The 57671-nt window shown below is 61.1% G+C and carries 52 protein-coding genes, 1 tRNA gene and 2 pseudogenes (1 of these 55 running past the window's edge); 32 read left to right on the top strand and 23 right to left on the bottom strand.

Annotated elements, in window-relative coordinates; genetic code table 11:
• Positions 1–890: 890 nt before the first annotated feature.
• Positions 891–1316, top strand: a complete 426-nt coding sequence (locus QMK50_RS07945; RefSeq protein WP_320334501.1) for an HIT domain-containing protein — start codon at positions 891–893, stop codon at positions 1314–1316.
• 3 nt (positions 1317–1319) lie between these two features.
• Positions 1320–1526 carry a SlyX family protein gene (locus QMK50_RS07940; RefSeq protein WP_095165691.1) on the top strand — a complete coding sequence of 69 codons (207 nt, stop codon included), beginning with the start codon at positions 1320–1322 and terminating at the stop codon, positions 1524–1526.
• 95 nt (positions 1527–1621) lie between these two features.
• Here the strand turns inward: QMK50_RS07940 and QMK50_RS07935 are convergent, their stop codons facing one another.
• Entirely contained in the window at positions 1622–2227 is a 606-nt protein-coding gene (locus QMK50_RS07935) for a cold-shock protein (RefSeq protein WP_320332898.1), read from the bottom strand.
• Between the two features lie 380 nt (positions 2228–2607).
• On the opposite strand from QMK50_RS07935, the gene QMK50_RS07930 reads away from it, so the two are divergent.
• The 19 genes from QMK50_RS07930 to nadA all read left to right on the top strand — a co-directional run bounded on the left by QMK50_RS07930 (position 2608) and on the right by nadA (position 17867).
• Positions 2608–3081: a Dps family protein gene (locus tag QMK50_RS07930; protein WP_095165688.1), complete on the top strand. Its 474-nt coding sequence runs from the start codon at positions 2608–2610 to the stop codon at positions 3079–3081.
• A 294-nt stretch (positions 3082–3375) separates the two neighbouring features.
• Entirely contained in the window at positions 3376–3711 is a 336-nt protein-coding gene (locus QMK50_RS07925; protein WP_095165686.1) for a ribbon-helix-helix domain-containing protein, read from the top strand.
• A 177-nt stretch (positions 3712–3888) separates the two neighbouring features.
• Positions 3889–4110 (top strand): FmdB family zinc ribbon protein, encoded by a 222-nt coding sequence (locus tag QMK50_RS07920; RefSeq protein WP_010457489.1) that lies wholly within the window; start codon positions 3889–3891, stop codon positions 4108–4110.
• A gap of 107 nt (positions 4111–4217) precedes the next feature.
• The gene (gene aspS / locus QMK50_RS07915; protein ID WP_095165685.1) at positions 4218–5993 is read left to right on the top strand and encodes an aspartate--tRNA ligase; all 1776 of its coding nucleotides are present in this window, start codon (positions 4218–4220) and stop codon (positions 5991–5993) included.
• Between the two features lie 113 nt (positions 5994–6106).
• Positions 6107–6853, top strand: a complete 747-nt coding sequence (locus QMK50_RS07910) for a YebC/PmpR family DNA-binding transcriptional regulator (RefSeq protein ID WP_095165683.1) — start codon at positions 6107–6109, stop codon at positions 6851–6853.
• Between the two features lie 190 nt (positions 6854–7043).
• Positions 7044–7568, top strand: a complete 525-nt coding sequence (gene ruvC / locus QMK50_RS07905; protein ID WP_008147379.1) for a crossover junction endodeoxyribonuclease RuvC — start codon at positions 7044–7046, stop codon at positions 7566–7568.
• A 119-nt stretch (positions 7569–7687) separates the two neighbouring features.
• Positions 7688–8299 (top strand): Holliday junction branch migration protein RuvA, encoded by a 612-nt coding sequence (ruvA, locus tag QMK50_RS07900; RefSeq protein ID WP_320332897.1) that lies wholly within the window; start codon positions 7688–7690, stop codon positions 8297–8299.
• Complete coding sequence (gene ruvB, locus QMK50_RS07895; protein ID WP_095165677.1) at positions 8300–9361, top strand: Holliday junction branch migration DNA helicase RuvB; 1062 nt, start codon at positions 8300–8302, stop codon at positions 9359–9361.
• Positions 9362–9497: 136 nt separating this feature from the next.
• The gene (gene ybgC, locus QMK50_RS07890) at positions 9498–9965 is read left to right on the top strand and encodes a tol-pal system-associated acyl-CoA thioesterase (RefSeq protein WP_095165676.1); all 468 of its coding nucleotides are present in this window, start codon (positions 9498–9500) and stop codon (positions 9963–9965) included.
• Entirely contained in the window at positions 9955–10650 is a 696-nt protein-coding gene (gene tolQ, locus QMK50_RS07885; RefSeq protein WP_034149144.1) for a protein TolQ, read from the top strand. Before ybgC ends, tolQ begins: the two co-directional genes overlap by 11 nt.
• Positions 10651–10673: 23 nt before the next feature.
• Positions 10674–11126, top strand: coding sequence for a protein TolR (tolR, locus tag QMK50_RS07880; RefSeq protein WP_162530237.1), 453 nt, complete (start codon positions 10674–10676; stop codon positions 11124–11126).
• Positions 11126–12205, top strand: a complete 1080-nt coding sequence (gene tolA / locus QMK50_RS07875; RefSeq protein WP_095165674.1) for a cell envelope integrity protein TolA — start codon at positions 11126–11128, stop codon at positions 12203–12205. The genes tolR and tolA overlap by 1 nt, the downstream gene beginning before the upstream one ends.
• Before the next feature lie 17 nt (positions 12206–12222).
• Positions 12223–13503 carry a Tol-Pal system beta propeller repeat protein TolB gene (gene tolB, locus QMK50_RS07870; protein WP_174244593.1) on the top strand — a complete coding sequence of 427 codons (1281 nt, stop codon included), beginning with the start codon at positions 12223–12225 and terminating at the stop codon, positions 13501–13503.
• Between the two features lie 52 nt (positions 13504–13555).
• Positions 13556–14053, top strand: coding sequence for a peptidoglycan-associated lipoprotein Pal (pal, locus tag QMK50_RS07865; RefSeq protein ID WP_003178634.1), 498 nt, complete (start codon positions 13556–13558; stop codon positions 14051–14053).
• A gap of 6 nt (positions 14054–14059) precedes the next feature.
• Positions 14060–14887, top strand: coding sequence for a tol-pal system protein YbgF (gene ybgF, locus QMK50_RS07860; protein WP_320332896.1), 828 nt, complete (start codon positions 14060–14062; stop codon positions 14885–14887).
• Between the two features lie 167 nt (positions 14888–15054).
• Complete coding sequence (gene queE / locus QMK50_RS07855) at positions 15055–15702, top strand: 7-carboxy-7-deazaguanine synthase QueE (RefSeq protein ID WP_095165669.1); 648 nt, start codon at positions 15055–15057, stop codon at positions 15700–15702.
• 1 nt (position 15703) lies between these two features.
• Positions 15704–16396, top strand: a complete 693-nt coding sequence (gene queC, locus QMK50_RS07850; RefSeq protein WP_159997625.1) for a 7-cyano-7-deazaguanine synthase QueC — start codon at positions 15704–15706, stop codon at positions 16394–16396.
• Positions 16397–16459: 63 nt separating this feature from the next.
• Positions 16460–16535 (top strand) — tRNA-Lys (locus tag QMK50_RS07845).
• Positions 16536–16808: 273 nt separating this feature from the next.
• On the top strand, positions 16809–17867 hold the full coding sequence (nadA, locus tag QMK50_RS07840) for a quinolinate synthase NadA (RefSeq protein ID WP_095165666.1): 1059 nt from the start codon (positions 16809–16811) through the stop codon (positions 17865–17867).
• Positions 17868–17941: 74 nt separating this feature from the next.
• On the opposite strand, the gene QMK50_RS07835 is transcribed toward nadA, so the two are convergent.
• The 12 genes from QMK50_RS07835 to arcD (QMK50_RS07780) form a co-directional block, all read right to left on the bottom strand.
• A complete protein-coding gene (locus QMK50_RS07835; RefSeq protein ID WP_095165665.1) occupies positions 17942–18430 on the bottom strand; it encodes an RDD family protein in 489 nt (162 codons plus the stop codon).
• A gap of 97 nt (positions 18431–18527) precedes the next feature.
• On the bottom strand, positions 18528–18740 hold the full coding sequence (locus QMK50_RS07830; protein ID WP_003175786.1) for a cold-shock protein: 213 nt from the start codon (positions 18738–18740) through the stop codon (positions 18528–18530).
• A 401-nt stretch (positions 18741–19141) separates the two neighbouring features.
• Positions 19142–20266, bottom strand: a complete 1125-nt coding sequence (gene gcvT, locus QMK50_RS07825; protein ID WP_320332895.1) for a glycine cleavage system aminomethyltransferase GcvT — start codon at positions 20264–20266, stop codon at positions 19142–19144.
• Positions 20267–20308: 42 nt separating this feature from the next.
• The gene (locus QMK50_RS07820) at positions 20309–21685 is read right to left on the bottom strand and encodes an L-serine ammonia-lyase (RefSeq protein ID WP_095165661.1); all 1377 of its coding nucleotides are present in this window, start codon (positions 21683–21685) and stop codon (positions 20309–20311) included.
• 204 nt (positions 21686–21889) lie between these two features.
• Entirely contained in the window at positions 21890–24742 is a 2853-nt protein-coding gene (gene gcvP / locus QMK50_RS07815) for an aminomethyl-transferring glycine dehydrogenase (RefSeq protein ID WP_320332894.1), read from the bottom strand.
• An 11-nt stretch (positions 24743–24753) separates the two neighbouring features.
• Positions 24754–25137 carry a glycine cleavage system protein GcvH gene (gene gcvH / locus QMK50_RS07810; RefSeq protein ID WP_320332893.1) on the bottom strand — a complete coding sequence of 128 codons (384 nt, stop codon included), beginning with the start codon at positions 25135–25137 and terminating at the stop codon, positions 24754–24756.
• 1264 nt (positions 25138–26401) lie between these two features.
• A complete protein-coding gene (locus QMK50_RS07805) occupies positions 26402–27910 on the bottom strand; it encodes a sigma-54-dependent transcriptional regulator (RefSeq protein WP_095169845.1) in 1509 nt (502 codons plus the stop codon).
• A gap of 123 nt (positions 27911–28033) precedes the next feature.
• Positions 28034–28396 carry a DUF5064 family protein gene (locus tag QMK50_RS07800; RefSeq protein ID WP_095169844.1) on the bottom strand — a complete coding sequence of 121 codons (363 nt, stop codon included), beginning with the start codon at positions 28394–28396 and terminating at the stop codon, positions 28034–28036.
• A gap of 12 nt (positions 28397–28408) precedes the next feature.
• Positions 28409–29338 carry a carbamate kinase gene (gene arcC / locus QMK50_RS07795; protein WP_095169843.1) on the bottom strand — a complete coding sequence of 310 codons (930 nt, stop codon included), beginning with the start codon at positions 29336–29338 and terminating at the stop codon, positions 28409–28411.
• A 168-nt stretch (positions 29339–29506) separates the two neighbouring features.
• Entirely contained in the window at positions 29507–30517 is a 1011-nt protein-coding gene (locus QMK50_RS07790; RefSeq protein WP_095169842.1) for an ornithine carbamoyltransferase, read from the bottom strand.
• A gap of 68 nt (positions 30518–30585) precedes the next feature.
• Positions 30586–31842 (bottom strand): arginine deiminase, encoded by a 1257-nt coding sequence (arcA, locus tag QMK50_RS07785; RefSeq protein ID WP_095169841.1) that lies wholly within the window; start codon positions 31840–31842, stop codon positions 30586–30588.
• A gap of 37 nt (positions 31843–31879) precedes the next feature.
• Positions 31880–33307 (bottom strand): arginine-ornithine antiporter, encoded by a 1428-nt coding sequence (gene arcD, locus QMK50_RS07780; protein ID WP_095169840.1) that lies wholly within the window; start codon positions 33305–33307, stop codon positions 31880–31882.
• Between the two features lie 434 nt (positions 33308–33741).
• Here arcD (QMK50_RS07780) and arcD (QMK50_RS07775) point away from each other — a divergent pair, with 434 nt between their 5' ends.
• Both arcD (QMK50_RS07775) and QMK50_RS07770 read left to right on the top strand, forming a co-directional pair.
• Complete coding sequence (gene arcD / locus QMK50_RS07775; protein WP_159997617.1) at positions 33742–35169, top strand: arginine-ornithine antiporter; 1428 nt, start codon at positions 33742–33744, stop codon at positions 35167–35169.
• Positions 35166–36044 carry a DNA-3-methyladenine glycosylase gene (locus QMK50_RS07770; protein ID WP_320332892.1) on the top strand — a complete coding sequence of 293 codons (879 nt, stop codon included), beginning with the start codon at positions 35166–35168 and terminating at the stop codon, positions 36042–36044. Before arcD (QMK50_RS07775) ends, QMK50_RS07770 begins: the two co-directional genes overlap by 4 nt.
• A 176-nt stretch (positions 36045–36220) precedes the next feature.
• Here the strand turns inward: QMK50_RS07770 and QMK50_RS07765 are convergent, their stop codons facing one another.
• The 10 genes and pseudogenes from QMK50_RS07765 to gap form a co-directional block, all read right to left on the bottom strand.
• Complete coding sequence (locus tag QMK50_RS07765) at positions 36221–37567, bottom strand: CoA transferase (RefSeq protein WP_320332891.1); 1347 nt, start codon at positions 37565–37567, stop codon at positions 36221–36223.
• Between the two features lie 56 nt (positions 37568–37623).
• Positions 37624–38154 (bottom strand): annotated as a pseudogene (locus tag QMK50_RS27355) (methyl-accepting chemotaxis protein); the annotation flags it as partial.
• A 375-nt stretch (positions 38155–38529) separates the two neighbouring features.
• Positions 38530–39621: pseudogene (locus QMK50_RS27350) on the bottom strand (chemotaxis protein); the annotation flags it as partial.
• Positions 39622–39915: 294 nt separating this feature from the next.
• The gene (locus QMK50_RS07755; RefSeq protein ID WP_095169835.1) at positions 39916–40311 is read right to left on the bottom strand and encodes a YbaN family protein; all 396 of its coding nucleotides are present in this window, start codon (positions 40309–40311) and stop codon (positions 39916–39918) included.
• A gap of 170 nt (positions 40312–40481) precedes the next feature.
• A complete protein-coding gene (locus QMK50_RS07750; RefSeq protein WP_320332889.1) occupies positions 40482–41090 on the bottom strand; it encodes a biliverdin-producing heme oxygenase in 609 nt (202 codons plus the stop codon).
• A 122-nt stretch (positions 41091–41212) separates the two neighbouring features.
• Positions 41213–43801, bottom strand: a complete 2589-nt coding sequence (locus QMK50_RS07745; RefSeq protein WP_320332888.1) for a TonB-dependent receptor — start codon at positions 43799–43801, stop codon at positions 41213–41215.
• Positions 43802–43921: 120 nt separating this feature from the next.
• Entirely contained in the window at positions 43922–44893 is a 972-nt protein-coding gene (locus QMK50_RS07740; protein ID WP_320332887.1) for a FecR family protein, read from the bottom strand.
• 119 nt (positions 44894–45012) lie between these two features.
• Entirely contained in the window at positions 45013–45531 is a 519-nt protein-coding gene (locus QMK50_RS07735) for an RNA polymerase sigma factor (protein ID WP_320332886.1), read from the bottom strand.
• 78 nt (positions 45532–45609) lie between these two features.
• Complete coding sequence (locus QMK50_RS07730; RefSeq protein WP_159997603.1) at positions 45610–46074, bottom strand: methylglyoxal synthase; 465 nt, start codon at positions 46072–46074, stop codon at positions 45610–45612.
• Positions 46075–46128: 54 nt separating this feature from the next.
• Complete coding sequence (gap, locus tag QMK50_RS07725; protein ID WP_159997601.1) at positions 46129–47130, bottom strand: type I glyceraldehyde-3-phosphate dehydrogenase; 1002 nt, start codon at positions 47128–47130, stop codon at positions 46129–46131.
• A 224-nt stretch (positions 47131–47354) separates the two neighbouring features.
• Here gap and edd point away from each other — a divergent pair, with 224 nt between their 5' ends.
• From edd to QMK50_RS07680, 9 genes are all read left to right on the top strand, one after another.
• Entirely contained in the window at positions 47355–49181 is a 1827-nt protein-coding gene (gene edd, locus QMK50_RS07720; protein WP_095169828.1) for a phosphogluconate dehydratase, read from the top strand.
• Positions 49178–50128: a glucokinase gene (locus tag QMK50_RS07715; RefSeq protein WP_095169827.1), complete on the top strand. Its 951-nt coding sequence runs from the start codon at positions 49178–49180 to the stop codon at positions 50126–50128. Before edd ends, QMK50_RS07715 begins: the two co-directional genes overlap by 4 nt.
• Before the next feature lie 33 nt (positions 50129–50161).
• Positions 50162–50893, top strand: coding sequence for a response regulator (locus tag QMK50_RS07710; protein WP_095169826.1), 732 nt, complete (start codon positions 50162–50164; stop codon positions 50891–50893).
• A complete protein-coding gene (locus QMK50_RS07705; RefSeq protein ID WP_095169825.1) occupies positions 50883–52352 on the top strand; it encodes an ATP-binding protein in 1470 nt (489 codons plus the stop codon). Before QMK50_RS07710 ends, QMK50_RS07705 begins: the two co-directional genes overlap by 11 nt.
• Positions 52353–52555: 203 nt before the next feature.
• Entirely contained in the window at positions 52556–53782 is a 1227-nt protein-coding gene (locus tag QMK50_RS07700; RefSeq protein ID WP_320332885.1) for an AGE family epimerase/isomerase, read from the top strand.
• 116 nt (positions 53783–53898) lie between these two features.
• Positions 53899–55191 (top strand): ABC transporter substrate-binding protein, encoded by a 1293-nt coding sequence (locus tag QMK50_RS07695; protein WP_159997597.1) that lies wholly within the window; start codon positions 53899–53901, stop codon positions 55189–55191.
• A gap of 159 nt (positions 55192–55350) precedes the next feature.
• Positions 55351–56259, top strand: a complete 909-nt coding sequence (locus QMK50_RS07690) for a carbohydrate ABC transporter permease (protein ID WP_095169822.1) — start codon at positions 55351–55353, stop codon at positions 56257–56259.
• On the top strand, positions 56252–57097 hold the full coding sequence (locus tag QMK50_RS07685; protein WP_095169821.1) for a carbohydrate ABC transporter permease: 846 nt from the start codon (positions 56252–56254) through the stop codon (positions 57095–57097). Before QMK50_RS07690 ends, QMK50_RS07685 begins: the two co-directional genes overlap by 8 nt.
• A gap of 3 nt (positions 57098–57100) precedes the next feature.
• A protein-coding gene (locus tag QMK50_RS07680) for an ABC transporter ATP-binding protein (protein ID WP_159997595.1) crosses the window boundary here: on the top strand, positions 57101–57671 show its start. 590 nt of this gene lie beyond the right edge of the window; 571 of the gene's 1161 nt are visible here — the first part of the coding sequence; it begins with the start codon at positions 57101–57103; its stop codon lies beyond the right edge, outside the window.

Below are 57671 nucleotides of genomic sequence, written 5' to 3'. Positions count from 1 at the left end.
TTTTTGAAGAGTTCTGCCGTCCCACCTGTTTTTTTATCTGGGCGGCTCTTTCTTTTTGTGTCGGCGCAAACTTATATCACGCCGACAATGTTGGCGATACTTGCGCTTTCAACCTTTCAGCTTCTTTACGGCCCTGTCGCAATATGCGCGTTGGAGGTCGTATTTTTGCAAAATCTGTGCATTCGGACTGACAACTTCAGCGTTGTTTTACAAGGCTTGTACGTCAGAAAAAGTGTCCTTGTCTTGCACTTGAATCTCCGTGGGCTTCCGTGCCGCTATTGTTATGGGTCTAAAGGGTTCCACTTCCAGCGGACGCCTTATAGACGATGTGGGAATGAATGCAACAAGCGTGCACAAATCGGCTTTTTGCCTGCGTTTTTTTCTGAAACGCCCGTTTTAACTCACAAAACCGAATAAACACGGGGTCTTCGAGACCGTTTTGTTTGCGCTTGACTCCGTAGCTCATCTGGTGTTGCACCATGACTGTGCATGGGTGAGAACCCAAAATGTTACCGGTTCACCCTTTGGGGTGTGTAAACGGCGGATGCTCGGAGAAATCAGCTTAGACGTGGATGGAATTTTTGCCGGTTTTTTTTCGGCATTTGCATGGGCTTCACACTTTTGCCGAGGTTGGCCCGGGTCCAGGAGGGGGGGGCGCTGTTGGGGCTGCACGGCGGTAGTTCCTTCATGGTGCGTGCAGATGGCAAATGTCCTGTGCTGGGGCGTTTACCGGGTAGGGAGCCCCACGGCGTCTGGTTTTACGCGTGTGGCGCTGATTTTTCGCCGTGAACCGTATCGGGTTCGCGGGTATGCTGCGCATGTATGGCCGGCGCAGCAGCCTCGAGGGCTGGCGCCAGGCCCCAATCATCGACTATGCAGGAGTGCCCGCGGTGTTTGCTTTGGATTCACGACTTGAACAAGACACCCTGACCATTGGGGATTTCCCGCTCAGCCGCTTGCTGTTGTCCAATGACTCGAATTATCCCTGGTTCATCCTGGTTCCGCGCCGTGCGGATATCAGTGAGTTGTTTCAGTTAGAGGCGGCCGATCAACAGCAGTTGTGGCGGGAAACAACACTGTTGGCCGAAACACTCAAGGATTCGTTCGACGCCGACAAGTTGAATGTGGCGACCTTGGGTAATGTGGTCAGTCAGTTGCACATGCATGTCATCGTGCGTAAACGTGAGGACGCTGCCTGGCCGGCTCCGGTCTGGGGCAAGCACCCGGCACGCCCCTATACCGCCGAGCAAGTGGCGGCGATTCGTGAGCGGCTGCGTCTGGTGTTGAGCGATGGTTTCATGTTTCTGGAGGGTTGAGTCATGAGCCTGGAAGAGCGCGTTATGGACCTGGAAAGTCGCCTGGCGTTTCAGGATGACGCCATCGAGGCGATGAATGATGTGTTGGTGACCCAGCAGCGGGTTGTCGAGCGACTGCAGTTGCAGATGAGCGCGCTGCTCAAGCGTCAGGAAGAAATGGCCGGCCAGTTCGAGACGTTCGAAGAGGACGCGCCGCCGCCGCACTATTGAGTGTCAGTGGCCAATACCGATTGGCAGGCAATAAAAAACCGCGAGCAGCTGGGCTGTATCGCGGTTTTTTTTTCGAGCGGGTAACGAGGTCGGGATCAGCGACGCGGCAGGGCCGCGATCACGTCTTCCGCTTGCAGGCCTTTATCCCGGTTCATCACCGAGAACTCCACGCGCTGGCCTTCGACCAAGACGCGGTGACCCTCGCCACGAATGGCGCGAAAGTGCACAAAAATATCATCCCCGGAGTCGCGGGAAATGAAACCGAAACCCTTGGAGGTGTTGAACCACTTCACGGTGCCGGTATCCCGGTTGGTCATGTCGTAGTTCTGATGAGTCGCGGCAGCGGGTGAAGACTTGTAGAAGCTGGTGCCCAGATGCAGCAGGACTGCGACCAATGCAACGATCAGGCTGAACAGCACCGCGGGGTGACCGCCGATTTCCGGCATCGGTGCCAGCAGGGTCAGGGTTTGCAGGACAACGGCAAGCACCAGTAAGGCGCTGACCAGGTTTTGCAGTTGATGGCGAGGACCTTTGTTCCAGTACGGGATCACCGGAGCGAGGGTCAGGTTGAGCAGACCGAAGAACGCCAGGTACAGCGCGTCAGGTTGTTGCAGGTAAGGTACGGCTTCGGTTCGCAAGCTAGGAATGAAGGACAACAGCAAAGCTGCTGCGCCCGTTAGCAGGTGGACGATTTTCAACATTTTAATTGACTCACGTTAAGACGGATCGCAAGGAAGAGCTGATTGAGTACGGTTCGCTTCTGAACAATGGGAGGCGGTGGACACGCACCCGGTATCAGCCTATGCACAGCACGCGGGGAAATAGCGGCAGTGACACGGCGTCTATTTAACAGCAAAGACCGTACCTTCTCAAATCAGCGCGGAGGGCGCGTGCTCCGGGGTGGCCGGCGATTTGCACGAGGGCGTCGGGCGGTGGTGGCCGAAGGCTTGTTTTAGACGCTTCAAGCCGTATTTACGGACGTCGATCGGTCATCACCGGCGCGACCGGCACAGAGCCGGGACTCTTGCTACAGTGAGGGCGCACCTGTGCAACGGACTTCATCACCGACAAGGGGAACAGCATGGCAATTGATATTGGTATCAGCGAGACGGATCGCAAGTCCATCGTCGATGGGCTTTCGCGCTTGCTGTCGGACACGTATGTGCTCTATCTGAAAACCCATAACTTCCACTGGAATGTCACAGGGCCGATGTTTCGTACCCTGCATTTGATGTTCGAAGAACAATACAACGAGTTGGCCCTGGCCGTGGACCTGATTGCCGAGCGTATTCGTGCATTGGGTTTTCCGGCCCCTGGCGCCTATTCAATCTACGCGCGACTTTCTTCCATTAAAGAAGAGGAGGGGGTGCCCAGCGCCGAAGAGATGATCCAGCAACTTGTCCAGGGGCAGGAAGCGGTCACCCGTACAGCACGCGGGATATTCCCGCTGCTGGAAAAAGTCAGCGACGAACCCACCGCAGATCTGCTCACGCAACGCATGCAAGTTCATGAGAAAACTGCCTGGATGCTGCGCTCGCTGTTGGACGGCCAGTAGTCCCTGCCTGGCTGATGGTGTCGGCTTGTCGGCACCATCAGCGTGGGGTGTCGTGCCCGGACCTATGAAAGCTCCCGGGTGTTGATGGCGCGTTTCCCAGGCTCTTGCGGGACTCTTCCTGCGCCATCTTTCCGTTTCGTTGTTGCACGTAGGGGAGTGTTAATAGTCTTGTTGCTGCTGTCGGCTTGTCCTACATCAGTGGTTATAAAGGCATATGGAAATATGTTTTTGCTTACGTTTTTATAGCGACACGGAGCGTTGTTATAAATGGAATGGCAAAGGAGTGTCAGTTATATGATTGGAATCTTAGCGTCAGAAGCCGATGAAGTTGCTAGGCCTCAGGATATAAAGATTGATCCCTTCGTTCGTGAGTTTGACATGGGCCTGGCACAGCCGCAGGCCAGGTCGGTGCGCTTGAATGGGTTCGCCACCTGCCTGCGGCTGGAGCAGGTCTACTGGAATATCCTGGGCAGTATTGCGAGGAATAATTGCTGTTCGGTCAACGCCTTGCTGTCCCGGGTTGATCGCGAAGTACATCTGCGTCATGGCGGGGTGAAGAACTTCAGTGGCCTGGTCCGGGTGATGTGTGTAGTGCACAGCTTGAACCAGGGTGCTGTGGGCGTTGAATGACGCAGGGGTGTCGGGGCAGGACGGCCGGCACGCCCAAGTGCCGGCCGTCCATCTGCCCCGGATGCGGTCCCTGTGCAGCGTTACGGCTGCACAGGCTCGATTTAATCGATATAATCCCGCTCTTTGCCGCCAAACCCATTGTTTGCGCGGGATGAACCTGATCGCCGAGACAACCCCATGCCGATGTACGACTATCAATGTGCTTCCTGTGGTCATCAGTTGGAAGCCATTCAGAAGATCAGCGCAGCACCGTTGGTCGACTGCCCTGCCTGCCAGGCACCCGAACTGAAAAAAATGTTGTCGATGCCGGGCTTCCGCCTGAGCGGTACCGGTTGGTACGAAACCGACTTCAAGACCGGGTCGAAGAAGAATCTGGCCGGTGGCGACAAAGCTGACTAAGTTGAACGACACACCGAGCTCTTGCATTATCTGGCACTTCATTCAAGTGCGGCGGTGCAGCAAGACCTCCCATCGAATTTCGAATTACGAGAAGTGAAACCACTACCATGATGCGCAGCCATTATTGCGGCCAACTGAACGAAAGCCTGGAAGGTCAGGAAATTACCCTTTGCGGATGGGTCCATCGTCGTCGTGACCACGGCGGGGTGATTTTCCTCGATATCCGTGATCGTGATGGTCTGGCCCAAGTGGTATTCGATCCGGATCGCGCCGAGAGCTTCGCCGCCGCCGATCGCGTGCGCAGCGAATACGTGGTCAAGATCACCGGCAAGGTACGCCTGCGTCCGGCCGGTGCCACCAACGCCAACATGGCCTCGGGCATGATCGAAGTCCTGGGTTACGAGCTTGAAGTGCTGAACGAAGCGGAAACCCCGCCGTTCCCACTCAACGAGTTCTCCGACGTCGGCGAAGAAACCCGCCTGCGTTATCGCTTCCTCGACCTGCGTCGCCCGGAAATGCTCGAGAAGCTGCGTCTGCGTTCGCGCATGACCACCAGCATTCGTCGTTTCCTCGACGAGAACGGCTTCCTCGACGTCGAGACGCCGATCCTGACCCGCGCGACGCCAGAGGGCGCTCGTGACTATCTGGTCCCGAGCCGTACCCACGCCGGTTCGTTCTTTGCGTTGCCGCAATCGCCACAGCTGTTCAAGCAACTGCTGATGGTCGCTGGCTTCGACCGCTACTACCAGATCGCCAAGTGCTTCCGTGACGAAGACCTGCGCGCTGACCGCCAGCCGGAATTCACCCAGATCGACATCGAAACCAGTTTCCTCGATGAAAACGAGATCATGGGCATCACCGAAAAAATGATCCGCAACCTGTTCAAGGAAGTGCTGGATCTGGAATTCGGTGAATTCCCGCACATGACCTTCGAAGAAGCCATGCGCCGTTACGGTTCCGACAAGCCGGACCTGCGTAACCCGCTGGAACTGGTAGACGTTGCCGACCAGCTTAAAGAAGTCGATTTCAAAGTCTTCAGCGGCCCGGCCAACGATCCGAAATGCCGGATTGCCGCACTGCGCGTTCCTGGTGCAGCGAGCATGCCGCGCAAACAGATCGACGACTACACCAAGTTCGTCGGCATCTACGGTGCCAAGGGCCTGGCGTACATCAAGGTCAACGAGCGCGCCAAGGGCGTCGAAGGCCTGCAGTCGCCTATCGTCAAGAACATTCCTGAAGCTAACCTCAATGTGATCCTCGATCGCGTTGGCGCAGTTGACGGCGACATCGTGTTCTTCGGTGCCGACAAGGCCAAGATCGTCAGCGAAGCCCTGGGTGCGCTGCGGATCAAGGTTGGTAACGACCTGGACCTGCTGACCTGCAAGTGGGCACCGATGTGGGTTGTCGACTTCCCGATGTTCGAAGAGAACGACGACGGCAGCTTCACCGCCTTGCACCACCCGTTCACCGCACCGAAGTGCACGCCGCAAGAGCTGGAAGCCAACCCGGCGACCGCGCTGTCGCGTGCCTACGACATGGTGCTCAACGGCACCGAGCTGGGTGGCGGTTCGATCCGTATCCACCGCAAGGAAATGCAGCAATCGGTATTCCGCCTGCTGGGTATCAGCGAAGAGGAACAGGAAGAGAAATTCGGCTTCCTGCTGGACGCCCTGAAGTACGGCGCACCGCCCCACGGCGGCCTGGCCTTTGGCCTGGACCGTTTGGTGATGCTGATGACCGGCGCCCAGTCTATCCGTGAAGTGATCGCGTTCCCGAAAACCCAGAGCGCGGCATGCGTGATGACCCAGGCCCCGGGCCTGGTGGATGCCAAGGCTCTGCGCGAGCTGCACATCCGTTTGCGCGAGCAGCCAAAGGCTGAGTAAGGCTGGCCACCCTGGCGTATCCGTGGATACGCCAGGGGTCAGATCCAGCGTGTATTGCCCGCTCGCCTTCCAGGGTGTGCGGGCATTGTTTTAAAGAGAATTCGGAGCGAGTTATGGCGGGTCATTCCAAGTGGGCGAACATCAAGCACCGCAAAGAACGTCAGGATGCCAAGAAAGGCAAGATTTTCACCAAGTGGATTCGTGAGCTGACAGTCGCGGCCCGTCAGGGCGGCGGCGATCCTGGCTCCAACCCACGGCTGCGACTGGCCCTGGACAAGGCCCTGGGCGCGAACATGAGCCGTGACATCATCGATCGCGCCGTGGCCCGTGGGGCTGGCGCTGCCGACACCGATGACATGGTCGAACTGAGCTACGAAGGTTATGGCCCCGGTGGCGTGGCGGTGATGGTCGAGTGCATGACCGATAACCGCAACCGCACGGCGGCGGCGGTTCGACACGCCTTCAGCAAGTGTGGCGGCAACCTGGGCACGGATGGCTCGGTGGCTTACCTGTTCGAACGCAAGGGGCAGATCTCCTTTGCCCCGGGTATCGACGAAGACGCCTTGATGGAAGCCGCGATGGAGGCTGATGCCGACGACGTGGTGACCAACGAAGACGGTTCAATCGACGTATTCACCTCGTTCGCCGGTTTTTATGCCGTGCGCAACGCCCTGGAAGCGGCGGGCTTCAAGGCCGATGATGCGGAAATCGTGATGCTGCCAACCACCAGTGCCGAACTGGACCTGGAAGGCGCCGAGAAGGTGCTCAAGCTGATCGACATGCTCGAAGACCTGGATGACGTGCAGAACGTCTATTCCAATGCGGACATCCCCGAGTCGGTGGCCCAACAGCTCGGCTGAAGGGCGACGCAGATCTAGTGTGGGAGTCGGGCTTGCCCGCGATGACGTCGGCAGGCTCGACATTGATGTTGAATGTTCTACCGCTATCGCGGGCAAGCCCGGCTCCCACAGGGTTCTCGGTAGGGCTACAAAATGTGCATCCGGCACAACCTGCTCTATGCTGGCCTCACTCTCTTAACCCGCAGGCGTTATGACATTAATTCTTGGTATCGACCCCGGTTCACGCATTACCGGTTATGGCGTGGTGCGCGATACCGGTCGGGGCTGCGTGTATGTGGCGTCGGGTTGTATTCGCACCGGCAGCGGTGAGTTACATGAACGGTTGCAAATTGTTTATCGCGGCGTGCGTGAGGTGATCCAGACCTACGGTCCTGTGACCATGGGCATCGAGAAGGTCTTCATGGCCCGCAACGCCGACTCCGCGCTGAAGCTCGGCCAGGCCCGTGGCGCGGCGATTGTCGCGGGGGCCGAAGAGAGCCTGGAGATCGCCGAATACACCGCTACCCAGGTCAAACAGGCGGTCACCGGTACCGGTGCAGCCAACAAGGAGCAGGTGCAGATGATGGTCATGCATATGCTCAAGCTCACCAGCAAACCGCAAATCGATGCCTCGGACGCCCTGGCCATTGCCATTTGCCATGCCCATACCCGCTCCAGCCTGTTGCCCCATGGGCTGGGGACGGCGCGCAGTCGTGGCGGTCGCCTGCGCCTGTGATCTGATAGCATCCACCCACGAGATTTTATTGGTTGAGCGATTTGCGCCTGGACTGTCGGCGACCTCGCTCACTTTGCTCTTCGAGCGCCTGATCTGGCTAACGCTTAAGGATTTGAAACGTGATTGGACGTTTGCGCGGCACCTTGGCTGAGAAACAGCCGCCGCACCTGATACTGGATGTCAACGGCCTGGGCTATGAGCTGGAAGTGCCGATGACCACCCTCTATCGACTGCCGTCGATCGGAGAGCCGATAACCCTGCACACCCATTTGGTGGTGCGCGAAGATGCCCAGTTGCTTTATGGTTTCATCGGCAAGCGTGATCGGGACTTTTTCCGCGAGTTGATCCGCCTCAATGGGGTCGGTCCGAAACTGGCGCTGGCGTTGATGTCGAGCCTTGAAGTCGATGAGCTGGTGCGTTGCGTGCAGGCCCAGGACACTTCGGCGCTGACCAAGGTGCCGGGTGTCGGCAAAAAGACCGCCGAGCGCTTGCTGGTGGAACTCAAGGACCGCTTCAAGGCCTGGGAAGCCGTGCCGAGCATGTTTGCCCTGGTGCCGAACCAGCCTGATAGCCCGGCGCAACCGGTGGCTTCGGCGGAGAATGACGCGGTCAGCGCGCTAATCTCCCTGGGCTACAAGCCGCAGGAAGCCAGCAAGGCGATTTCCGCGATCAAGGAGAAAGGCTTGAGCAGTGAAGACCTGATTCGTCGTGCCCTGAAGGGAATGATCTAAGTGATTGAAGCTGATCGTCTGATTACCGCCACCGGTGGCCCGCGTGACCGCGAAGAAGTCCAGGATCGGGCCATTCGTCCGGTCAGCCTGGCCGAATACATTGGCCAGCCGACCGTTCGCGAGCAGATGGAGCTGTTCATCCAGGCGGCGCGCGGGCGCAACGAATCCCTGGACCACACGCTGATCTTCGGTCCGCCGGGCCTCGGTAAAACCACGCTGGCCAACATCATCGCCCAGGAAATGGGCGTGTCGATCAAAAGCACCTCGGGCCCGGTCCTGGAGCGCCCCGGCGACCTGGCGGCACTGCTGACCAACCTCGAACCCCATGACGTGCTGTTCATCGATGAAATCCATCGCCTGTCGCCGATTGTCGAGGAAGTGCTGTACCCGGCCATGGAGGACTTCCAGCTCGATATCATGATCGGCGAAGGCCCGGCGGCACGCTCCATCAAGCTCGACCTGCCGCCGTTCACTCTGGTGGGGGCGACCACCCGCGCCGGCATGCTGACCAACCCGCTGCGCGACCGCTTCGGCATCGTCCAGCGCCTGGAGTTCTACAGCACCGCCGACCTGGCGACGATCGTCAGTCGTTCGGCCGGTATCCTCGGACTGCCGCTGGACCCTGAAGGGGCGTTCGAAATCGCCCGCCGGGCCCGCGGCACGCCACGTATCGCCAACCGACTGCTGCGGCGGGTGCGGGATTTCGCCGAAGTCCGGGCCAAGGGCCACATCACCAAGCCGATCGCCGACCTGGCGCTCAACCTGCTGGACGTCGATGAGCGTGGTTTCGATCACCAGGACCGGCGTTTGCTGCTGACCATGATCGAGAAGTTCGATGGCGGCCCGGTGGGGGTCGACAGTCTGGCTGCGGCCATCAGTGAAGAGCGGCACACCATTGAAGACGTACTGGAGCCGTACCTGATCCAGCAGGGCTACATCATGCGCACTCCCCGTGGGCGGGTAGTGACCCGGCATGCTTATTTGCACTTTGGCCTGAACATTCCGACGCGCATGGGTGAAATGCCCGCAGTAGACGCATTTCTGGATGCAGTGGACGATTAATGACGGTCTGCGCCGATTTATTCGGGTTTTGTGTGGTCCTAGGTGGCTGGCGAACCCTTGTTTGGCAGCAAAGGCGCAGAAGAATGAAAAACAGTTGCCTGGCTGGATTGGCAACCTGAGGAGTAAGCACTAGAGTATGCGCGCGCAAAACGGGCTAGAGTCGTTCGCACATCGTTGTCGCGTTTATTACGAGGACACCGATGCTGGCGGCATCGTGTATTACGTTAATTACCTCAAGTTTATGGAACGGGCTCGGACCGAGCGGCTACGTGAGTTGGGCTTTGCCCAGTCACAGCTGGCAGGCGAGGACCTGTTGTTTGTCGTGCATTCCAGCGAAGCGCGCTACCACGCGCCGGCGCGACTGGACGACGAGCTTGTGGTAAGTGCTGAAGTAATCGAATTGAACCGTGTCAGCCTGCGCTTCAAGCAGCAGGTCAGGCGAGCCGCGGATAATGCACTGCTCTGCGAAGGGCAGTTTTTGGTGGCCTGTGTGCGCACCCATAGTTTGAAACCCCGGGCCATTCCCGAAGCTCTACGTGCGGCCTTTGCCGACGTGAGCGGCGCGGGTACACACTCAAAGCAGGAGATAAAGCGTGGAAGCTAACGTCGTCGACCATTCCTCCATGTGGAGCCTGGTTAGCAATGCCAGTATCGTGGTGCAACTGGTAATGCTGACCCTGGTAGCCGCATCGGTGACCTCATGGATCATGATCTTTCAGCGCAGCAACCTGCTGCGTGCCGGTCGACGTGCCCTGGAGAGCTTCGAGGAGCGCTTCTGGTCGGGTATCGACCTGTCCAAGCTGTACCGTCAGGCGGGCAGCAACCCTGATCCGGATTCGGGCGTCGAGCAGATCTTCCGTGCCGGCTTCAAGGAGTTCTCCCGTCTGCGCCAGCAACCGGGTGTGGATCCGGAAGCAGTCATGGAGGGCGTTGCCCGTGCCATGCGCGTGGCTATTTCCCGCGAAGAAGAGAAGCTCGAGCAGAGCCTGCCATTCCTCGCCACCGTTGGTTCGGTCAGCCCGTACATCGGCCTGTTCGGTACCGTCTGGGGCATCATGAACTCCTTCCGCGGCCTGGCCACTGCCCAGCAAGCGACCTTGGCCACCGTGGCCCCGGGTATCGCCGAGGCACTGATCGCCACCGCCATCGGCCTGTTCGCCGCCATTCCGGCCGTCATTGCGTACAACCGCTTTGCCGCGCGCAGCGAAACCCTGATCAGCCGCTACTACACCTTCGCCGATGAATTCCAGGCGATCCTGCACCGTAAAGTGCACACCAGCGAAGAATAAGCAGGTATTTCCCAATGGCTTTAATCGCTCGAGCTCGCAAAAAGCGCAAGCCGGTCGCCGAGATGAACGTAGTACCTTACATCGACGTGATGCTGGTACTGCTGGTCATCTTCATGGTGACCGCGCCGATGCTCAATCAGGGCGTGAAAGTTGATTTGCCCAAGGTTTCCAGCGAAGCCTTGCCGCAAGACAACAACACCCAGGTCCTGACCATTTCGATCAAGGCTGACAAGACCTACTACTGGAACCTTGGCAGCGAAGTCGACACCGAGAAGCAGCAGGACCGGGCAATGACCCTGCCGCAGATGACTGATGCGGTGACCAAGATCATTCGCGCCGGCAACGAAGGTGGCAAGCACACCCAAGTGTTCATTCGTGGCGACAAGACCGTCGACTACGGCGCCGTCATGGGCGCGATGGGTGGGTTGCAGAAAGCCGGAGTCGGTAACGTTGGCTTGATTACCGAGGCGCCCTGATGCAGCAACAGCGAGAGCCAACAGCCTCGGAAAGCTACTTCTGGCCTAGTGTCTGGGCAATTGGCTTGCACGTGCTGGTGTTCGGCATGCTGTTCGTCAGCTTTGCCTTTACCCCGGAGCTGCCGCCGGCCAAACCGATTGTCCAGGCGACCCTGTACCAGTTGAAATCGAAAAGTCAGGCGACCACCCAGACCAATCAGAAGATTGCGGGTGAAGCGAAGAAATCCGCTGCGCGCCAGACCGAAGTCGAACAGATGGAGCAGAAGAAGGTCGAGCAGGAAGCGGTGAAGGCTGCGGAACAAAAGAAAGAAGAGGCGGCTCAAAAGGCCGAGGAAGCCAAGAAGGCCGACGAGTCGAAGAAAGCCGAAGAAGCGAAAAAGGCTGATGAAGCCAAGAAAGCCGATGAAGCAAAGAAGACCGCCGAAGCCAAGAAGGCAGAAGAGAAACAATTGGCTGATATAGCCAAGAAGAAAGCCGAAGAAGAAGCCAAGAAGAAAGCTGAAGAAGAGGCCAAGAAAGCGGCCGCTGAAGAAGCGAAGAAGAAAGTAGTCGAAGACGCGAAGAAAAAAGCCGCGGACGACGCCAAGAAGAAAGCTGAAGCGGACGAGGCGAAGAAGAAAGTCGCCGATGATGCGAAGAAGAAAGCTGCTGCCGATGCTGCGAAGAAAAAATCGCAGGAAGCGGCACGTAAATCCGCCGAAGAGAAAAAGGCTCAGGCCCTGGCAGATTTGCTTTCCGACACGCCGCAGCGTCAGCAAGCCTTGGCCGATGAACGAGGCGATGAAGTCGCGGGTAGTTTCGACGACCTGATTCGTGCACGTGCAGCGGAAGGCTGGGCGCGTCCTCCTTCGGCACGCAAGAACATGACGGTCGTGCTGCAAATTGGCATGTTGCCCGATGGTACGGTGACTTCGGTCACGGTAGCCAAGTCCAGTGGCGATGGTCCGTTCGACAGCTCGGCTGTAGCAGCGGTCAAGAACATTGGACGTTTGACAGAAATGCAGGGAATGAAGCCGAGCGATTTCGCTCCCTATCGTTCATTCAAGATGACATTCACACCTGAGGATCTAGCCTTGTGAGAAACCTTCTTCGAGGAATGCTTGTCGTTATTTGCTGCATGGCAGGGATAGCGGCGGCGGATGAAAAGAACATTCTGGTCACCAGCGGCAGTGATCGGGCGACCCCGATCGCGGTAGTGCCGTTCGGCTGGCAGGGCGGCAGCGTGCTGCCGGACGACATGGCGGAAATCATTGGTAACGATTTGCGCAACTCGGGTTACTACTCGCCGATTCCCAAGCAGAACATGATCAGCCAGCCGACCCAGGCCAGCGAAGTCATCTACCGCGACTGGAAGGCCCTGGGCGCCCAGTACATCATGGTCGGCAGCATTGTTCCGGCCGGCGGTCGCCTGCAGGTGCAGTACGCCCTGTTCAACGTCAACACCGAGCAGCAAGTGCTGACCGGCAGCGTTTCCGGCGGCGTTGACCAGTTGCGCGACATGGCGCACTACATTTCGGACCAGTCCTTTGAGAAGCTGGTGGGCATCAAGGGCGCGTTCTCGACCCGTCTGCTGTACGTGACGGCCGAGCGTTTCTCCGAGAAGAACACTCGCTACACCCTGCAACGCTCGGACTATGACGGTGCGCGTGCAGTGACCCTGCTACAGTCCCGCGAGCCGATCCTGTCGCCGCGTTTTGCCCCCGATGGCAAGCGTATCGCCTATGTCTCCTTCGAGCAGAAGCGTCCGCGGATCTTCATGCAGAACATCGACACTGGTCGTCGTGAGCAGATCACCAACTTCGAAGGCCTCAACGGTGCTCCAGCCTGGTCGCCGGATGGTTCGCGCCTGGCGTTCGTACTGTCCAAGGACGGTAACCCGGACATCTACGTGATGAACCTGGGGTCGCGCCAGATCACCCGCGTGACTGCAGGGCCTGGCATCAACACCGAACCGTTCTGGGGCAAGGATGGCTCGACCATCTACTTCACCTCCGACCGTGGCGGCAAGCCGCAGATCTACAAGACCAGCGCCAGTGGCGGCGGTGCCGAGCGCGTAACCTTTATCGGCAACTACAACGCCAACCCGAAATTGTCGGCCGACGAAAAGACTCTGGTGATGATCCATCGCCAGCAAGGTTTCACCAATTTCAAGGTGGCGGCCCAGGATTTGCAGCGCGGTAGTGTAAAAATCCTAACTGATAGCACTCTGGACGAGTCGCCTACTGTTGCGCCCAACGGCACCATGGTAATCTACGCCACCCGCCAGCAGGGCCGGGGAGTCTTGATGCTCGTGTCCATCAATGGACGCGTAAGGCTCCCGCTTCCTACCGCACAAGGCGAAGTCAGAGAACCTTCCTGGTCCCCTTACCTGAACTGACGCGGCGCTATACGTTGTACTTAACACATTGGGGTTCATTAGGAGTTTCACGATGGAAATGCTGAAGTTTGGTAAGTTTGCTGCGCTGGCCCTGGCCATGGCTGTAGCTGTAGGTTGCTCGTCCAAAGGCGGCGACAACGCCGGTGAAGGCGCTGTTGATCCAAACGCTGGTTACGGCGCTAACACTGGTGCTGTTGACGGCTCCCTGAGCGAAGAAGCTGCTCTGCGCGCAATCACCACCTTCTACTTCGAATACGACAGCTCGGACCTGAAGCCAGAAGCCATGCGCGCTCTGGACGTTCACGCCAAAGACCTGAAAGCAAACGGCGCTCGCGTTGTTCTGGAAGGCAACACCGACGAACGTGGTACTCGTGAGTACAACATGGCACTGGGCGAGCGTCGTGCGAAAGCCGTTCAACGCTACCTGGTACTGCAAGGTGTTTCCCCAGCTCAGCTGGAACTGGTTTCCTACGGCGAAGAGCGTCCAGTTGCTACCGGCAACGACGAGCAGTCCTGGGCTCAAAACCGTCGCGTCGAACTGCGTAAGTAATTCGTCATGCGAACGTGCCGTCGTGCTGTAACTGTCCTGGCTCTCAGCCTCGCGCCATTGCTGGCGTGGGCTGCGGTTCCTGTGGTCGATAATGATTCCGGTTATAACAATAGCGGGAGCAGTTATCCGCCTGCGGGTTACGGTACGAACGGCGCCTATGCCGGGGGAGGGGTTTCGGCCCCTGTCTCGGCACAGGGCGAGCTGTTCAACCAACTGCAACAGATGCAGGAACAGATCGCGCGCCAACAAGGCGTGATTGAAGTTTTGCAAAATGATGTTTCGCGCATGAAGCAAGAATCCCTGGAGCGATACCAGGATCTTGACCGGCGCATAGGATCGGGCGGTGCACCCGCTGCGGCTCCTGAAAATTCTCCAGCCGGTGGCAATAGCGCCGTCGGTGCTGCTGCAGGTGCGGGCGCTGCGGCGCAAGCCCCTGCCGCCAGCAGCGAACCGGGTGATCCAGCGAAGGAAAAGCTCTACTACGATGCTGCCTTCGACCTGATCAAGGCCAAGGACTTCGACAAGGCCAGCCTGGCTTTTGCCGCGTTCCTGCGCAAATACCCGAACAGCCAGTACGCGGGCAATGCCCAATACTGGCTGGGTGAAGTGAACCTGGCCAAAGGTGATCTGCAAGGCGCCGGCCAGGCTTTCGCCAAGGTTTCGCAGCTGTATCCCAAGCACAACAAGGTGCCGGACTCGCTGTACAAGCTGGCCGATGTCGAGCGTCGCCTGGGGCACGCCGACAAGGTCAAGGGCATTTTGCAGCAGGTGGTCAGCCAGTATCCTGGCACCTCCGCCGCGCAGCTGGCCCAGCGTGATCTGCAGCGCATGTAAGGCAGTTTGACCCGTGTTTCAAGAAACCCGCGCTTGTCGCGGGTTTTTTCGTTAGAATTCACGCCCTTTTTAGCAACACCGCTTTTTGGGATCTGCGCGTTGGCGGGGTTCCATCAAGTGCCTGACGGAGGCGGACAGCCTGTTTAGCTGTTACGCCCGTGGCGACTATGCAAGATACATTGAGAATTACCGAAGTTTTTTACTCGTTGCAGGGTGAAACGCGCACTGCCGGGCTGCCCACTGTTTTTGTGCGCCTGACCGGTTGCCCGTTGCGTTGCCAGTACTGCGACAGTGCCTACGCCTTTACCGGCGGAACAGTGCGACCACTCGACGAGATCCTCGAGCAGGTGGCCGGTTTCCGCCCGCGTTATGTCTGTGTGACCGGCGGCGAGCCGCTGGCCCAACCTAACGCCATCCCTCTACTCAAGCAGTTGTGTGACGCCGGTTACGAAGTGTCGCTGGAAACCAGTGGTTCCATCGACATCTCGGCGGTAGATTCGCGGGTCAGCCGCGTGGTCGACCTGAAGACCCCGGGCTCGAAGGAAGCACACCGTAACCGCTACGAGAATATCGAGCTGCTGACGTCCAACGACCAGGTCAAGTTCGTGATCTGTTCCCGCGAGGACTACGACTGGGCTGTCTCCAAGCTGATCCAGTACGGTCTTGACCGGCGGGCCGGTGAAGTCCTGTTCTCACCGAGCCATCACGATCTCAATGCACGTGACCTGGCGGACTGGGTAGTTGCCGACAACCTGCCAGTGCGCTTGCAATTGCAACTGCACAAATATCTTTGGAACGACGAGCCGGGGCGCTGACATGACTGAACAACTGAATACTGTAGAAAAGCGTGCGGTCATCCTGCTGTCCGGAGGCCTGGACTCGGCGACCGTGGTGGCCATGGCCCGTGCCGAAGGCTACAGCTGCTACACCATGAGTTTTGACTACGGCCAGCGCTCCCAGGCCGAATTGCACGCCGCTGCGCGGGTGGCCCGGGACCTGGGGGTGGTCGAGCACAAAGTGATCGGCCTGAACCTGAACGGCATCGGCGGCTCGGCCCTGACCGACAGCAGCATCGATGTGCCAGAGACCCCGGGTGAAGGCATCCCCGTGACGTATGTGCCGGCTCGCAACACGGTGTTCCTGTCCCTGGCCCTGGGCTGGGCCGAAGTGCTGGGCGCGCGGGACATCTTCATTGGGGTCAACGCCGTGGACTATTCGGGTTACCCGGATTGCCGTCCGGAGTTCGTCGAGGCTTTCGAGCGCATGGCCAACCTGGCGACCAAGGCCGGGGTCGAGGGCAATGGCTTCCGCATCCAGGCTCCGCTGCAAAACCTCAGCAAGGCGCAAATCGTCGAGGCTGGCGTCAAGCTGGGGGTCGACTATGCGCTGACCGTTTCCTGCTATCAGGCGGACGATCAAGGCCGTGCCTGCGCCAAGTGCGACAGCTGCCGCCTGCGTGCTGAAGGCTTCGCAGCAGCCGGAATCAGCGACCCAACCAACTATTTTTGATTTATTTTCACTTAGGTGTTGAATAGTCCTTAAAAATCAGTATTATACGCACCACAACGAAGCGGGTCGTTAGCTCAGTTGGTAGAGCAGTTGGCTTTTAACCAATTGGTCGTAGGTTCGAATCCCACACGACCCACCATATTTGGCGGTTTAGAAAATCCGGAAGGCCCACGCAAGTGAGGATTTCCGGGTTTTTTTTTGCCTGCGATTCCTGTCTCGGGCAATCGCAATGCTTGCACCGCGCGCCTGGGTGCAGAATGATCTTTTGCATCTCGGGGATATTCTGTAGCCTTGCGCAGCTTCAACGCTGTCCGTGCCTGATGAATACTCACTCTCCCGGCGGTACCCTGATCGGTCCGGAGCCGGGTGTATACTCGACTTTCGCGCGAAAGCGCCCGCAGGTCTTGCGATCATGACGCAAATTTCCGAACGCCTTCTGGTTCAAGCCCACCTCGACGCCAAGCAGCCCAAGCCGCTGACCGCCGCAGAGGAGGCCCATTACCGCGCCGCCATCGCCGCCGAGCTCAAGGCTCAGGACGCGGTGCTGGTTGCTCACTTCTATTGCGACCCGATCATTCAGGCGTTGGCCGAAGAAACCGGCGGCTGTGTTTCCGATTCCCTGGAAATGGCCCGGTTCGGCAATGCGCACCCGGCCAAGACCGTGGTGGTAGCCGGCGTGAAGTTCATGGGGGAGACCGCGAAGATCCTCAACCCGGAAAAACGCGTGCTGATGCCGACCCTGGAAGCGACCTGCTCGCTGGACCTGGGTTGCCCGGTCGACGAGTTTTCGGCGTTCTGCGACCAGCACCCGGAACGCACCGTGGTGGTGTATGCCAACACCTCGGCGGCGGTCAAGGCGCGGGCGGACTGGGTGGTGACCTCCAGTTGTGCACTGGAGATTGTAGAAAGCCTGATGGACAACGGCGAGACGATCATCTGGGGCCCGGACAAGCACTTGGGTACCTACATCCAGCGCAAGACCGGCGCCGACATGCTGCTCTGGGACGGTGCCTGCATCGTCCATGAAGAGTTCAAGGCCAAGCAGCTCGAAGACATGAAGGCGCTGTACCCGGACGCTGCGATCCTGGTGCACCCGGAATCGCCGACGGCGGTGATCGAGTTGGCCGACGCGGTGGGTTCCACCAGCCAGTTGATCGCAGCAGCACAGAGCCTGCCGCACAAGACGCTGATCGTGGCCACCGATCGCGGGATTTTCTACAAGATGCAGCAGCTGTGCCCGGACAAGGTGTTTATCGAAGCCCCTACGGCCGGCAACGGCGCGGCCTGCCGCAGTTGCGCGCATTGCCCCTGGATGGCGATGAACACCCTGGAGCGCACGCTACAGTGCCTGCGTGAGGGTTCGGGGGAGATCTTCGTCGAGCCGGCGCTGATCCCACAGGCGATTCGCCCGTTGAAGCGCATGCTCGACTTCACGGCGGCTGCGCGGATGAAGCTCGCCGGCAACGCCTGAGGTCTGTCAGCTAGGCACACACAACCTGTGGGAGCGAGCAAGCTCGCTCCCACAGTGGTTTTCGTACGGCTGAATTACTTGGTTTTCTTCGGGACTCGAACCAACTGGCTATTGGAGTACATGTCGTGCCAGCTGCGCTGCTGTTTGTCGAACAGTGTCCAGAAGAAGCCCAGGCCGGCGCACAGCAGTGACGCAATCGATACCACGAAGCGCAGTAAGGCCTGCCACAGGCTGATGGCCGAACCGTCGGCGTTCTGCACGCGGATGCACCACACCTGCATGCCCAGGGTTTGGCCGGAGTAGGTCCAGAACTTGGCAAAAAAACCGAACAGCACAAACAGCAATACGGTGGAGAGCAAGGGGTCGCCATCCAGTGCGCCGGCATCGGTCAACGCACGCATCCGCTCCTCGCCGATGATTGCCATCTGCACCATCTTGTAGAGGCCGCCGGTGACGATCATCAGGGCAGTGCACAACAGGAAATCGTAGAACATCGCTGCCAGGCGACGCCCCAGGCCGGCGACGGGGAATTCACCCTGGGGGCTTAGCAGGCGTTTCGACATGGAGTGGCTCTCGATTGAAAAAAGAAGCCATTTTACGGGTTTGCGCGCACAAAAAAGCCCCTGATGTCAGCATCAGGGGCTTTTTCGTTACAGAAGATTAGGCTTCTGCTTGAACTTCGTCAGCCTGCATGCCTTTTTGGCCCTGCACCGCAACGAAGGTCACTTTCTGGCCTTCTTTCAGGCTCTTGAAACCGTTGCCCTGGATGGCACGGAAATGCACGAACAGATCCGGGCCGCTTTCTGGAGTGATAAAACCAAAACCTTTTTCGTCGTTAAACCACTTGACGGTGCCGCTCTGACGTTGGGACATTTCTTATTTCCTTTGACGCAAAAAATTGATGACAGCCTCTTTCTCATGAAAGAGTACTGGGGCTGGTTGCAGGAAAGAAGAAGACGTAGAACGGGTGTAGCAAACTTGTTGGCTACTGCCCAGGTCACGATTCCAAGCGACCCATGCAAACACAGTGGACAAACTCTACGCCAACTACGGCAGAAAAAACAAGCCCCCCTGCAAGCCTTGTATAGCTAGGCCTGTGGCGGTTTTTGGGCTTTCCTATGGTGCTTATTCGATAGACTCGTTCAATTGTTTTCGATTGTTATAAGGTAAGTTCAAAATCGAAGCTTAGAGTCAAAAAACTGCACTATTTTATGGCAGTTGCGTTACAGATTAGTGCACTGTTACGCAACTGCGTTACTTATCGAAACAGTCAATCAACCACGATAGTAGCGTTGTGGAACGAATGGCATTTTGCTTACAAGCAATGGCACCTGTTTGCCGCGTACGATCGCCCAGACCTGGGTATCGAGTGCCAGGTAGGCGCTGTCCAGGTAGCCCATCGCCAATGGACCGCCGAGGGAAGGGCCGAAACCACCGCTGCAGACGCCGCCGATGATTTCGCCGGCGGCGTTGACGATTTCTGCGCCCTCACGCACCGGAGTGCGTTCCTGGGGTAGCAGGCCGACACGTTTGCGGCTGACACCGTTTTGTTGCTGGGCGAAGATCGTTTCGGCTCCGGGGAATCCACCGGCACGCGCGCCATCGGCACGGCGTGGCTTGGAGATGGCCCACAGCAGGCTGGCTTCGATCGGGGTGGTGGCGCTGTTCATGTCATGGCCATACAGGCACAGGCCGGCTTCCAGGCGCAGCGAGTCACGCGCGCCGAGGCCGATGGCGGCCACTTCCGGCTCGGCCAGCAGGGCGCGGGCCAGGGTCTGGGCATTGGCGGCGGGCACGGAGATCTCGAAACCGTCTTCGCCGGTGTAGCCCGAGCGACTGACAAAGCACTCGACCCCCAGCAGGGACACGCGGGTGAACTGCATAAAGGTCATCTGCGCCACCTGCGGCGCCAGGCGGGCGAGCACGGTCACCGCTGCCGGGCCTTGCAGGGCGAGCAGGGCGCGTTCCTCGAACAGCGGCTCGATCTGGCACTGATCGCCCAGATGCTGGCGCAGGTGAGCCAGGTCCTGGTCCTTGCAGGCCGCATTGACCACCAGGAACAGTTCGTCGTTGCCCAGGTTGGCGACCATCAGGTCGTCGAGGATGCCGCCTTGCTCGTTGGTGAACATGGCGTAGCGCTGCATGCCCACCGGCAGGTCGATGATGTCCACCGGCACCAGGGTTTCCAGGGCCTTGGCCGCATTGGCGCCGGTCAGGCGGATCTGCCCCATGTGCGAGACATCGAACAGCCCGGCCTGCTCACGGCAGTGCAGGTGTTCTTTCATCACGCCCAATGGGTACTGCACCGGCATGTCGTAGCCGGCGAACGGCACCATGCGCGCGCCCAATTCGATGTGCAGTGCGTGCAGCGGGGTTTTCGACAGGGTTTCGGTGGACATATTCAGCTCCTGAAAAAGTCAGCGGATGCGGGGGAGCACGCATCAGCATTCGATAATGTTGACGGCCAAACCGCCACGGGCGGTTTCCTTGTATTTGCTTTTCATGTCGGCACCGGTCTGGCGCATGGTGCGGATCACCTTGTCGAGGGAGACGAAGTGCTGACCGTCGCCACGCAAGGCCATGCGCACCGCGTTGATGGCCTTGACCGAGCCCATGGCGTTACGCTCGATGCATGGCACCTGGACCAGGCCACCAATGGGGTCGCAGGTCAGGCCAAGGTTGTGTTCCATGCCGATCTCGGCGGCGTTTTCGACTTGCTGGACACTGCCGCCCAGTACTTCGCACAGAGCCCCGGCAGCCATCGAGCAGGCCACGCCGACTTCACCCTGGCAGCCGACTTCGGCCCCGGAGATCGAGGCGTTTTCCTTGTACAGGATGCCGATGGCCGCGGCGGTGAGCAGAAAGCGCACCACACCGTCTTCGCTGGCACCTGGAATGAAGCGCATGTAGTAATGCAGGACGGCCGGGACGATACCGGCCGCGCCGTTGGTGGGGGCCGTGACCACGCGCCCGCCGTTGGCGTTTTCTTCGTTGACCGCCAGGGCATACAGGTTGACCCAGTCCAGCACCGACAGCGGGTCGCGCAGTGACGACTCCGGGTTCTTGCACAGTTGCCGGTGCCAGGCCGCCGCACGGCGCTTGACCTTGAGCCCGCCCGGCAGGATGCCTTCGTTGCGACAACCGGCATCGACGCAGTCCTGCATCACTTGCCAGATCTTCAGCAGCCCGGCGCGGGTTTCAGCCTCGGGGCGCCAGGCGCTTTCGTTGGTGAGCATGACCTGGCTGATCGACAAACCGTAGGTGGTGCAATGCCCGAGCAAGTCCTTGGCGCTTTTGAACGGGAAGGTCAGTGGCGTGGCGTCCTCGACGATCCGGTCAGCGCCGGCGGCGTCTTCGTCGACCACAAAACCGCCACCGACCGAGTAGTACTCGCGGCTGCGGATTTGCAGGCCGGCGGTATCGAAGGCGCGAAAGATCATGCCGTTGGGGTGATAGGCCAGTGGCTTGCGAATCATCGCCAGGTGCAGCTTTTCATTGAAGTCGATCGGGTGCTCGCCGAGCAGGTTCAAGCGCCCGCTGCTGCGAATGTCGTGCAGGCGCGCAGCGATGTTCTCGGTGTTTACGGTGTCCGGGTGTTCGCCTTCCAGGCCGAGCAACACTGCCTTGTCACTACCGTGGCCCTTGCCGGTGGCGCCGAGTGAGCCATACAGCTCGACCTTGACGCAGGTGGTGACCGCCAGCAGGTTGTCCCGCCGCAGACCTTCGACAAACCGCGCAGCGGCACGCATCGGGCCGACGGTGTGGGAGCTGGAAGGGCCGATACCAATCTTGAACAGGTCGAACACACTTAACGACATGGTTGTTCTCCGGTTTCTTGTTATGAGGGGCGGCACAGATTCTGAGAACTGGCACTGATCCATGTGGGAGCGAGCTTGCTCGCGATAGCGGTCGTTCAGTCGACATCCGGCGAATGTCAGTCCGTCATCGCGAGCAAGCTCTCTCCCACAGGGTTTTGTGATGTCCTTTAGAAGTGGGGCGAGTAAACCCGCCCCCTCATTGGGTTAAGCGTAGCTTTCGATCGACGGGCAGGCGCAGATCAGGTTGCGGTCGCCAAACACGTTGTCGACCCGGCCAACCGGTGGCCAGTACTTGCCTTCGATCAACGACGCCACTGGGTACACCGCCTGTTCACGGCTGTAGGGGTGAGTCCACTCGCCGACGATTTCCGCTGCGGTGTGCGGGGCGTTTTTCAGCGGGTTGTCGTCCTTGTCCAGGGTGCCGTTTTCCACCGCGCGAATTTCTTCGCGGATGCGGATCATGGCGTCGCAGAAGCGGTCCAGTTCTTCCTTGGATTCACTTTCGGTCGGCTCGATCATCAGCGTGCCGGCCACCGGGAACGACATGGTTGGGGCGTGGAAACCGAAGTCGATCAGGCGCTTGGCGACGTCATCGACGCTGATGCCGCTGCTGTCTTTCAGCGGGCGCAGGTCGAGGATGCATTCGTGGGCCACCAGGCCGTTGCTGCCGGTGTACAGCACTGGGTAGTGCTCTTCCAGGCGGCGGGAGATGTAGTTGGCATTGAGGATCGCCAACTGCGAAGCACGCTTGAGGCCGGCGCCGCCCATCATGCGAATGTACATCCAGGTGATCGGCAGAATGCTGGCGCTGCCGAACGGTGCGGCGCAGACCGCGCCTTCCTTGCGTTCCATGGCGGCGTGGCCGGGCAGGAACGGGGTCAGGTGCGACTTGACGCCGATCGGGCCGACGCCCGGACCGCCACCGCCGTGGGGGATGCAGAAGGTCTTGTGCAGGTTCAGGTGGGACACGTCGCCACCGAACTTGCCCGGGGCGCAGAGGCCGACCATGGCGTTCATGTTGGCGCCGTCGATGTACACCTGGCCGCCGTTGTCATGAATGATCCCGCAGATTTCGCGGATGCCTTCCTCGAACACGCCGTGGGTGGACGGGTAGGTGATCATCAAGGCCGCCAAGTGCTCGCGGTGTTCGATGGCCTTGGCGCGCAGGTCTTCGATGTCGACGTTGCCGCGGGCATCGCAGGCGGTCACGACCACACGCATGCCGGCCATGTTGGCGGTGGCCGGGTTGGTGCCGTGGGCGGAGGAGGGGATCAGGCAGATGTCGCGGCGATCATCGCCACGGCTCTGGTGGTAGGCGCGGATCGCCAGCAGGCCGGCGTACTCGCCCTGGGAGCCGGCGTTCGGTTGCAGGGAGATCGCATCGTAACCGGTGGCGGCGCAGAGCATCGCCTCCAGCTCATCGGTCAGTTGCTGGTAGCCGGCACTTTGCTCGGCCGGGGCGAACGGGTGCAGTGCGCCGAACTCGGCCCAGGTCACCGGGATCATTTCGCTGGCGGCGTTGAGTTTCATGGTGCACGAACCCAGCGGGATCATGGTGCGGTCGAGTGCCAGGTCCTTGTCGGCCAGCTTGCGCAGGTAGCGCATCAGCTCGGTTTCCGAGTGGTAACGGTTGAACACCGGGTGGCTGAGGATTGGCGATTGACGAACCAGGGCGGCCGGGATGGTGCTTTGCACGGCGGCGGCGAGGGCAGCGAAGTCCGGTAGGGTCTTGCCGTCGGCCAGCAATGCCCAGAGGTTTTCCACGTCGGCTTGCGAGGTGGTTTCGTCGAGGGACAGGCCCAGGCGCTCGGCGTCGATCACCCGCAGGTTGATCCGCTGCGCCCGCGCCTTGTCGTGCAGTTGGGCGGTGTTGGCGCCGGTGTTGAGGGTCAGGGTGTCGAAGAAATGCGCTTGTTCGACAACCAGGCCCAGGGCGTTCAAGCCCTTGGCCAGGATCGCGCTCAGGTGATGAATACGCTGGGCGATCTGGGTCAGGCCCTGCGGGCCGTGGTACACGGCGTACATGCTGGCGATGTTGGCCAGCAGTACTTGGGCGGTGCAGATGTTGCTGGTGGCTTTCTCGCGGCGGATATGTTGCTCGCGGGTCTGCATCGCCAGGCGCAGGGCCGGCTTGCCGAAGCGGTCGACCGAGACACCGACCAGACGGCCCGGCATGTCGCGCTTGAACGCATCTTTAGTGGAGAAGTACGCCGCGTGCGGGCCACCGAAGCCCAGCGGTACACCAAAGCGCTGCGCGCTGCCGATGGCGACGTCGGCACCAAACTCGCCCGGCGGAGTCAGCAGAGTCAGAGCCAGCAGGTCGGCCGCTACGGCGACCAGGGCATTGGCGGCGTGGAAGCGCTCGGTCAGCTCGCGGTAGTCGAACAGGTCGCCGTTGCTGGCCGGGTATTGCAGCAGCGCGCCGAAGAAGGGCGTCACGTCGCTCAGTTCACGTTCGTCGCCCACCACTACGTCGATCCCCAGCGGCTCGGCACGGGTGCGCAGCACGTCGAGGGTTTGCGGGTGGCAATGCACGGAGGCGAAGAAGGCGTGGCTGCCTTTGTTCTTGCTCAGGCGCTTGCAGAAGGTCATGGCCTCGGCAGCGGCGGTTGCTTCGTCGAGCAGCGAGGCGTTGGCGATCGGCAGGCCGGAGAGGTCGCTGATCAGGGTCTGGAAGTTCAGCAGGGCTTCCAGGCGACCCTGGGAGATTTCTGGCTGGTACGGGGTGTAGGCGGTGTACCAGGCCGGGTTTTCCAGGAGGTTGCGCAGGATCGGCGATGGCGTGTGGCAGTTGTAGTAGCCCTGGCCGATGTAGGTCTTGAACAGTTGGTTCTTGCCGGCGATGGACTTGATCAAGGCCAGGGCATCGGCTTCACTCAGGCCGTCTTCCAGGCCAAGCACGCTGGTGCCCTTGATGCTGTCGGGAATGACGCTGGCGCTCAGGGCTTCCAGGGAGTCGAAGCCCAGGCTATTGAGCATGGCTTGCTCGTCGCCGGCGCGCGGGCCGATGTGGCGGGCGATGAATTCGTTGGCAGTGGTCAGGCTTGCTTGAGTCATGTCAGCGCTCCTCAGGCTTGCGCGTTGGCTTTGATCAGACGCTCGTAGGCGTCTTGATCCAGCAGTTTGGCGACAGCCGATGCATCGGTTGGCTGGAAGCGGAAGAACCAGCCTTCGCCCAGCGGATCTTCATTGACCAGTTCAGGGCTGCTGTCCAGCGCCGGGTTCACTTCCAGCACTTCACCGTCCAGCGGCATGTACACGCCGCTTGCGGCTTTTACCGATTCCACGGTGGCGGCTTCAGCGCCTTTGTCGTAGGACTGCAGCTCAGGCAGTTGTACGAAAACCACGTCGCCCAGAGCATTCTGGGCGAAGGCGGTGATGCCGACTGTAACGCTGCCGTCAGCTTCGGTACGCAGCCATTCGTGATCTTCAGTAAAACGCAACTCGCTCATGGAAACTCCTCAGGGGCCAGACAGGTCTGGTGGACGCGATGGAATGCTCGGGCATAGCCCTGCTTTATGGAGGGTTACCTAGCAAAATCGCGGCCAGTATTTTTTATTTGTTACTAATCAATAGGTTACGGATTATTGCGAGAAGGGGAACAAGCGCAGCTGTAGCGATATCGCTACAGTCTGACACGAGGAAAAAAGCCCATGAGGATCAAAGCCTTGCACAATGCTGGCGGAAAGCCTGTGTAGCGATATCGTTCCGCTGTAGCGCTTTCAGTACAGGTGGAGGTCGCTTTTGCGGTAGGTGATCTATGGGGGCAATGGTTGCCATCGATGACACGCCAAGCTTGATTCAACGCGGTGTCCTTGCGTCCATCGCGGGCAAGCCCGCTCCCACCCTGGTGGGTGTATGCAGGGGTTCAATCACTGTGGGGGTGGGCTTGCCCGCGATGAGCATAGGTATAAGACCGAGTACATATCCATTCTTGCGGTAACGGCCTCCTATGGTTCCGCCTGACGGCGGCTCACTTTTGAACAGCGCAAAAGTAAGCAAAACGCTCTTACCCCACCACTCGGCACCTCGCTTAGGCTCGGTGTTCCCTCACTCCGGCTTGAATCCGTGGGCCGCCGCCACGCGCCATCCCTGGCGCGGGGCGGCTAACCCGGCGTCCTGCCGGGTTACCCACGGCTTCAAGCCTGCGTTCGGCCAGCGTGGTTAACGGGGCGCCCAGGATCAAGAGCCAGAGCCAGAGCCAGAGCCAAAGCGAAAGCAAAAGCCAGATCAAAAGATGGCTGACTTCGTCAGCGTCTTAGGAAGTAGAAGCTACACCGCACATGCCCCAGCGATCAGGTCGGCTTTCAGGCCGCCTCGTTTTGTTTTTGATCCTGGGCGCCCCGTTAACCACGCTGGCCGGAGTCCGATATTGATTTGGGGGGTAAACCGGCAGGACGCCGGTTTAGCCGCACTGGGCCAGGGAGGGCCCATTGCGGCGGCCCCCAAATCAATGTCGGAGTACGGGCATGCCGAGCCTAAGCGAGGCACCGAGTGGTGGGGTATGTACGCGTTTTGCTTACTTTTGCGCTGTTCAAAAGTGAGCCGCCGTCAGGCGGAACCATAGGAGGCCGTTACCGCAAAAATGGATATGCACGCGGTCTAATCCAACATCCCTGACGGCCCACAGGTGCAACGTCGCACCACAGTTGTGTAGATACCTATGCCGCGATGAGGCAGTCCAACATTTGCGGCAGTTCACATAAGGAGTTGTATTCAGGCCTTGCCGGGAATCCCGTACTTGCGCAGCCGATGGGCGATGGCGGTGTGGGAGGTCTGCAGGCGGCTGGCCAGTTGGCGGGTCGAGGGATAGTTGACGTAGAGCTTTTCCAGCAGGCATTTCTCGAAGCTTTCCATGGCCTGCTCCAGGCTGTCGACCTCGCTGTCGCTCTGGCGCGCCACCGAGGTGCCGGCGATGTCCAGGTCGCCGATGTCCACCAGGCTGCTTTCGCAAATGGCCGCGGCGCGGAAGATCACGTTCTGCAACTGGCGCACATTCCCTGGCCAACGATTGCCGAGCAGGGCCGGGTAGGTGCCGGGCGCCAGGCGGCAGACCGGACGCTGGATCTGCGCACAGGCCTGCTGCATGAAGTAGCGAGCCAGCAGCAGAATGTCCTGGCCGCGCTCGCGCAATGGCGGGACTTCGACGTTGAGCACATTGAGGCGGTAGAACAGGTCTTCGCGAAAGGTCCCCTCGCTGACCATCTTCTCCAGGTCGCGGTGGGTCGCGCTGAGGATCCGCACGTTGACCTTGACCTCACGGTCCCCGCCCACCCGGCGAAAGCTGCCATCGTTGAGAAACCGCAGGAGCTTGGCCTGCAGATACGGCGACATCTCGCCAATCTCGTCGAGAAACACCGTGCCCTGGTTGGCCAGTTCCATCAGCCCCGGCTTACCACCGCGCTGGGCGCCGGTAAAGGCACCGGGGGCGTAGCCGAACAGTTCGCTTTCGGCGAGGTTTTCCGGCAAGGCCGCACAGTTCAACGCCAGGAACGGCGCACTGTGGCGGGCGCTGATGGCATGGCAGGCGCGGGCCACCAGTTCCTTGCCGGTGCCGGTTTCACCCTGGATCAACAGTGGCGCGTCGAGGGCGGCTACCCGCTGCGCACGGGCCTTGAGTGTGCGGATCGCCGGCGACTCGCCGAGCAAGGCATCAAAACCTTCGGCGTGATCGTGATGCAGTGCCGAGAGCTGTTCGCCGATCCGGTTGGGTGGATACAGGGTCAGCAGGGCGCCAGCGTCGGTGATCGGCGTGGCGCCCAGCAACAAGGTCTGGCCGTTGACCGTGATTTCCCGCAGCGGCAAGCGAAACCCGTGCTCCAGCAAGGTTTCCAGCAGGGCTGGGTCGGCAAACAGTTCGGCGACGTTTTCCCCGGCCGGTTCGCGGCCGTACAGGGCGATCAACGCCGGGTTGGCCAACAGAATGGTGCCGGCACTGTCGAGGGCCAGCACCGGGTCGGTCATGGCGGCCAGCAGGGCATCCAGTTGCAGGTGGCGGCGTTGTCCGGGAAGGATGTCGACCACGGTCACCGCTTGCACACCACGTACGCTGAACAAGGCATCGCGCAGTTCTTCGAGCACTTGCGGGCTCAAGGTCGGGGCGTCGATGTAGACGTTCGGCGGGACCATTTCCACCGCATCCAGGTTGAGGTTGCGCCCACCGAGCAAGGCCAGGACTTCCTGGGTGATGCCGACGCGGTCGATGAAACTGACGTGGATACGCATGGGGCGTTTGTTGGTTCTGAGGTGCGGAGGGGGGCAAGTATGCCTTGGGGCGGGCGAATGGTGAAAGCCTGCTCGCGATAGCGCTGTGTCAGTCGACAGCGCGCCATCGCGAGCGGGATGGGATTACTCGAAGTGTTCGATATTCACCGGGTCGCCGGATTTCATGTTCAGTTGCACCCGGATGTCTTCAAACATCAGGTCGTAATGCTTGTGCACCGAGCCGATCTGGCTGTGGGTCTTTGGAATGCCGTACTTCTCGGCGATCTTCGTCACGTTGTTGGCAAAGTTGTAGGCCTCCTCCTTGGGCAGGAAGAACGTCTCGCTCATGTCCTTGCCCTGAATGTTGCCATGCATGGTGAACTGGATGCCCTTGTCGCCCTTGGGGCTCTTGCTGACTTCGTAGTCGAGGTGCACGTTGTAGCTGACATCATCCGGGGTCAGTGCATGACGCTCGATGTGCAAATGACCTGGCTCAAACTTTGCCATAGACGTCTCTCCTTACAGGTAAGTAATGCCAGGTTTGGACGTGCTGATTCGGGTGCCGGCCTTGCCCTGGACGATCGCTTCGATGTCCGAGAGTGAACCGATCACCGCGACTTTTCCAGTGTTGCGCGCGAAGTCGCAGGCGGCCTGGACTTTCGGCCCCATGGAGCCAGCGGCGAAGCCGAGTTTTTCCATTTCGTCGGGGTGCGCCTGGGCGATGGCTTTCTGGGTTGGCTTGCCGAAGTCGATGAACGCCGCGCTGACGTCGGTGGCAATCACCAGCAAGTCACCTTCCAGCTGTTCGGCCAGCAGCGCCGAGCACAGGTCCTTGTCGATCACCGCTTCGATGCCCTTGAGCTTGTGGTTCTCGTCGTACATGGTCGGGATCCCGCCACCCCCGGCGCAGATCACGATGCTGCCCTTTTCCAGCAACCACTTGATCGGGCGGATTTCGAAAATACGCTTGGGTTTCGGGCTGGCCACCACGCGGCGGAACTTGTCGCCATCGGGGGCGATTGCCCAGCCTTTTTCCGCCGCCAGCGCTTGGGCTTCAGCCTTGCTGTAGACCGGGCCGATCGGCTTGGTCGGGTTCTTGAACGCCGGGTCGTTGGCGTCGACTTCAACCTGGGTCAACAGGGTTGCGAACGGCACCTCGAAGTCCAGCAGATTGCCCAGTTCCTGTTCGATGATGTAGCCGATCATGCCTTCGGTTTCAGCACCGAGCACGTCCAGCGGGTAGGGAGAAACGGAGGTGTAGGCGGCTGCCTGCAGCGACAGCAGGCCGACTTGCGGGCCATTGCCGTGAGCGATCACCAGTTGATTGCCGGGGTGGATCTTGGCGATCTGTTCGGTGGCGATCCGGATGTTGGCGCGTTGATTGTCTGCCGTCATGGGTTCACCACGACGTAGGAGGGCGTTACCGCCCAGAGCAACGACGATACGCATAATGCAGTCCTTCTTCGAAGAGATATAAGCCGGTACGCGGTCCCCTGCAGGAGCGAGCTTGCTCGCGATAGCATCACCAAGGTCTGTCAGAAGCACCGGGGTGCTGCCATCGCAGGCAAGCCAGCTCCCACATTGACTGTGTCCAGTCAGTGGGAGCCGAGTGAGCTGTTACAGATCAGCCAGGGTCGATACCAGGATCGCCTTGATCGTGTGCATGCGGTTTTCCGCTTGCTCGAAGGCGATGCAGGCTGGCGACTCGAACACGTCATCGGTCACTTCGATGCCATTGGCCAGGTGCGGATACTGCTCGGCAATCTGCTTGCCGATCTTGGTATCGCTGTTGTGGAAGGCTGGCAGGCAGTGCATGAACTTGGTGCGTGGGTTGCCGGTGGCTTTCATCAGCTCGGCGTTGACCTGGTACGGCAGCAGTTGCTGGATCCGTTCGGCCCAGGCTTCGACAGGCTCGCCCATCGATACCCAGACGTCGGTGTGGATGAAGTCCACGCCCTTGACCGCGGCTTTCGGGTCTTCGGTCAGGGTGATGCGGGCGCCACTTTCTTCCGCGTATTTTTTGCAGCGAGCCACCAGGTCGTCGAGAGGCCACAGGGCTTTGGGTGCGCAGATGCGTACGTCCATGCCGAGCTTGGCGCCGACCAGCAGCAGCGAGTTGCCCATGTTGTTGCGCGCGTCGCCCAGGTAGGCGTAGCTGATCTCGTGGATCGGCTTGTCGGCGTGTTCACGCATGGTCAGCACGTCGGCGATCATCTGGGTCGGGTGGTATTCATCGGTCAGGCCGTTGAACACCGGTACGCCGGCGAACTTCGCCAGTTCTTCGACGATTTCCTGCTTGAAGCCACGGTATTCGATGGCGTCGTACATGCGCCCCAGTACGCGGGCGGTGTCCTTCATGCTTTCTTTGTGGCCGATCTGCGAGGAGTTCGGGTCGATGTAGGTGACGTTGGCGCCCTGGTCATAAGCGGCCACTTCGAACGCGCAGCGGGTGCGGGTCGAGGTTTTTTCGAAGATCAGCGCGATGTTGTTGCCTTTGAGGTGCTGCTGCTCGGTACCGGTGTACTTGGCGCGTTTGAGGTCGCGGGACAGGTCGAGCAGATAACGCAATTCGCGAGGGGTGTGGTGTTCCAGGCTCAGCAGATTGCGGTTATGAATGTTAAAAGCCATTTTGGATCTCCTTGGGTTTCGGTTATCCCCCTGGCCGCACTCGATAAGTGTCGGCCAGGGTTTATAGGTTAGTAGTCGATAGGGTCGCGGATGATCGGGCAGGTCATGCAGTGGCCGCCGCCACGGCCGCGACCGAGCTCGCCGGCGCTGATGGTGATGACCTCGATCCCGGCCTTGCGCAGCAGGGTGTTGGTGTAGGTGTTGCGGTCGTAGCCGATGACCACGCCTGGCTCCACGGCGACCACGTTGTTGCCGTCGTCCCACTGCTCGCGTTCGGCGGCGAAGCTGTTGCCGCCGGTTTCCACCACGCGCAACGCCTTGAGGTTGAGGGCCTTGGCCACGGTGTCGAGGAAACTGGTTTCCTCGCGGCGGATGTCGATGCCGCCCTGTTTGCTTTCGTCAGGTCGCAGGGTGAAGGCAACGATCTGGTTCACCACTTCCGGGAAGACCGTGACCAGGTCGCGGTCGCAGAAGCTGAACACGGTGTCCAGGTGCATGGCTGCGCGGGACTTCGGCAGGCCGGCAACGATCACTTTCTCGACGGCTTTGTTCTTGAACAGGTTCAGTGCCAGTTGGCCGATGGCCTGGCGGGACGAGCGCTCGCCCATGCCGATCAGGACCACACCGTTGCCGATCGGCATGACGTCGCCGCCTTCAAGGGTGGAGCTGCCGTGATCCAGGTCCGGGTCGCCGTACCAGATCTCGAAGTCGGCGTTGGTGAACTGAGGGTGGAACTTGTAGATGGCGGTGGTCAGCAGGGTTTCCTGGCGACGGGCCGGCCAGTACATCGGGTTCAGCGTCACGCCACCGTAGATCCAGCAGGTGGTGTCGCGGGTGAACTGGGTGTTGGGCAGCGGTGGCAGGATGAAGCTGGTGTGGCCGAGGAAGTCGCGGAACATCTGGATGGTCTTGCCACCGAAGCTGTCCGGCAGATCATCGGCGGACACGCCACCGATCAGGTACTCGGCGATGTGCCGTGGCTCCAGGCTGCGCAGCCAGGATTTCACTTCGTTGATCAGGCCCAGGCCTACCGAGTCGGCGGTGACCTTGCGTTCCAGGATCCAGTCCAGCGCTTCGGGGATGGCAACGATGTCGGTCAGCAGGTTGTGCATCTCCAGCACGTCGATCCCGCGTTCGCGCATCTTGGTAACGAAGTCGAAATGGTCACGCTTGGCTTGGGCAACCCACAGCACATCATCGAAAAGCAGTTCGTCACAGTTGTTCGGGGTCAGCCGCTGGTGGGCCAGGCCGGGGGAGCAAACCATGACTTTGCGCAGTTTGCCGGCTTCGGAATGTACGCCGTACTTAACTTTTTCCGTGGTCATTACAGTGATCCTCCAGATGACAATACAAACTTGAGTGTTACAGGGTCAGGAAGCCGTCGTAGAGCCCATAGGCCGCTACCAGCGCACCTATGACTACCGCGGCGAAAATCAGCTTCTCGACGTTGGTGAAAATCGGTTTGCCCAACTCGCGCTTGGCCTTGGCGAACAGGATCACGCCAGGGGCATAGAGCAGGGCAGAGAGCAGCAGGTACTTCAGGCCGCCGGCGTAAATCAGCCAGACCGCATAGATCAGGGCTACGGCGCCGATGAACAGGTCTTTCTTGCGTTCGGCCAGGGCGTTCTCGTAAGTCTCGCCGCGCACTGCCAACAGCAGGGCGTAGGCCGCCGACCAGAGGTAAGGCACCAGGATCATCGAGGTGGCGAGGTAGATCAGCGACAGGTAGGTACTGGCCGAGAACAGGGTGATGATCAGGAAGATCTGCACCATGGCGTTGGTCAGCCACAGGGCGTTGACCGGTACGTGGTTCTCGTTTTCCTTGCGCAGGAACTCCGGCATGGTGTGGTCTTTGGCGGCGGCGAACATGATCTCCGCACACAGCAGGACCCACGACAGCAGGGCGCCCAGCAGGGAGATGATCAAGCCAACACTGATCAGCACCGCACCCCAGTGACCCACCACGTGCTCAAGCACGGCGGCCATCGACGGGTTCTGCAGCTTGGCCAGTTCCGGTTGAGTCATGATCCCCAGCGACAGGACGTTCACCAGCACCAGGAACAGCAGCACGGTAATGAAGCCGATCACCGTGGCTTTACCCACGTCCGAGCGTTTTTCCGCACGGGAGGAGAAGATGCTCGCGCCCTCGATACCGATGAACACCCAGACGGTGACCAGCATCATGTTGCGCACCTGGTCCATCACGCTGCCCAGGTCCGGGTTCTTGATCCCCCAGATATCGGCAGTGAAGATGTCCAGTTTGAAGGCGAAAATGGCGATCAGGACAAACAGCAGCAGCGGTACAACCTTGGCCACCGTGGTCACCAGGTTGATGAACGCTGCTTCCTTGATCCCGCGCAGGACCAGGAAGTGCACCGCCCACAACAGCACAGACGCACCGATGACGGCGGCGACGGTGTTGCCTTCGCCGAAAATCGGGAAGAAGTAACCCAGGGTGCTGAACAGCAAAACGAAGTAACCGACGTTCCCCAACCAGGCACTGATCCAGTAGCCCCAGGCCGAGGAGAAACCCATGTAGTCGCCGAAACCGGCCTTGGCATAGGCGTAGACCCCGCCATCCAGATTCGGCTTGCGATTGGCCAGGGTCTGGAAGACAAAGGCCAGGGTCAACATACCGACAGCGGTGATAGCCCAGCCGATCAAAACAGCGCCGACATCGGCACTGGCGGCCATGTTCTGGGGCAAGGAAAAGATCCCGCCGCCAATCATGGAGCCGACCACAAGCGCGACCAGGGCACCTAGTCGTAGTTTTCCGGGAGATTCTGACATTGCATGACTCCAATGCAGGAGAAGTGAGTTCGCAGAGTAAATCCGCTGACGTTTCAAACAGCTGACTTAGATCAGTTCATTGCCACATTCCATTGTTGATGAATGACTTTCGTCGGTTTGTTAACGCGCTGAAAGGCCTCTCCTAGAGGCTTCCAGGTGAAACTAAAGGGAATGTATCGTATTGCAGCAAGGTATGAAGCTAGTTGGTTTTTCAGAATGTGCAAATTTTTACCGGCGGTTCTCAGTACAGAATGGATTTATCGGAAATGCTTCACAAAACTGGCAAAATCCCCCGGCGGCATAGATGAGACAGTTCTAAGCGAAGTCTGATTTTTATCCTTTACTGATAAACGTGTGGCTGCGCTGGATATTTAATTGAGTGAACACTTGTTATGGTTCGCAAACATGACAAAACGTCGATTTGAGAGGTAACGATGTCGCAACCGGCGCAAAAGCTCCGACTCAGTGCCTTGATCGCCTTGGTGGTCGGCTCGATGATTGGCGGCGGGATCTTTTCCTTGCCGCAGAACATGGCCGCCCGCGCCGATGCCGGGGCCGTGTTGATCGGCTGGGCCATCACCGCCGTGGGCATGCTGACCCTGGCCTTTGTGTTCCAGACCCTGGCCAACCGCAAGCCTGAACTGGACTCGGGGGTGTACGCCTATGCCAAGGCCGGGTTTGGCGACTACATGGGGTTCTCCTCGGCCTGGGGCTACTGGATCAGTGCCTGGCTGGGCAACGTTGGCTATTTCGTGCTGCTGTTCAGCACCCTGGGTTACTTCTTTCCGGTGTTTGGCCAGGGCAATACGCCGATTGCCATCGGCTGCGCCTCGGTGCTGCTGTGGGCGGTGCATTTCCTGGTGATGCGCGGGATCAAGGAGGCGGCGTTCATCAACCAGGTGACCACGGTGGCCAAGATCGTGCCGCTGGTGATGTTCATCGTGATTGCCGCCGTGGCGTTCAAGGCTGACATCTTTACCCGGGATATCTGGGGTCGCAGCAACCCGAACTTCGGCAGCGTGATGGACCAGGTGCGCAACATGATGCTGGTCACGGTATTCGTGTTTATCGGCATCGAAGGTGCAAGTGTGTATTCGGCCCGCGCGGAAAAACGCTCCGACGTGGGCCGGGCCACCGTCATCGGCTTTATCGGGGTGCTGGCGCTGTTGGTGCTGGTGAACGTGCTGTCACTGGGGATCATGAGTCAGCCGGAGCTGGCCAACCTGCAGAACCCTTCACTGGCGGCGGTGCTGGAGCACATTGTCGGGCCGTGGGGCGCTTTGCTGATCAGCGTCGGCCTGGCCATTTCGTTGCTTGGGGCATTGCTGTCGTGGGCGCTGCTGTGCGCCGAAATCCTGTTTGCCACGGCCCGGGACAAGACCATGCCGGCGTTCCTGAAAAAGGAAAACGCCAACCATGTACCGGTCAACGCGCTGTGGCTGACCAACGCGATGATCCAGCTGTTTCTGCTGATCACCCTGTTTTCTGCTGGTACCTACACCAGCCTGATCTACCTCGCCTCGTCGATGATCCTGGTGCCTTACTTGTGGTCGGCGGCTTACGCGGTGCTGTTGAGCGGGCGCGGTGAAACCTATGAAAACGCCTCGGGCGAGCGCACCAAGGATTTGCTGATTGGCGCGATCGCCCTGGTTTATGCGGTCTGGCTGCTGTATGCCGGTGGGGTCAAGTACCTGCTGCTGTCGGCGCTGCTGTATGCACCGGGGGTGATTCTGTTCGCCAAGGCCAAGCATGAGCAGGGCCAGCCGTTGTTCACCCATATCGAAAAAGGCATTTTCGCCTGCGTGGTTGTCGGTGCGTTGGTGGCGGCCTATGGCTTGTACAGCGGCGTGCTGAGTTTGTGAGGCTGACGCTCGACTATCAGGGGGCCTACGATTGGCCGGCGATGCTCGACTTCCTGGCGGCGCGGGCCATCGATGGGCTCGAGGTGGTTCGCTCCGGGTCGTACGCCCGCAGCTTCTGCCTGCACGGTTTGCAGGGCACGTTTGTCATCAGCCAGGCGCCGGGTCACGGCCTGGCGGTAGAGCTGGCCTATGCCGATTCGGCGGCGTTGCCGCAGATCGTGGCGCGCTTGCGGCGGATGTTCGACCTGGATGCAGACTTGCCGGCCATCCACCGGCACCTGGCCACAGACCCGCTGCTGGCGCCGTTGATTGCCCGGAGCCCGGGCTTGCGTGTGCCGGGCACCTGGGACGGCCTGGAGTTGGCGATGCGGGCGGTGCTGGGGCAGCAGATCAGTGTGGCGGCGGCGATCAGGCTGGCGGGTAAGCTGGTGGCGCAATACGGCGCGCCGCTGGTGGGGTCCGAGCCGTGGTTGCCGGGCCTGAGGCAGGTGTTTCCCGAGGCGCAGGTGTTGGCTTCGGCGGATCTGGCCACGCTGGGCATGCCCCGCAGCCGTGGGCGCACTTTGTCGGGTGTGGCCCAGGCGTTGCTGGAGAACCCTGGGCTGTTCGAGGCGCGCGAGCACCTGCCGGCGTCCGTGGCGCCGTTGCTGGCGTTATGGGGCGTGGGTGACTGGACGGCCCAGTACATTGCCTTGCGCCAGATGCGCGAGGCGGACGCGTTCCCGCCGGGGGATGTGGGGCTGCTCAAGGCGCTGGCCGCCCTCGAAGGCCAGCCAGTCAGCGCCCAGTACCTGTTGGCCCGGGCAGAAAGCTGGCGACCATACCGGGGTTATGCGGCGCAAGTGTTGTGGACGTCCTTGAGTCGGGGGGATTGAGGTGTAGCAAAGACCGGCTTCGCCGGATTGTGTGGGAGCGGGCTTGCCCGCGATGGACGTCAACGATAACGCGCAGATTCAGGATCAACGCAGCGCTCTTGAGACCATCGCGGGCAAGCCCGCTCCCACAGGATTTTTGGCTGCCAGCAGATTTTGCGGGCACCATCGCTGCCTGTTCACCACCGTGCCCGATGGGCGCCCAGTTCCCCGGCCGGCAGTGACCACTGCAGGGGCGTGCCGCTGATGGTTAGTGGCACCTGCAGTCGATTGGCCGGTCCCCAGGTTGTTTGTTCCAGCACGAGTCCCTGATCGCTGGGCTCTTCGGCACGTAGCGCCGGTTGTGGTGTGGCGGGCTGTTGCAGCAGCAGCTTCGCCGTGCGCGCCAATGACAGGCGGGCGGATCCGCCGCAGCCGCTGCCCAGGCGCTCGGTCAACAGCTTGAGACAGCTGGCCGCCATCAGGTACCCGGTGGCGTGGTCCAGGGCCTGCACCGGCAAGGGCGTCGGTTGGTCGCTGTGCTGCCAGGCCATGCCGGCTTCGGCGATGCCGGTGCTCATCTGCACCAGACTGTCGAAGCCCCGGCGATTCTGCCAGGGACCGCTCCAGCCATAGGCATTGAGGCTGACGTCGATCAGCCCCGGGGCCAGCGCCTGGCGTGCACGGGTGCCGTAGCCGAGGTTTTCCAGGGCGTCGGCGCGGTAGCCGTGGAGCAGGATGTCGGCGTCCTTGAGCAGGGCTTCAAACACCTGGCGGTCGCTGCGTTGGTGCAGGTCAAGGTGGGCGCAGCGTTTGCCCAGGGTCATTTCCGCGACCACGCCCGGCTCGTGCCAGTGGGGTGGGTCGATGCGCAGCACATCGGCGCCCAGGCCGGCGAGAAAACGACTGGCTGCGGGGCCGGCAAGGACCCGGGTCAGGTCCAGCACCCTGAGCCCCGCCAGCGGCCTCGCGACTGATCCCGACCAGGCCTGCCGGCGTTGATCCTCAAGGGGCGCCAAGTGCACCAGCGGCTCGGCATTGACCGCCAGCCCCTGGGGATGGACCTGCCATTGCTGCCAGGAGCGCATGACCGCCGCGCAGCCCCCGGCGTCGACCACCGCCTGTTCCAGATCCTCCTTGGCCCACGGCGCAACCTTGGCGGCCATCGCGCTGCGGTCGCTGCAGGCACCCAGTACTTTTTCGGCGGCGCGTCGATGATGGGCAGCATTGGTGTGCAAGCGGATCCAGCCATCGCCCGTGGCATAGTCACCGGCGAGCGGATCCCACATCGGCGGCACCTTCCAGCCCAGCGGGCGCAAGGAGGTGGCGAACCAGAAGGAGGCAAGTCGGCGATCAACTTCGAGGGTCGGTAAACGGCCGGTCTGTTGCTGCAGCAGTTCGCTGAGGGCCTGGCCGGCCACCGCAATGCTGGCGCTGGCCAGCTCGGTGACGACAAACGCCGAGGGCAGGGCGCCCTCGGCGGTGAACCGGATGGCAGTTTTCTGCAAGCCCAATGCGGCTTGCAGGGCAGTCAGCAAAGTGGTCATCGAGAGCCCTCCGAAAGAGGGCTCGAGCATAGAACAAAAGCGCTGTGGTGGAGGGCCTAAACCCGGAACTGGTCCATCAGTTTCATCTGGTGGGTGGCCAGGGAGTTGAGCTGGCTACTGATCTGCGCCGATTCGGTGGCTTGCTCGGTCAGGGTCTCGGTGACCGTGCGGATCGCCGAAACGTTGCGGTTGACCTCTTCGGCCACGGCGCTCTGCTGCTCGGCGGCACTGGCGATCTGCAGGTTCATGTCGCTGATCACCGTGACTGCCTCGCTGATCTTGCCCAGGGCCTGCACCGCTTGCTGGATCTGCCCGGCGTTGTTGTGCGCCTGGGTCTGGCTCGAATGCATGGTGGCGACCACGCCGCGGGTGCCGGTCTGGATCCGCTCGATCACCAGGCGGATCTCCTCGACCGAATCCTGGGTACGCTTGGCCAGGTTGCGCACTTCATCGGCGACCACCGCAAAGCCGCGTCCGCTTTCGCCGGCGCGAGCCGCCTCGATCGCGGCGTTGAGGGCCAGCAGGTTGGTCTGTTCGGCGATGCTACGGATCACTTCCAGCACCGAGCCGATCTGCTCGCTGTTGACGGCCAACGCTTCGACTTCGGTCACTGCCTTGCTGACTTCTTCGGCCAGTTGATTGATGTCGCGGGTGCTGCGTTCGATGATCGACATCCCGTCCCGGGCCGACTGGTCCGCGCCCCTGGCGGCGCTGGCGGCATTCGAGGCGCTGTTGGCGACGTCATGGGCGGTGGCGCTCATTTCGTTGGAGGCGGTGGCGACCTGGTCGATTTCGCGGAACTGCACCTGCATGCCTTCGCTGGTCTGGCGGGCGATTGCCGAGGACTGGTCGGCGGTGCCCCGGGCGTCGGTGATGCTTTGCTTGATCTGTGCGATGGTCGGCTGCAGTTTGTCGAGGAAGCGGTTGAACCAGCTCACCAGCTCGCCCAACTCGTCTTGCTTGCTGTAGTTCAGGCGCTGGGTCAGGTCGCCGTCGCCGCTGGCAATCGCCTTGAGCATGGTCGCCACGCTGTTGATTGGCCGGGTCACGCCGGAGGCAGTCAACCACATCAGCAGCAGGCCCAGCAGGCCGGCGCCGATGGCCACGGCCAGAGTCTTGTAGGTGCCAAGGTCCTGCGCCTCATCGAGCACCGTTTGCAGTTTCAGCGAGTCGGCCAGCAGCACGTGCCGGGGCAGGTCGATCACTACCCCCCAAGGCTTGGTGTCGGCAATCGGGCTGACCGGCAGCACCGCGCGGATCAGGTCGCCGTGCTGGAGAATTTTCGCGGTGTTGGCGTTGATCAGTTGCAGCACTTCCTTGCCATCGTTGCCCAGGGCCTCGACCAGGTTTTTCCCCAGTTTGCTGGCGTCGACGCTGTAGCCGGCCAGCGCACCGCTGCCAGACACGATCAGCATGTGCCCGGCACCGTTGAACAAGTCCCGCTGGGAGCTGAGGGCGGCGGCTTGCAGGGCGTCGAGGGAAATGTCGATACCGACCACGCCGATGGCCTTGCCATTGACCAGCAACGGCACGGAAATACTGGTCATCAGCATTTCCTTGCCGGCGACGGTGTCGGCATAGGGGTCGAGCAGGCAGGTACGCTTGCTGTCGCGGGGGCAGGTGTACCAGCTGTTGTACGGGGTGCCACTGAGATTGAGGGTGGTCTTGGTCATGTCCTCTTCGGTCATGATGGTGTTTTCCCCGGTCCCTGCGGCACGGCTCCAGTAACTGGCGAATCGCCCGGCTTCGTTGGACAGGCGAGCGGCGTCGTCGACGAAGCCCTGGTCCTGGCCGTCCAGGCCATTGGGTTCGAATGCCAGCCAGATTCCCAGGACCCCGGTGTTGCGCTCGAAAGCGCTTTTCAGGCTCTGGTTCAACTCCTCGCGCAGCGCGCCGGGATCCAGGGCGCGCTTGCCGGCCAGACGACGCAGATCAGCGATCTGGTCTGCCAGGGCGGTCACTACCAGCAGGCTTTCGCCGAAGGTCTTCTGCACCCGCACCGCCTGCTCGGCAGCCTTGGCCTGCAGCAGGTTCTCGACGGAGGCCGTGAGCATCCGGGTGCTGGAGGCGCTGACCAGTTGATCGTTCTGATTGGTCTGGTAGATGTTCATGCCGACGATCAGGCCCACCACGCCCAACAGGCACAGTCCGGACAACAGCACGATTTTCAGGCGGATGGAAAGAGAGTCGAACATGGGGCGATCTCGCGAAGGGATGACTGGTGGGCTGAGGGTCATGAGCGACCCGCTCGCCAAATCCATTCAGCGCCATGTGTGACACATCGGCTTACAAGAGCTGGGCATGAGCGACAGCCGACGAACGGTCGCTGGCGCGGCAGGGACTGGATGTCAGGAGGCTTGAGGCAGGGACTCCGGGCGCGACCAGATCCACAGGTTGCCCAGGCTCATGCCGGCGATGGCGAGGTAGATCGGCCAGCCGTGGTCGAGCATCACCAGCATCAAGCCGGCACACAGCAGCATGCTCGCGGTGGCGCTGATCTTGGCCCGACGCGCGACAATCTTGCCGTTGCGCCAGTTTTTCAGGATCGGCCCGAACAGCCGATGGTTTTCCAGCCAGGCACTCAGGCGCGGCGAACTCTTGGTCGCCGCCCAGGCGGCCAACAGGATGAATTCGGTGGTCGGCAACCCCGGCACGACAATGGCGATCAGGCCAATGCCCAGGCTGACGTAGGCCAGCAGGCCGAAGAGGATGCGCGCGAGTTTGGAGGAAGCGAGGCGAGACATGGATTATTCAGAGGTTGACCGCGAGGTTGGATCGCAAGGCTACAGGTTTGCCCTGCCCAACTGTAGGAGCCGAGCTTGCTCGCGATAACGGTGTATCAGGCGACATCTATGGTGAATGTCAGTCCGTCATCGCGAGCAAGCTCGGCTCCTACAGGAGGGCAGGGGTTCAATCAGGCCAGTTCAGGTTCGGTGGCGTAAGCCTGTTCCAGCAATACGGTGAAGCGGTTGAAGGCGTCGATGGCGCCTTTATCGACTGCGGCTTCTTCTTCGGCGCTGAATACCAGGCCGTCGAGGGTCCTGACGAAGTTTTTCCAGCCTTCGGCGCGACCACCGGCCGGCTCGCCCAGGTGGCGGGCACCGAAGGTTTCGCTCAGGCCCAGGCCTACGGCACGCTTGATCAGGAACGCGGCACCGAGTTTCGAACCTTCGGAAACGAACAGCCAGCCCAGGGCTTCAGCCTTGCTCGGCTGTTGCACGGCGCCTGCCACCGGAGCCGGGACCTGGGTGTCGAGGTCAGCCAGGTCGGCCTTGGCGGCTTCGGCGCGGCAGCGCTCTGCCAGGTCGGGGACGATGGCGATCAGTTCGGGATCGTTGTACAGCGACACCAGTTCCGACTGAAACAGGTACTGGGCCACCACAAAACGGGCGAAGTTGGCCTGGGTTTCAAACGGCGCATGGGCCTTGACCAGGGCGTCGAGCTTGGCATGGGGCTCGTGGGTGATCTGGTTCAGGCGTTGGGAACGCAGGCTCGGGCGTTGAGTAGGATCGGCAGCGGTCATGAAGAAGTCCTTGAGAATGAGATGCGCTTGGTAACTAGACGAACCAGCAGGCGCAGCACAGTAAAAAATCCTCGCTGCGCCTGGGAAAAAGGCGCAACGAGATTTCCATTAGCGGGTAACGATCAGATATCCCAGATCAGGTTGATCGCGAAGTTGCGGCCTGGCTCGGTCAGGCGATCGAGGTTGGCCGGGCTGAGCACGGCGGCCTCGCCGACGCTGTCGTAACCGCGCACGTTGTCCCACTGCCAGTATTTCTTGTCCGCCAGGTTGTACACGCCGGCGCTGAGGGTCACGTCGTCGCTGACCTTGTAGAAACCGGCCAGGTCGAGCACGCCATAGCCTGGGGTCTTGAACTGGCTGCTGACGCCGTCCGGCGACTTGAAGCTGCTGTCGTCCACCAGGTTTTTCTTCTGCACCAGGGTCCAGCTGAGCAAGGCGCCGTAGCTGTCCTGGTCATAGCCCAGGCCGAACACGCCGGTCAGCGGGTTGATCGAGTTGAGTGGCTCGCCAGTGTCATTGTTGCGACCGTGGGCGTAGGCGATCGAGCCCTTGGTGTAGAGGCCCTGTGGTGCGCCGAAGGTATCGAGGTTCAGGCGACCCTTGAGCTCCACGCCCTTGATGGTGGCGTGCTTGATGTTGTTGCTCTGGAACGTCAGCTCGTTGTAGCCGGGGGTCACGGCGTCTTCGTTGATGAAGTCGCGGTACTTGTTATAGAACACCACCATGTCGAAGTTGCCCGCCTCGAAGTTGCCGCGCAGGCCAGTCTCGTAGGTTTTGCTTTTTTCCGGTTCCAGGTCCGGGTTCGGCGCCACGCTGTAGCCCGGGTTGACGTTTTCGAAACGACCGTACAAGGCCTTGGCGGTCGGCGTGCGGAAACCTTCGCCGTACTGGCCGAACCAGGTGTAGTTGTCGTCCAGGGCGTAGGTCAGGCCGAACTTGGGCGAGAGCCGATGCCAGGTCTTGTTCTCGTCGCTGACCGTACCCAGGCCATCAGGCGCTACGGTGTTGAGGAACTCCTGGGTGACATGGGGCTTGAGCTTGGTGTAGTCGTAGCGCAGACCCGGGATGAAGGTCCAGTCGTTCCAGGTGATCTGGTCCTGGGCGAACAGGCTGTAGGTGTCGATGGTCGGGTCCGGGAAGTCGCTGGATTTTTTCAGCACATCGCTGGGGCTGATGGCGCCCACGGCGCTGCAACCACGACCTACCGCCAGGCAGGTGCCGCTGCCGGTGCGCGAGCCGGTGACTTTCTGGTGTTTGATGGTGGTGCCGTAGGTCAGCACATGGCCGGTCTCGCCGATGGCGAATGCCTTGTCCAGTTGTGCGTCGAACACCCACTGCTTTTCCTCGTAGAGGGTTTCGCGCGAGCGCATCACGTTGCGGCTGAACGGGAAGTAGTTTTCCAGGGTGGATTGGCCAGTCTTGGCGATCTGGTAGTTCAGGCTCCACTTCAGGTTGTCCACCAGCAGGGCATCGACGGCGAAGTGGTTTTCCAGGCCGAAACGTTCGCGGCTGACGGTCTCTTCACCGGTGCGCGAGCGGTACATGCCCATAGGTTGGCCATTGTTGAACGGGCCGCCGACGGCGCTTTGCAGGTCGGCGTCGCGGTGGTCCTTGTACTTCTCGTAGGTCAGGCCCAGGCGGGCGTCTTCGGCGTAGTTCCAGCCCGCCTTGGCCAGCACGTTAGTGGTGCGCACGTCTTCCGGGTTGGCCGCGGTGCGATCCAGGCCGGTGCCGTTGTTTTGGCCGTAGGATTCGGTTTCGTGACCGCCGCGCTGGCTGAAGTGCAGCAAGCCATCGAACTGATCGGCGCGTCCGGCGACGGTGGCGGATTTCAGCCAGCTGTCATCGGCGGAGCTGTAACCGGTTTTCAGGCGGGCGCCGACGTCCTGGCCGGGCTTGATGATGTCTTCCGGGTCAAGGGTGAAGTAGCTCACCGCGCCGCCGATGGCGTTGCTGCCGTACAGCACCGAGGCCGGGCCGCGGAGGATTTCCACGCGCTTGACGATTTCCGGGTCAACGTAGTTGCGTTGGGTCTTGGCATACGGGCCGTTGAAGAAGCCGTTGGGAATCTCGACGCCATCGACCTGGGTCAGGATCCGGTCGCCGTCGATGCCGCGAATGTTGTAGCCGCTGATGCCGCCCCGGGTGCCGGTACCGCCGACCGATACGCCTGGCTCATAGCGCACCAGGTCCTTGATGGTGTTGACGTTGTTGCGATCCAGCTCTTCGCGGGTGTGCACGGTCACGGTGCTGGGCACGCTGTCGACGCTCTGCTCCTGGCGCGTGGCGCTGATGGTCATCTGCTGCAGTGCGAGGGCGCCGCCGGCGGTGCGTTTTTCCAGCGCGATGTTGTTGCTGCCCAGCTTGCGATAGCTCAGGTTGGTCCCCACCAACAGGCGATCCAGGGCTTTTTCCGGGCTCAGTGCGCCGTGCACGCCTGGCGAGGCCACGCCTTCTGCCAGTTCTGCCGGCAAGCCGACCTGCCATCCGGTGACGGCGGTGAACTCGTTGAGCGCCGAGACCAGTGGCTGCTGGGCAATGGCGAAGCTGTAGTCGCCCATCTGGCGGCTTGGCTGTTGGGCCGGGGTGGCGGCCATCACAGGCGCAGCCTGGGTGCCGGCCAGCAGCATGGCGGCGGTCAGCAAGGACAGCGTGCAGTTGTGCACGCGGGCGGATGGTGAAGAGGACTGGCGGGTAAGGCGAGAGGACATCGATAGCGCTCCGTGTCGCACGAATCTTATAGGTGCAGATTGGCATCAAGGATGCGAATCAATTGCATTGGCTATAACGAGACGTACGGCGAATGACTATCGAGTAAAAATAATTCTCATTCAGTTCAAAATCACCAGCGCCGGGAACTCCTGGAGCTTGGCGGAGGTGATGTGAGCCAGCGACCGGACCACGTCCAGCGGCTGGTCGAGGCGGTAGTTACCGGTGACCGAAACGTTGGCCAACTGTTCGTTGTTGTTGATGATCCAGCCCGGGTAGTAGCGGCGCAACTCGGCCAGGACCTGGTTCAGCGGGCAGTTTTCGAACACCAGGCGGCCCTGGACCCACGCCAGGTCTGTCGCCGGATCGAGGCGGGCCGGTTGATCGAAACCATTGGGTCCGATACGGATACTTTCGCCTGCGCTCAAGCGCACCCGTGCATCGCTGTGGGCGCTGCGCAGGTCGACATCGCCGCGCTGCACCCGCACCTGGGCGACGCCGTCCAGGTAACGCACGGCGAAGGAGGTATCGCGCACGCTGGCGGTGACCGGCCCGGCATCGATTTCCAGGGGCAGGCCACGATTGGCGGCTACCTCGAAATAGGCTTCGCCCTGGAACAGGCGAGCCACGCGTTGTTGATCATTGATGGTGCTGGAGAAGGCCGAGTTGGTGTTGAGCAGGACTTTCGAGCCGTCCTCCAGTTGCAGGCGCTGGCGCTCGCCGACCACGGTCAGGTGATCGGCCTGCAGGCGCATGGGCAGGTTGCTGAAACTGAACAGGCCGAGCAGCAGCACTGCCGCGCTGGCCAGGGGTTTCCAGTGTGGGCGCAAGCGCCCGAGCACGCTGACCTTGCGCTTGGCGCTGTCCAGGGTCTGTGCGCACTGTGCCACTTGCGGGCCGTCCCAGACGGCCTGGGCCATGGCGAAGGCTTCGGCGTTGTGTGGGTCGGCGGCGAGCCAGGCGTGAAATTCACGGCTTTGCTCCTCGCTCGGACTGTCCAGCACGATCAGCCAGTCCAGGGCTTGATCCATCGCCCTGGTGCTGGCTGAATCCCGCGCCGGGGTTGGCGGGTGGGAGTGGTGGCTGTCCGTCACGGGTGTTCCTCGGCCACGTCTGCGCGCGGCTGGTTTTGGATAAGAGTGCTACAAACCTCGGCTAAGGGTAACAAAGCCGACGCCCTGACGCAGGTGTGCAAAACAATGGACCGAGCGACTCAACGGCCGTTGAGACGATCGGCGACACCGACACAGATCGCCATGATCAGCTTCAGGTCCTTTTGCACGGTGCTGAGGGACACGCTGAGTTTCTCGGCGATCTCCAGGTAGCTGTGGCCATGCAGACGGCTGAGGATGAAAATCTGTTGTTGGCGTGGGGTCAGTTGGTTGAGGCTGATGTTCAAGCGTTCGAGCATCTGTTCGGCATGGGCGGCGTCCTCGGCACTGCTCAGCGGGGCGGCAACGTTCTGCACCACCTCCAGCGGTACGTCCTCGAGCATCGTGCGCGCCTGGATACGGCGGGCGCGCAGGTGGTCCAGCGCCAGGTTGCGGGCAGTTTGAAAGACGAAGGGTTCCAGGTGGTCGATGGCCCGCTCACTCAACGCCCGGGTCACGCGCAGGTAGGTTTCCTGCAACAGGTCCTCGGCGGTGCTGTGGTTATTGACCATCCGCTCCAATGTGCGCAGCAGCGAGACGCGCTGAGCGAGGAAGACGTGGTTGAAGTGCGCTTGACTCACAGTAGGACCTGATCGATTTCAAGCGAATGATAATGCTTATCATCTATGTCAAAGGTCAAGCGCTTCTTTCTGTAGGAATTATCGGCGACCTTGTAGGTAGGCTGGGTAATCAGGGATCCGGTGGGCGTGTGGCTGATCCAGCAGCGGGCTGCTGAGCAGGTAGTCGGCGCTGCATTCGTTGCAGGCCACTGGAATGTTCCAGACCGCGGCCACCCGCAGCAGCGCCTTGATGTCCGGGTCGTGGGGTTGTGGTTCGAAGGGGTCCCAGAAGAACACCAGCAGGTCCACGCGTTGCTCGGCGATTTGTGCCCCGAGCTGCTGATCGCCACCCAGTGGGCCGCTGATCATGCTTTCCACTGGCAGGTCCAGGCGTTGGCTGAGCAACAGGCCGGTGGTGCCGGTGGCGACGAGTTGGTGTTGGGCGAGCTTGTGCTTCTGGCGCTCGGCCCAGTCGAGCAGGAACACCTTGCAGTGGTCATGGGCGACCAGGGCGATACGCTTGCGCGCCGCCATGGTTTTTTCGGTGAAGGTGATGCCGATCATCGGTGGGCTCCAACAAAACCAGAGGGGAGCTGCCGGTGGCAGCTCCCGCATTGCTTATTCGGCGTTGCACAGCGCCAGGCAGTTATCCAGCATGCGGTTGGAGAACCCCCACTCGTTGTCGTACCAGGCCAGCACCTTGAGCAGCTTGCCGCTGACTTTGGTGTGGTTGGCGTCGAAGATCGACGACAGCGGGTTGTGGTTGAAGTCGCTGGAAACCAGGGGCAGGGTGTTGTAGCCGAGGATTTTCGAGTGCTGGCTGGCTTCGCGCAGCAGCGCGTTGACCTCATCGGCCGTGGCGTCGCGCTTGAGCTGCACCGTCAGGTCCACCAGGGAGACGTTGATCACCGGCACGCGCACGGCCATGCCGGTCAGCTTGCCGGCCAGTTCCGGCAGCACCAGGCCTACCGCTTCCGCGGCGCCGGTCTTGCTCGGGATCATGTTCTGGGTAGCCGAACGGGCGCGGTACGGGTCGCTGTGGTAGACGTCCGTCAGGTTCTGGTCGTTGGTGTAGGCATGGATGGTGGTCATCAGGCCACTCTCGATGCCCAGTTCGCGGTGCAGTACCTGGGCCACCGGGGCCAGGCAGTTGGTGGTGCACGAGGCGTTGGAGATGATCTGGTGTGACTGGCGCAGGATGTCGTGGTTGACCCCGTAGACCACGGTGGCATCCGCGCCCTTGGCCGGTGCCGAGATGATCACTTTGCGCGCGCCGGCGCTAATATGCGCGGCGGCTTTGGCCCGGTCGGTGAACAGACCGGTGCATTCGAACACTACGTCGATCTTTTCTGCAGCCCATGGCAGTTCGGCCGGGTTGCGAATGGCGCTGACCGCAATGCGGTCGCCGTTGACCGTCAGGCTCTCCTGGTCGTGTTCCACCTGGGCATCAAACGTGCCGTGCACGGTGTCGTACTTGAGCAGGTGGGCGTTCATCGAACTGTCGCCCAGATCGTTGATGGCGACGATCTGCAAATCCTGACGGTAGCCTTGGGTATACAGTGCCCGCAGGACGTTGCGGCCGATACGGCCAAAACCATTGATTGCGATTCGAAGAGTCATTTGAACAGCGCCGCCGTCGTTTTGTTGTTGGAATTACAAGATTATTCGCATAAAAATAGAAAACAAGCCTTTTTAGTGGCAATATTTTGTTCTATCTACAACGAGTGACCTGAATCAACTGGTCCGATTGGTCAAGAAAACCGTCAAACGCTGCCCGCGTGGACGCCTCTTGATCAGCATAGACACGAACAGGTCGCCATATCCGTTAGCCTGGAGTTCTACACATGCATCCCCGCGTACTTGAGGTCACCGAACGGCTTATCACCCGTAGCCGCGCTACCCGTGAGGCTTACCTTGCATTGATTCGCGGCGCCGCCAGTGATGGCCCGATGCGCGGCAAGCTGCAATGTGCCAACTTCGCCCACGGTGTGGCCGGATGTGGCACCGAAGACAAGCAAAGCCTGCGGATGATGAACGCGGCCAACGTGGCAATTGTTTCGTCATATAACGACATGCTCTCGGCGCACCAGCCCTACGAGACCTACCCGGAACAGATCAAGCAGGCGCTGCGCGAGATCGGCTCGGTTGGCCAGTTCGCCGGTGGTGTCCCGGCAATGTGTGACGGCGTGACCCAGGGCGAGCCGGGCATGGAGCTGGGGATTGCCAGCCGTGAAGTGATCGCCCTGTCGACCGCCGTGGCGCTGTCGCACAACATGTTCGATGCGGCGATGATGCTGGGCATCTGCGACAAGATCGTCCCGGGCCTGATGATGGGCTCGCTGCGTTTTGGTCATCTGCCGACCATCTTCGTCCCGGGCGGCCCGATGGTCTCGGGGATTTCCAACAAGGAAAAAGCCGACGTTCGCCAGCGTTACGCCGAAGGCAAGGCCAGCCGCGAAGAGCTGCTGGAGTCGGAAATGAAGTCCTACCACAGCCCTGGCACGTGCACCTTCTACGGCACTGCCAATACCAACCAGTTGCTGATGGAAGTCATGGGCCTGCACCTGCCGGGTGCTTCGTTCGTCAACCCGAACACCCCGTTGCGTGATGCCCTGACCCGCGAGGCGGCGTTCCAGATCACGCGCCTGACCAAGCAGAGCGGCAACTTCATGCCGATCGGCGAAATCGTCGACGAACGCTCGCTGGTCAACTCGATCGTGGCCCTGCACGCCACCGGCGGCTCGACCAACCACACCCTGCACATGCCGGCGATTGCCATGGCGGCAGGCATCCAACTGACCTGGCAGGACATGGCCGACCTCTCCGAGGTGGTGCCGACCCTGAGCCACGTCTACCCGAACGGCAAGGCCGACATCAACCACTTCCAGGCGGCTGGCGGCATGTCGTTCCTGATTCGTGAACTGCTGGCGGCCGGCCTGCTGCATGAAAACGTCAACACCGTGGCCGGCCACGGCCTGAGCCGCTACACCCAGGAGCCGTTCCTCGAGGACGGTCAGTTGGTATGGCGCGAAGGCCCGAGCGAAAGCCTCGATGAAAACATCCTGCGGCCGGTGGCCCGGGCGTTCTCGGCCGAAGGCGGCCTGCGGGTGATGGAAGGCAACCTGGGGCGCGGTGTGATGAAAGTCTCGGCGGTAGCCCCGGAACATCAGGTGGTCGAGGCTCCGGCCATGGTGTTCCAGGATCAGCAGGACCTGGCCGATGCGTTCAAGGCTGGCCTGTTGGAGAAGGATTTTGTTGCCGTGATGCGCTTCCAGGGCCCGCGTTCCAATGGCATGCCGGAACTGCACAAGATGACCCCGTTCCTTGGCGTGCTGCAGGATCGCGGCTTCAAAGTGGCACTGGTCACGGACGGGCGGATGTCCGGCGCGTCGGGGAAAATCCCGGCGGCCATTCACGTCAGCCCTGAAGCTTTTGTCGGTGGCGCTTTGGCCCGCGTGCAAGAGGGCGATATCATCCGCGTCGATGGCGTCAAAGGCACTTTGCAAGTGCTGGTGGACGCCGCTGAATTTGACGCGCGTACCCCGGCCACTGGTCTGCTGGATAACGGCATTGGTTGCGGGCGCGAACTGTTCGGTTTCATGCGCATGGCCTTCAGCTCGGCAGAGCAGGGCGCCAGCGCCTTTACCTCTGCCCTGGAGACCCTTAAGTGAAACTAGCGCTGGTCGGTGACATTGGCGGTACCAATGCACGTTTTGCCTTGTGGAAAGACCAGCAACTGGAGTCGGTCCAGGTGCTGGCGACAGCCGACTTTGCCTGTCCGCAAGATGCCATTGGTGCCTATCTCCAGGGTCTGGGCCTGGCGCCCGGAGCGATCGGTGCGGTCTGCCTGTCGGTGGCCGGCCCGGTCAGTGGCGATGAGTTTCGTTTCACCAACAACCACTGGCGCCTGAGTCGCAAGGCGTTCTGCCAGGCCTTGCAACTGGAGCAACTGTTGCTGGTGAATGATTTCTCGGCCATGGCCCTGGGCATGACGCGCCTGCAGCCGGGGGAGTTTCGCCTGGTCTGCGCCGGCACCCCCGAGCCGCTGCGCCCGGCGGTGGTGATCGGCCCGGGCACGGGCCTGGGTGTCGGCACCTTGCTCGATCAGGGGCAGGGGCGTTGGGCGGCCCTGCCGGGTGAGGGCGGGCATGTCGACCTGCCGTTGAGCAGCGTGCGGGAAACCCAGTTGTGGCAGCACCTGCATAACGAAATTGGCCATGTCAGCGCAGAAAGCGTGCTCAGCGGCGGTGGTTTGCCACGGCTGTACCGGGCGATCTGCGCGGTGGACGGGCACGCGCCAACACTCGACACCCCGCAAGCCATCACCGCCGCTGGCCTGGCCGGCGACCCGATTGCCCGCGAAGTACTTGAGCAGTTCAGCTGCTGGCTGGGTCGGGTGGCGGGCAACAACGTGCTGACCACCGGTGCCCGTGGCGGGGTCTACATTGTCGGTGGGGTGATCCCGCGGTTTGCCGATTTTTTCCTGGAAAGTGGCTTCGCCCGTTGCTTTGCCGACAAGGGCTGCATGAGCGATTACTTCAAGGGCATACCGGTGTGGCTGGTGACAGCCCCGTATTCCGGCCTGGTGGGCGCGGGTGTGGCGCTCGAGCAAGCATAATCCGCCCCCTTCATAACAATAAGGAAACCGCCCGTGAGCTCAGTCAACAAGTCGATTTTGTTGGTCGATGACGATCAGGAAATACGCGAGTTGCTGGACACGTACCTCAGTCGTGCCGGCTTTCAAGTGCGTACCACGCCTGATGGCGCGGGGTTTCGCCAGGCGCTGAACGACGCGCCTTGCGACCTGGTGATCCTCGACGTGATGCTGCCCGACGAAGACGGCTTCAGCCTGTGTCGCTGGGTGCGCCAGCACCCACGCCAGGCCCATGTGCCAATCATCATGCTCACCGCCAGTTCCGACGAGGCCGACCGGGTCATCGGCCTGGAACTGGGCGCCGACGACTACCTGGGCAAACCCTTCAGTCCCCGTGAATTGCAGGCACGGATCAAGGCCCTGCTGCGCCGGGCCCAGTTCGGCCAGGAGCGTTCGGGCGGCGAAGTGCTGGCTTTCGACGAGTGGCGGCTGGACATGGTCAGCCACCGGCTGTTTCACACCGACGGCGAGGAGGTGATTCTCTCCGGCGCCGATTTTGCCTTGCTGAAATTGTTCCTCGATAACCCCCAGGCCATCCTCGACCGCGACACCATCGGCAACGCCACCCGGGGCCGCGACCTGATGCCCCTGGACCGAATTGTCGACATGGCAGTCAGCCGCTTGCGCCAGCGCCTGCGCGACACCGAAAAGCCGCCACGGCTGATCCGTACCGTGCGCGGCAGCGGTTATCAACTGGCGGCCAGCGTGGTCGCCAGCAATGGTCACTGAGTTTTTCGCCCGGCTGCTGCGCAAGGTCCCGGTGCCGCGCTCGCTGCTGGGGCGGATGCTGCTGCTGACGTTGCTGGCGGTATTGTTCGCCCAGGCCCTGTCGAGCGTGATCTGGGTCTCGCAGTTGCGCGCCACCCAGCTCGAAGGGTTGGTGACCGCCGCCCGCAGCCTGGCCCATTCAATGAACGCCAGCGTCAGTTACTTCCGCTCGTTGCCGGTGGCCTATCGGCCGCTGGTGCTGGACCAATTACGCAGCATGGGCGGCACCCGATTTGTGGTCACCCTCAACGACAAGCCCCTGGATATGCAACTGCTGCCCGCCACCCCGCGCAAGCAGGCGGTGCTGGCCGCGGTGGACGAGGTGCTGCGCACGTCGCTGGGGGCCGACACCGATATTTCCGTGCAGTTTGTCAGCCCGGATGATCTGCGGATCTTCAATGGCGGCTTGAAGCTCGATGAATTGCCGCGCTCCTGGGCGCACTACGCGCTGACGCTGGAGCCGGTCAACCCGCCGGTGCTGGTGACCCAGATCAAACTGGCCAAGGGCGAGTGGCTGTACATCGCCTCCCTGTTGCCCGAGCCCTACACCAGCCTTGAAGAACAGGGCCTGCCGTCGCAGCAGGTGTGGTTCATCGTCCTCACCAGCGGCTTCCTGCTGCTGTTCATCGGGCTGCTGGTGCACTGGCAAAGCCGGCCGCTCAAGCGCCTGGCGCGGGCAGCGCGGGACATGTCCCTGGGCGCCGACGTGCTGCCGGTGGCCGAGGGCGGCGGCAGCGAAGTGGTCGAAGTGGGCCGTGCATTCAATGCGATGCGCGAACGCATCAGCCGCTACCTGACCGAGCGCAGCCAGTTGTTCAGCGCGATTTCCCATGACCTGCGCACGCCGATCACGCGCTTGCGGCTGCGGGTCGAACTGCTGGACGACGAGCAGTTGCAGGCCAAGTTCGGGCGCGACCTGGACGAGCTGGAGCTGCTGGTCAAGGGCGCGCTGCAATGCGTCAAGGACACCGACATTCACGAGAACATCGAGCCGGTGGACCTCAATCACGTGCTCGAATGCCTGGTCGAACCTTACCTGGCGCCCAACGGCAACGGCCGCGTGACCCAGCAGGGGCGGGCGCTCACGGCGTATCCGGGCAAACCGCTGGCGCTCAAGCGCTGCATCGGCAACCTGATCGACAATGCGCTGAAGTACGGACAGACCGCCCACCTGCACATCGATGACGATGACAGCGCGTTTATCCTGCATGTCGACGACGAGGGCCCGGGTGTGCCGGAGCAGCGCCTGGAGCAAGTGTTCGAGCCACACTTTCGCCTGGCCGGGAAGCAGCAGGGGTATGGCCTGGGGTTGGGGATTGCGCGCAACATCGCCCATAGCCATGGCGGCGAAGTGAGTTTGCAGAATTTGCGCGAGGGTGGGTTGCGGGTGACGCTGCAGTTGCCGCGCAGTGTGGATTAATCAGGGCCCGCGTAATCGTTGATCGCGGGCAAGCCCGCTCCCACAGGGACGGATGGTGGATTTCCTGTGGGAGCGGGCTTGCCTGCGATGGCACCCAAAGCCAATGTCACAGCCTGGTGACATAACTCGGCGCCTTCGTTACCTGGCCGTCACGACCTGTTGTTTAGACTGCTGGCAGTCAGAACAACAAAAAAAGGTCCACCATGCACTCACCTGCCCACCAACAATGGCTGGCCGCCGAGGGCTTGCGCCTGTTGGCGTTCGCCAAGGCTTCCAGGCTGCCCACAGGTTTCGGCAATCTCGACCAGCGCGGCCACCTACCGCCGGACGCGCAAGCTGAAACCATGAACACCGCGCGCATGACCCACAGCTTCGCCCTGGCCCATATCCAAGGCTTGCCAGGGTTTGCCGAGCTGGTGGATCACGGTATCCAGGCCCTCACTGGGCCGCTGCGTGACGCCGAACACGGCGGCTGGTTCGCCTCGCCCGAGCACCGCGACGGCAATACCGGTAAAGCCGCTTACTTGCATGCGTTCGTGGCATTGGCCGCGAGTTCCGCGCGGGTCGCTCGGCGCCCTGGTGCCCAGGCGTTGCTTGACGATGCGATCGAGATCATCGACCGGCATTTCTGGTGTGAGGAGGAGGGCGCGATGCGCGAGTCGTTCAATCGCGACTGGAGCGTCGAGGAAGCCTATCGCGGCGCGAACAGCAACATGCACGCCACCGAGGCCTTTCTCGCCCTGGCCGACGTCACCCAGGACAGCCGCTGGCTGAACCGCGCCTTGCGCATTGCCGAGCGACTGATCCACGGCCACGGCGCCGCCAATCAGTACCTGGTGATCGAGCATTTCGACCGTCAGTGGCAGCCGCTGCACGCGTACAACCAAGCCAACCCGGCCGATGGTTTTCGTCCGTTTGGCACCACCCCGGGCCACGGGTTTGAATGGGCGCGGCTGCTGTTGCACCTGGAGGCGGCGCGGGTCCAGGCCGGCATGCTCACCCCCGGCTGGCTGCTGCGCGATGCGCAGCAGCTGTTCGCCAACAACTGCCAGCACGCCTGGCAGGTCGATGGTGCGCCGGGCATGGTCTACACCCTCGACTGGGACCGTCGCCCAGTGGTGCGTCAGCGTTTGCATTGGGTGCACTGCGAAGCGAGCGCGGCGGCCAGTGCCTTGCTCCAGCGCACCGGCGAGGGCCAATACGAAACCTGGTATCGGCGGCTTTGGGAGTACAGCGAGCAGTACCTGATCGACCTCGTCCATGGCAGTTGGCACCATGAACTGGACGCCGACAATCGCCCGAGTGCGCAGATCTGGGGTGGCAAGCCGGACCTCTATCACGCCTGGCAGGCGGTGCTGATTCCGCGGCTGCCGTTGGCCCCGAGCATGGCTACGGCGTTGGCGCAGGGCTCTGGGTCACGGGTTATGTAACCATGCGGTGACATTTCGCCGTCGCTTCGTTACCTGCGGCGGATCCCAGCCTGTTTAAACTCGTTTGCAGCGCAAGCACCAGACTTGCATGCATAACAACAAGAAAGGTACTTCAGATGAATGCGATTTCTCGCCTCGCCACCGTCATTTCCCTCGCCTCCATGTTCCCCCTCAGCGCCCTGGCCGCCGACCCCAAAGGTTCCGTGGAGGTTGTGCACTGGTGGACCTCGGGTGGTGAAAAAGCAGCGGTCGACGTACTCAAGGCCCAGGTTGAAAAAGACGGCTTTACCTGGAAGGACGGTGCGGTGGCAGGCGGCGGTGGCGCAACGGCCATGACCGTACTCAAGAGCCGCGCCGTGGCCGGCAACCCACCGGGCGTGGCCCAGATCAAGGGCCCGGATATCCAGGAGTGGGGCAGCACCGGCCTGCTCAGCACCGACGCGCTGACCGAGGTAGCCAAGGCGGAAAACTGGGACGGCCTGCTGTCGAAAAAAGTCTCTGACACCGTCAAATACGAAGGTGACTACGTCGCAGTACCGGTGAACATCCACCGCGTCAACTGGCTGTGGATCAACCCAGAAGTGTTCAAGAAAGCCGGGATCGACAAGGCCCCGACCACCCTCGAAGAATTCTACGTCGCTGCCGACAAGCTCAAGGCGGCCGGCTTCATTGCCCTGGCCCACGGCGGCCAGCCTTGGCAGGACAGCACCGTGTTCGAAGACGTGGTGCTCTCGGTCATGGGCGCTGAAGGCTACAAGAAAGCCCTGGTCGACCTGGACCAGAAAACCCTCTCCGGCCCCGAGATGGTCAAGTCCTTCACAGTGCTGAAAAAACTCATCGGCTACATGGACCCCAACCGCGCGGGCCGTGACTGGAACATCGCTGCCGCCGACGTGATCAACGGCAAGGCCGGCATGCAGATGATGGGTGACTGGGCCAAGAGCGAGTGGACCGCGGCGAACAAAGTCGCCGGCAAGGATTACCAGTGCGTGCCGTTCCCAGGCACTGAAAACGCCTTCACCTACAACATCGACTCCCTGGCGGTGTTCAAGTTGAAAGCCGATCGCAAGGGTGACATCGCCGCGCAGCAGGACCTGGCCAAGGTCGCGCTGGGCAAGGACTTCCAGAAGGTCTTCAGCATCAACAAGGGCTCGATCCCGGTGCGCACCGACATGCTCAACGACATGAGCGCGCTGGGCTTCGACTCCTGCGCCCAGGCCTCGGCCAAGGACTTCCTGGCGGACGACAAGTCCGGCGGCCTGCAACCGAGCATGGCCCACAACATGGCCACTTCGCTGGCGGTGCAGGGGGCGATCTTCGACGTCGTCACCAACTTCATGAACGACAAGGACGCCGACCCGGCCAAGGCCAGCGCCCAGTTGGCCTCGGCGGTCAAAGCCGCGCAGTAATCCTGGACCCTGAGTAACCCTGTGGGAGCGGGCTTGCCCGCGATAGCTGACTGACATTCAACAGCAGTGTCGACTGTTGCATCGCTATCGCGGGCAAGCCCGCTCCCACAAGGGTTCTCCTCGACTCCGACTCTTACTCCTTTCACTTGGATAATCCCGATGAGCTCTGTGGCGGTTTTCAGCAAAGCCTCACCGTTCGATGCACTGCAGCGCTGGCTGCCCAAACTGGTTTTGGCGCCCAGCATGCTGATCGTTCTGGTCGGCTTCTACGGTTACATCATCTGGACATTCGTTCTGTCCTTCACCAATTCCAGCTTCATGCCGAGCTACAAGTGGGTCGGCCTGCAGCAATACACCCGCCTGCTGGACAACGACCGCTGGTGGGTGGCGAGCAAGAACCTCGCGCTGTTCGGCGGCCTGTTCATCGGCATCAGCCTGGTGCTGGGGGTGTTCCTCGCGGTGCTGCTGGACCAGCGCATTCGCAAGGAAGGCTTCATCCGCACCATCTACCTGTACCCGATGGCGCTGTCGATGATCGTCACCGGTACCGCCTGGAAGTGGCTGCTAAACCCGGGCCTGGGCCTGGACAAGATGCTGCGTGACTGGGGCTGGGAAGGCTTTCGCCTGGACTGGCTGGTGGATCAGGACCGCGTGGTGTACTGCCTGGTGATCGCCGCCGTGTGGCAAGCCTCGGGTTTTGTCATGGCGATGTTCCTCGCCGGTCTGCGCGGGGTCGACCAGTCGATCATCCGCGCCGCCCAAGTCGATGGTGCAAGCCTGCCGACCATCTACCTGAAGATCGTCCTGCCGAGCCTGCGCCCGGTGTTTTTCAGCGCCTTCATGATCCTCGCGCACATCGCGATCAAGAGCTTCGACCTGGTCGCGGCCATGACCGCGGGCGGCCCGGGGTACTCCTCCGACCTGCCGGCGATGTTCATGTACTCCTTCACTTTCAGCCGTGGCCAGATGGGCATCGGTTCCGCCAGCGCAATGATGATGCTCGGCGCGATCCTGGCGATCCTGGTGCCGTACCTGTACTCCGAACTGCGGGGCAAACGCCATGAATAACTCGCTTGCCACCCCGCGCCTGAGCGTCAGCCGGATCGCCATCTACGCGACCCTGCTGCTGGCCGCAGCGGTGTACCTGATTCCGTTGGTGGTGATGTTGTTGACCAGCTTCAAGTCGCCGGAAGACATCCGTACCGGCAACCTGCTGAGCTGGCCGCAAGTGATCGACGGCATCGGCTGGCTCAAGGCCTGGGACAGCGTAGGAGGGTACTTCTGGAACTCGGTGAAAATCACCGTGCCGGCGGTACTGATCTCGACCTTTATTGGCGCGATGAACGGCTACGTGCTGTCGATGTGGCGCTTCCGTGGCTCGCAGCTGTTCTTCGGCCTGCTGCTGTTCGGCTGCTTCCTGCCGTTCCAGACCGTGCTGCTGCCAGCCTCGTTCACCATCGGCAAGCTCGGCCTGGCCAACACCACCACCGGGCTGGTGCTGGTGCACATCGTCTACGGGCTGGCGTTCACCACGCTGTTCTTCCGTAACTACTACGTGAGCATTCCCGATGCCCTGGTCAAGGCGGCACGCCTGGACGGCGCGGGCTTCTTCACGATTTTCTGGAAGATCCTGCTGCCGATGTCGATCCCGATCGTGATGGTCTGCCTGATCTGGCAGTTCACCCAGATCTGGAATGACTTCCTGTTTGGCGTGGTCTTCGCCAGTGGCGACGCGCAACCGATCACCGTGGCCTTGAACAACCTGGTCAACACCAGCACCGGGGCCAAGGAATACAACGTTGATATGGCGGCGGCGATGATCGCCGGGTTGCCGACACTGCTGGTCTACATATTCGCTGGCAAGTATTTCCTGCGTGGGCTGACGTCCGGCGCGGTCAAGGGGTAGAACATGGCAACTCTCGAATTACGCAACGTCAACAAGACCTATGGCGCCGGCTTGCCGGACACCTTGAAAAACATCGAGCTGAAGATCGACGACGGTGAGTTCCTGATCCTGGTCGGCCCGTCCGGGTGCGGCAAGTCGACCCTGATGAACTGTATTGCCGGCCTTGAGAACATCAGCGGCGGGGCGATCCTGGTGGACGACGCCGACATCAGCGGCATGAGCCCCAAGGACCGAGACATCGCCATGGTGTTCCAGTCCTACGCGCTGTACCCGACCATGAGCGTGCGCGACAACATCGCCTTCGGCCTGAAGATTCGCAAAATGCCGACCGCCGAAATCGATGAAGAAGTGGCGCGGGTGTCCAAGCTGCTGCAGATCGAACACCTGCTCGGGCGCAAGCCGGGCCAGCTTTCCGGCGGCCAGCAACAGCGCGTGGCGATGGGCCGGGCGTTGGCGCGGCGGCCGAAGATCTATCTGTTCGACGAACCGCTGTCCAACCTCGACGCCAAGCTGCGGGTCGAGATGCGTACCGAAATGAAGCTGATGCACCAGCGCCTGAAAACCACCACGGTCT

Origin of the sequence: Pseudomonas sp. P5_152 (genome assembly GCF_033989915.1) — a bacterium.
In the GTDB taxonomy this organism is placed as follows: domain Bacteria; phylum Pseudomonadota; class Gammaproteobacteria; order Pseudomonadales; family Pseudomonadaceae; genus Aquipseudomonas.
This window is presented reverse-complemented; position numbering and strand designations above follow the sequence as displayed.

Coding starts and splice junctions, on each gene's coding strand:
- QMK50_RS07940 (WP_095165691.1), top strand. CDS start 1,320: ATGAGCCTGGAAGAGCGCGTTATGGACCTGGAAAGTCGCCTGGCGTTT.
- QMK50_RS07935 (WP_320332898.1), bottom strand. CDS start 2,227: ATGTTGAAAATCGTCCACCTGCTAACGGGCGCAGCAGCTTTGCTGTTG.
- QMK50_RS07930 (WP_095165688.1), top strand. CDS start 2,608: ATGGCAATTGATATTGGTATCAGCGAGACGGATCGCAAGTCCATCGTC.
- QMK50_RS07925 (WP_095165686.1), top strand. CDS start 3,376: ATGATTGGAATCTTAGCGTCAGAAGCCGATGAAGTTGCTAGGCCTCAG.
- QMK50_RS07920 (WP_010457489.1), top strand. CDS start 3,889: ATGCCGATGTACGACTATCAATGTGCTTCCTGTGGTCATCAGTTGGAA.
- aspS (WP_095165685.1), top strand. CDS start 4,218: ATGATGCGCAGCCATTATTGCGGCCAACTGAACGAAAGCCTGGAAGGT.
- QMK50_RS07910 (WP_095165683.1), top strand. CDS start 6,107: ATGGCGGGTCATTCCAAGTGGGCGAACATCAAGCACCGCAAAGAACGT.
- ruvC (WP_008147379.1), top strand. CDS start 7,044: ATGACATTAATTCTTGGTATCGACCCCGGTTCACGCATTACCGGTTAT.
- ybgC (WP_095165676.1), top strand. CDS start 9,498: ATGCGCGCGCAAAACGGGCTAGAGTCGTTCGCACATCGTTGTCGCGTT.
- tolA (WP_095165674.1), top strand. CDS start 11,126: ATGCAGCAACAGCGAGAGCCAACAGCCTCGGAAAGCTACTTCTGGCCT.
- tolB (WP_174244593.1), top strand. CDS start 12,223: ATGCTTGTCGTTATTTGCTGCATGGCAGGGATAGCGGCGGCGGATGAA.
- pal (WP_003178634.1), top strand. CDS start 13,556: ATGGAAATGCTGAAGTTTGGTAAGTTTGCTGCGCTGGCCCTGGCCATG.
- ybgF (WP_320332896.1), top strand. CDS start 14,060: ATGCGAACGTGCCGTCGTGCTGTAACTGTCCTGGCTCTCAGCCTCGCG.
- queE (WP_095165669.1), top strand. CDS start 15,055: ATGCAAGATACATTGAGAATTACCGAAGTTTTTTACTCGTTGCAGGGT.
- queC (WP_159997625.1), top strand. CDS start 15,704: ATGACTGAACAACTGAATACTGTAGAAAAGCGTGCGGTCATCCTGCTG.
- nadA (WP_095165666.1), top strand. CDS start 16,809: ATGACGCAAATTTCCGAACGCCTTCTGGTTCAAGCCCACCTCGACGCC.
- QMK50_RS07835 (WP_095165665.1), bottom strand. CDS start 18,430: ATGTCGAAACGCCTGCTAAGCCCCCAGGGTGAATTCCCCGTCGCCGGC.
- QMK50_RS07830 (WP_003175786.1), bottom strand. CDS start 18,740: ATGTCCCAACGTCAGAGCGGCACCGTCAAGTGGTTTAACGACGAAAAA.
- gcvT (WP_320332895.1), bottom strand. CDS start 20,266: ATGTCCACCGAAACCCTGTCGAAAACCCCGCTGCACGCACTGCACATC.
- QMK50_RS07820 (WP_095165661.1), bottom strand. CDS start 21,685: ATGTCGTTAAGTGTGTTCGACCTGTTCAAGATTGGTATCGGCCCTTCC.
- gcvP (WP_320332894.1), bottom strand. CDS start 24,742: ATGACTCAAGCAAGCCTGACCACTGCCAACGAATTCATCGCCCGCCAC.
- gcvH (WP_320332893.1), bottom strand. CDS start 25,137: ATGAGCGAGTTGCGTTTTACTGAAGATCACGAATGGCTGCGTACCGAA.
- QMK50_RS07805 (WP_095169845.1), bottom strand. CDS start 27,910: ATGCGTATCCACGTCAGTTTCATCGACCGCGTCGGCATCACCCAGGAA.
- QMK50_RS07800 (WP_095169844.1), bottom strand. CDS start 28,396: ATGGCAAAGTTTGAGCCAGGTCATTTGCACATCGAGCGTCATGCACTG.
- arcC (WP_095169843.1), bottom strand. CDS start 29,338: ATGCGTATCGTCGTTGCTCTGGGCGGTAACGCCCTCCTACGTCGTGGT.
- QMK50_RS07790 (WP_095169842.1), bottom strand. CDS start 30,517: ATGGCTTTTAACATTCATAACCGCAATCTGCTGAGCCTGGAACACCAC.
- arcA (WP_095169841.1), bottom strand. CDS start 31,842: ATGACCACGGAAAAAGTTAAGTACGGCGTACATTCCGAAGCCGGCAAA.
- arcD (WP_095169840.1), bottom strand. CDS start 33,307: ATGTCAGAATCTCCCGGAAAACTACGACTAGGTGCCCTGGTCGCGCTT.
- arcD (WP_159997617.1), top strand. CDS start 33,742: ATGTCGCAACCGGCGCAAAAGCTCCGACTCAGTGCCTTGATCGCCTTG.
- QMK50_RS07765 (WP_320332891.1), bottom strand. CDS start 37,567: ATGACCACTTTGCTGACTGCCCTGCAAGCCGCATTGGGCTTGCAGAAA.
- QMK50_RS07755 (WP_095169835.1), bottom strand. CDS start 40,311: ATGTCTCGCCTCGCTTCCTCCAAACTCGCGCGCATCCTCTTCGGCCTG.
- QMK50_RS07750 (WP_320332889.1), bottom strand. CDS start 41,090: ATGACCGCTGCCGATCCTACTCAACGCCCGAGCCTGCGTTCCCAACGC.
- QMK50_RS07745 (WP_320332888.1), bottom strand. CDS start 43,801: ATGTCCTCTCGCCTTACCCGCCAGTCCTCTTCACCATCCGCCCGCGTG.
- QMK50_RS07730 (WP_159997603.1), bottom strand. CDS start 46,074: ATGATCGGCATCACCTTCACCGAAAAAACCATGGCGGCGCGCAAGCGT.
- gap (WP_159997601.1), bottom strand. CDS start 47,130: ATGACTCTTCGAATCGCAATCAATGGTTTTGGCCGTATCGGCCGCAAC.
- edd (WP_095169828.1), top strand. CDS start 47,355: ATGCATCCCCGCGTACTTGAGGTCACCGAACGGCTTATCACCCGTAGC.
- QMK50_RS07705 (WP_095169825.1), top strand. CDS start 50,883: ATGGTCACTGAGTTTTTCGCCCGGCTGCTGCGCAAGGTCCCGGTGCCG.
- QMK50_RS07700 (WP_320332885.1), top strand. CDS start 52,556: ATGCACTCACCTGCCCACCAACAATGGCTGGCCGCCGAGGGCTTGCGC.
- QMK50_RS07695 (WP_159997597.1), top strand. CDS start 53,899: ATGAATGCGATTTCTCGCCTCGCCACCGTCATTTCCCTCGCCTCCATG.
- QMK50_RS07690 (WP_095169822.1), top strand. CDS start 55,351: ATGAGCTCTGTGGCGGTTTTCAGCAAAGCCTCACCGTTCGATGCACTG.
- QMK50_RS07685 (WP_095169821.1), top strand. CDS start 56,252: ATGAATAACTCGCTTGCCACCCCGCGCCTGAGCGTCAGCCGGATCGCC.